The sequence below is a fragment of the Mammaliicoccus sp. J-M40 genome, assembly GCF_022386395.1.
Lineage (GTDB): Bacteria > Bacillota > Bacilli > Staphylococcales > Staphylococcaceae > Mammaliicoccus > Mammaliicoccus lentus.
The window spans coordinates 288,358-346,028 of the sequence record NZ_JAJNIQ010000001.1 but is presented as its reverse complement, the minus strand read 5'-3'; the positions used below and the strand labels follow the sequence as shown (position 1 = coordinate 346,028).

Sequence of the window (57,671 nt, the reverse complement as noted above, 5' to 3'; positions counted from 1 at the left end):
TTTTTCTTTTAATCTATCATTTCTATATGTAAACATATCGAACAATTCATCTACATTAATATCTTGAAGAATTGAACCATGTTGTAAGATAACACCTTTTTGTCTAGTTTGGGCGCTGCCAGCTATCTTTCTACCTTCAACTACAAGTTCATACCAACTCGGTGCATCAAAACAAACTGAGCTTCTTGGACTTTTTAACTTTTCTCTTGCTTCTTTAGATTTCGGAACCGAAAAGTAAGCTTCAAAGCCTAATGCTTTAAAACCTTCGAGCAACCCTTCAGATATAACTCTATATGCTTCAGTTACAGTCTGAGGCATGTTTGGATGCGACTCTGGTACGATAACACTATAAGTTAATTCTTTGTCATGTAAGACACCTCTGCCGCCTGTTGCGCGTCTTACTAAACCAAATCCTTTTTCTTTAACCTTTTCAATATCTATTTCTTTAGTGAGTTTTTGAAAATAACCGATTGATAAAGTTGCTGGATTCCAAGTATAAAACCTTATTACAGGATCAATTTCCTCCCTGCTTACAAAATTCATAAGCGCTTCATCAACAGCCATATTATAAAACGGATTGCTAGATTTTGTATTTACAAAATGCCAAGTTTCTTTCACAATAAAAACTCCTATTCGATAAATTCTATATACTTTATTATTTTAGCAAATATATTTTGATAAATCTCACAATAAATCTTATAATAGTAGTTATAGAGTTAAATTGGGAGGAATTAGACCATGAATTATTGGTACATCGCGCTCATCGTCCTAGTTTTGATTATCATTTATATGGCAATAAACTACACTTTAAATAAGCGCGCAGTCACAGAATTAGATCAAAATGAGTTTCACAAAGGATTAAGAAAGGCGCAAGTCATAGACTTAAGGGAAAAAGCCGATTTTGACTATGGTCATATCGTTGGTGCTAGAAACATACCAATGAGTGTTTTCCGCACAAGATATCAAGGGTTACGTAAAGATCAACCTATATACTTTTGTGATGCCAATGGCGTAGCAAGTTATAGAGCCGCAAAAATGATGAAGAAAAAAGGTTACACAGATCTTTACATGTTAAAAGGCGGATATAAAAAATGGACAGGAAAAGTTAAATCTAAATAGATTAAAAACGTCCAGATTAAAAACTTTAATATTTAAAAAATAGCAGTGAAAAATTCCGTTTTTTTTGGAATTCATCACTGCTATTTTTATTTTATCATTATACTTTTTCTTCTTTTAAAAGTTCGAATTTTAATACTGGTTTTCTAGCTGCTTGAGTTTCATCTAGTCTACCAATAACAGTTGTATGCGGTGCATCTAATACCAATTCAGGATCTTCTTCAACTTCTTTTGAAATTTGAATTAATGTATCACAGAATGCATCTAGTGTTTCTTTTGATTCTGTTTCTGTTGGTTCAATCATCATACATTCCTCAACATTTATCGGGAAGTAAATTGTAGGTGGATGGAAATTGAAATCAAGCAAACGTTTTGCCATATCTAAAGTTCTTACACCAAGCTTTTTCTGTCTTGAACCACTAATTACAAATTCGTGTTTACAATGTTGCGTATATGGTGTATCAAAATGATCTTGTAATCTTCTCAACATGTAATTAGCATTTAATACTGCTGCTTCAGATACTGCTTTTAGACCATCAGGCCCCATAGTTCTAATATAAGTATAAGCACGTAAATATATACCAAAGTTGCCGAAGAATGGTTTTACTCGACCAATAGAATTTGGCATATCATGTTCAAATTTATATACATCATTCTCTTTAATAACAGTTGGTTTTGGTAAATATGGAATTAAATCAGATTTGACTCCAACCGGACCTGAACCAGGACCGCCACCTCCATGAGGACCAGTAAACGTTTTGTGTAAGTTTAAATGAACAGCATCGAATCCCATATCTCCCGGACGTACTTTACTCATAATTGCGTTTAAATTTGCGCCATCATAATAAAGTTTACCGCCTGCTTTATGAACAATTTCTCTTATTTCAAGTATATCTTCTTCGAATAAACCTAAAGTATTCGGGTTCGTTAACATAATAGCTGCAGTATCATCACCTACAACCTTTTTCAAATCTTCTATATCGACTAATCCTTTATCATTAGATTTTACAGTGACAGTATCAAAACCTGCGACTTTTGCAGAAGCTGGGTTCGTGCCATGAGCAGAATCTGGTACGATAACCTTCGTTCTATTATAGTCACCGTTTGCTTCATGATAAGCTTTAATCATTAATAATGCAGTCCATTCACCATGTGCACCTGCTGCTGGTTGTAATGTTACTTCATCCATTCCTGTAATTTCTTTTAAGTGTTCTTGTAAATCATAAATGATTTCTAAAGAACCTTGAACAGTTGCTTCATCTTGAAGTGGATGAGCATTTGCAAACCCAGACATTCTTGCTACTTTTTCATTAACTTTAGGATTATATTTCATCGTACATGAACCAAGTGGGTAAAAACCTGTATCAACCCCATGGTTTTTATTAGATAGCTCAGTATAATGTCTCATTAAATCCAATTCACTAACTTCAGGTAACTCGGCTTTTTGTTTTCTAGTGAATTTATCCCCTAAAATTTCTTTTATGTTTTGATTGTCTACTTCTTTTTCAGGTAATGAATATGCAAATCTGTCTTCTCTTGATCTTTCAAAAATTAATTCACTTGATGGTTTACGCATTATATTCACCTACTTTTTCAATAAATGTATCTATTTCATCTTTCGTTCTTAGTTCAGTTACAGCAATTAACATATGATTTTTTAAATTGTCATCTACAAATCCTAAATCAAAACCACCAATAAAGCCATCTTGCAATAGTTTTTCATTAATTTCTGCAATAGGCTGGCTAAATTTAACAACAAATTCATTAAATGAAATGCCTTCTAAAACTTCAAAACCATTTTCTTTTAATTTATTTTTCATATAATACGTGTTTTCCATGTTCATTTCAGCCATTTCATAGACACCATTTTTGCCTAATGCACTCATACATACTGAAGCTGCTAATGCGTTCAATGCTTGGTTTGAACATATATTAGAAGTTGCTTTATCTCTTCTAATATGTTGCTCGCGGGCTTGTAATGTTAATACAAAACCTCTGTTCCCGTCATCATCTTGAGTTTGTCCAACTAATCTACCTGGTAATTTACGCATTAATTTTTTAGTTGAAGCAAAGTAACCACAATGAGGTCCTCCATATTGAGCTGGAATACCAAATACTTGTGCATCACCGACTACAATATCTGCACCAAAATCTCCAGGAGGCGTAATTAAACCTAAAGCTAATGGGTTACTAGAAACAATAAATAAAGCTTTTTTGTCTTCAATTAATGTTTGGATTTTTTCTAAATCTTCTAAAGAACCAAAGAAGTTTGGATACTGAACACAAACTGCTGCTGTATCATCATCTATTGCAGCTTCTAATTTCTCTAAATCCGTAACAGTGCCATCTAAATCTATTTCTACAACATCAATATCTTGAGCTTTCGTATATGTTTTAAGTACTTCAATAGATTGATAATGTACAGATTTAGAAACAATAACTTTTTTCTTTTTTGTATGACCAGCTGCTAATACAGCTGCTTCTGCAAATGCTGTCCCGCCATCATACATTGATGAGTTTGCAACATCCATACCTGTAAGTTCGCAGATTAATGTTTGGAACTCAAAAATCGCTTGTAACTCGCCTTGAGAAATTTCTGGTTGGTATGGTGTATATGCAGTGTAAAATTCCGATCTAGAAATTACATGGTCAACAACCGTAGGAATATAATGATCGTATACCCCTGCTCCTAAAAATGAAGCATGTGTTTCACTCGTAATATTTTTATTAGCTAGTTGAGACAGTTCCCTTAATAAAGCTGTTTCTGATTTCTTTTCTTTAATATTTAAAGGTTGATTAAACCTAACTGACTCAGGGATGTCAGTAAATAATTCATCTACTGATTTAATACCAATTACATCTAACATTTCTGATTTATCCTTCTCTGTTAAAGGAATATAACGATGACCCATTTTTTTCACTCCTATGATTTAAATGATGATTTTTTAACAATTTTAGCTTTAACTTGTCTTTTTCTTACTTGAATAAGTAGTTCTTTATCCAATTCAAACTCTTCTTTTTTAATTAAGCCCATAGCAATTGATTTACCTGTAGAAGGTGATTGAGTACCTGATGTTACATAACCTATTTCATTACCATCAGTATCTAAAATTTCATAATCAGTTCTTGGTATACCTTTATCAATCATTTCAATTCCAATTGATTTTCTGTCAGCACCATTTTCTTTTTGCTCTTTTAAAACTTTTTTTCCGATAAAGTCATCTTCAATCAATGGCTTTACAGCAAAACCTATCCCGGCTTCATATGGTGTAATATCTTCAGATAAATCTTGTCCATGTAATGGTAGACCCGCTTCTAATCTTAAAGTGTCACGTGCACCAAGACCACATGGTGTTACACCTTCTTTTATAAAACCATCCCAAATTAATTTCGTATCTTCAGAATGACAATATACTTCAAAACCATCTTCACCTGTATAGCCTGATTGAGAAAGTATAACTTCTTTACCAAATATCGTTACATTTTGTTTGAATTCAAACATTTTCATTTCACTAATATCAACGTCTACTAGTTTTTGAACAATTGATCTAGCTTTAGGTCCTTGAATCGCTAATTGACCATAATCTGATGATTTATTTTCTACTTTTGCGTTAAATCCTTTTATTTCTTTCAACCATTCGTAATCTTTATCAGTATTACCAGCGTTAACAACTAATAAATATACAGAATCCTTCAGTTTATAAATCACTAAGTCATCAATAATACCGCCTTCTTCAGTACAAAGGGCTGTATATTGAGCTTTAGAATCGTTAAGTTTTGTAATGTCATTTGTAAGTGCATATTGTACAAAATTAGACGCTTCTTCCCCAGTTACTAAAATTTCTCCCATGTGACTAACATCAAAAATACCGACTTCATTTCTTACTGCATTATGTTCTTCCTTAATACTTGTAAATTGGACTGGTAAAGCCCAACCTGAAAAATCAATCACTTTTGCACCTTGATCAAGATACGTTTGATATAACGGTGTCTTTTTTAATTCATTAGCCATTATTTTTCTTCCCTTCTTGTTATGTATAATAAAAAAACAGGGTAGCTTAAGCTACCCTGTTGAAGTACTCTTCAGGAATGCGTCACAAAGTTATCCTTTTGCCTGAGAGATTCACACTAACATGGCTTGCTCCTTCGGCGATGAATTATTCATTCATTCTCTCTAACTTTGATCATTCGCAAATATATCTTTGTCCAGAGAATTAATAATCTCTGTAACAACTACTTCTTTAGGTCTATCTGCATCAATATGTATGAATGCGATATCATTATAACTTGATTCTCGTTTTGAATACAAGCTTTTTAAATCTTCTAGTGATTTTCCATTAGCATTTGGTCTGTTTGGGTCATGATTAATTCTCTCATAAACTGTATCAACATCGCATTTTAACCAAATGTTATGAGGATTACCTTTCATAACATTTCTTGATGCCTCAGACTCAATAATACCACCACCAGTTGAAATAATAACGTCTTTATCAATCCATTCTTCCAGTGATTTTTTTTCCAAATCTCGAAAATGTGATTCTCCATACTTAGCAAAAATTTCTGGAATTGATAGTTTAGTTGTTTCAACGATATAAGTATCGATATCAACTAAAGGTTTGTCATAATGTTCACCTAAATAATTACCGATTGAAGTTTTACCTACGCCCATAAATCCTATTAATACTACTGACATTATATCGACTCCTTAGTTGCTATATTCCAACTTAAACTTTATTCTATCTCATTATTCAGAAAATAAAAAGACTATAAATCATTTATTTAAAATAATTTTTATTTCGTTTTTGTAGTATTCTTCTAGATGATTATAGATTTTTATTTTATAACTATATTGAACGAGATAAAATGATAAAAAAGCAGAATAGACAAATAATATACTAAGAAGAAATGGTAAAATAAATCCATTGTTTTTAAATAAATATCGTTTCACGAATTGTGATTCTCCCCTTAATGATTTCTAAGTCAATCTGTATATTACCATTATCGTTTTTATTGATTTTAAAAGATTTAACTTTATTTAATAAAGTTATATTTCCTCTGCCATTTATACTTTTATAAATTTTAGAATTTAATAAGGTATACTCAGAACTCGAGTGTTTATGAGTAAAAATTATTTTATTATGAACCTGATTAAGTTTGATTTCAGCCTCTTTGCTCTCTTCTATAATATCTTTTCTAAACATTATTAATTCATATTCACTATGATTAAAAGCATTTTCTTTCAGAGCATATATACTTTGAATTAAGAATGGTATTAACGCTAATATAATCATTAAAAATGATAAAGATAATAACATTTCTAACATCGTAAACCCTTTGTTATTTCTGAACACAAACTTTTTCATAACTATACACGTCTTCCAAGCATATTTTGTCATTCAAATGACTTAATTTTATTTTAGTAGTATCGTACTTTATTTGTTTGGATTGTACTGATTGATATAGAATTTGATAAAGCTTAATTTGTTTCTGTTCACTTTGTATATGTTTATTTAATGTATGAACTATCGGTAATAAAGTGCCTCCTAACAATACGATAATAAATATAGATAACATTAAATCTATAAATACATAACCATTATTTTTCTTCAACAATTCTATACCTCCCTTTTTCAATACGAAATATGACAAGATAACGTTTATTATTAAACTCTAGTTTTAATATTCCAAATTGATTGATATTACCTTCTCCATCGTAAACTAATGTAGTGAATTTATTATCTTTAGATATTTTTCCTTTATATAGATTAATTGAATGTATATTTCCGTTATTAATTTGATATTGTATTTTGGTTGAATTTGGTTTAAACCATACAAGTATAGGTTGTTTAGTTGATAAAGATTTGGTTTCTAAATATTCTAATTTTGTTTCAAAATCATTAATGCCACTTGTTAAACCAAATTTATCTACAGAATTAATTGAAATGTGTATTGTTATGAGAACAATAATACTTAGAATACTCAACACAATTACCATTTCTATTAACGTGAAGCCTTTATTATTCATTATTGAGCTACTACTTCTCCGTTATTTAAAACAATGTTCTGACCAGATTTACAAGTCAATTGATTCTCTTTTATGAACCCATCACTTACTAAATCATTAATTGAATTTGGCTTAGCATCGTGTTTTAATGTATATGCTTCTACTTGGCCAGCAACCATTTTAACTTGTGCCTGACAACCAGTACTTTTCACAGTTTCAGATTGCTTGCTTATGTTAGGGATTATAATTATAAGTAAAATACTTATAATTAATAATACGATTAACATCTCAATCAACGTGAAGCCTTCTTCTTTTTTTAAAAACTTTATATTTTTCATTTATTTCATCCTTTCATTTAATGCCATCAACCATTTGTAGCATTGGTAAAATAATAATTAAATATAATGTGACGATTAGGAATGCCAAAGTTCCAAAGACGATGGGTTGTACCCACTTTAAATGTTTGATAATAGATTTTTCTAATTTCTCAAGCATATATACACTAAAATAATATAATTCTAAGTCTAATTTAGATTTATGTTCTCCATGTGTAATATATTGAATCAGAGTACTATCAAAACAATTCAAGTTATTAATCGCTTGAGGTAAGGAGTCTCCTGATTTCATCGATTGTTGAATAAATAATCCGATATATTTTAATACATCGTCTTTAGTCTGCATAATATAAATTTCAATTATTTTATGAAGCGGTATGCCATTTTGAATAAAAAATGAAAAGTCTCTAGATAATCTATATGAGCGATACATCGAAATATATTGATTCAAAATAGGAATTTTATTAAAAAAGTAGATTTTCTTTGATGCTTCTATACCTATATAGAAAAAATAACCTAATAACAATGTGAGTATTGCGATTAAAAATATAATTAATAACGAAGTTGGTAAGTAAGAAAATATTGTAGATAATACTTTTAATGAGGTAGAGACATTTATGTTCATTGATTGATAAATTTCATTGAATTGAGGGATAATCGTGTGATTAACTGCGGTTAATAACATGAAAAATATAAAAAATAAAAGTGTTGGATATTGAATCGTTTTTATAAATTTTTGTTTCACTTGTTCTATCTTTTTTAAATACAAAATTGAGTGATCTATAGAATCAATCATATTACCATATTGTTCACCAAAATAAATTTGAGTGATAATAACTTGAGGATAATTTAAAAATGAAACAACTTCATGAAGTTGACCAGTATTTTTTACTATTTCAATAAGCTTTTCCTTAATACGTAACCTTGATAATTGCGAAAATTGATCAGTTAGTAATTGTACTGATTCCATTAATGTGAAACCTTGCTTTAACATATCTGATAAGCGTGTTAAAAATAGTATTTGGTCTTTCTTTAATATATTGCCTTTCTTCATCATGATTTATTTTCTAAATATAGATTAATTTCATGACTAAATATATAAGTCATTTGTCTATATCTATTTCCTAATTGGTCATTTAAAAGTCTTTGATTGGCTATACATGCGATACCTTGTTTTATTTGCTCTTTAGATATTCCAAGTTCTAAAAGTCTATAAATAGCCCCTAAATTATCTTTCGCATGCATTGTAGATAATATTAAATGACCACTTAAACTTGCTTGTATAACTTGCTTGGCTGTTTCTTCATCTCTAATTTCTCCTATCATGACAACATCTGGATCACATCTTAAAATGGCTTTAAAGGAATTATGATAATTTATGTTTGCTTTTTCATTTACAGAAACTTGTACTACACCATCTAAAACTTGTTCAACTGGGTCTTCAATCGTAATAATATGTTTATCTTTAATTTGTTGTAAGTCATATAAAAATTGGTACATAATCGTCGATTTACCCGAACCGGTTGGTCCTGTGAACAAAAATAAGCCTTCGGAATTAAACATTTCTTCTTTAATCATTTTATAATTGTCATCAATATTATGGTCAATATATTCTTCGAAATATTTAGGCGTTAACCTAATTGTGCAAGACTCAATTCCTAGACTTAAAGGTAAAGTGGATATTCTTAAATAATATTTATATATATCATCAAATATATATTGACCACTTTGAGCTTTATTCCTTTCGCTTACATCTAGATGAGCAATAAACTTCATATAAATTAATAAACGGTTATATAAAGCATTATTAATATCACAATCATAAATCGTATTCTCACCACTTATCCTCAACTGAACTTTGACCCGATCTTCTTTCACTGGAATAAAATGAATGTCAGTTGCTTTCAAAATAATAGCATCTTTGATAATTGTCTTAAATAAAGTTTCCATAATCGCCTCCTAATATATATAAACGTAATGAAAACCTTGTTTTACTTACTATATACTTTATATTTTGTAGTAATGCCTATTTACTTTTACACATAGTAACTTTATAATTGTAAGTGACTAAGAAAGTAAACACAGAGGGGGTTCATAAGAAGATGGATAAAGTTTTTAAAACTCTAGGCTTCTGGACTGCTATATTTGCTACAATGTTTTATGTTGGCGGTATGAACATGATGGCTTATTTCTTCGTAGCTCAAACAGGATTTTTCGTATTGTTGGGATACTTAAAATTAACAGAAAGAATGTATATGTATATATTCGCACTATATTTAGTTGTATGCTTTGTTGGATTTACATATTATTCAACATTCTTACTAGAGCCAAGTTTCGGACATCATGGTTAATAGAAGTTTATCTCAACCTAAAAACACCAATTCGTTAAACAACGAATTGGTGTTTTTTATAGCTTTAACTAAAACCATTTAAATAAGGATTGCTCATTTCTTCTTGTTCTATTGTAGTATCTGGACCATGGCCAGGGAACACGGTTGTATCTGGATTTAAAGATAGAAGTTTATCTTCAATAGAATTTAATAAAGTTTGAGTATCTCCTTTATATAAATCTGTTCTACCTATTCCACCTTTAAACAGTGTATCTCCAACGATTGCAAAGTCATCAAATACAAACGTTAAACTGCCTGGTGAATGACCAGGTGTATGCAGAGCTTCAAACTCAAACTCACCTATAACATGATGTCCTTCATCAATCACTGTTGGTATTGTTTTTTGTACTACTTGAGGTAACTGATATGCTTCAAACTTTTTAGAACCATTTTTTACAGTGTCAGTTAACCAAGATTTTTCTTCGTTATGAACATAAACTTCAACGCCCTGCTTGTTGACCACTGCATCTATTCCACCAATATGGTCAAAGTGTGCATGTGTTAATAATATGGCAGCTAATTTTTTATTAAATTTTTTTATACGTTCATTTATAAATTCACCGTTATCACCTGGATCGATAACTAATAGTTCACTTTCACCTTCAATTATATAACAATTTGTTTCAACTATTCCTAAAGAATAACTATGGACTTTCATTTTCTTTCCTCCTCTTGTAAAAAGTATCTCGACAAAACACAATATTAATTATACAATTAATATGATAATAAAAGAAAAATGTATTGGGGGTAATGGAATGCCATTTATCGACACAGGGGAACTATTTGAATTATTCGGAGTAAAGATACATATCGGTGTTAATATTTTCTCATTGTTAATGCTAGCGGTATTTATACTCGGAATATTCGGTTTGATTTCAGCATTCAAAAACAAAAATGTTTTAGGCATTCTTTTTGGTGCGATTACAGTAGTAGCATTTGGTTTCTTTTCACTTGCTACAATATTCACTTATGGATATCCAATATTAAGTCATTAAAGAAAGACGAGTTAAAACTCGTCTTTTTTTATTTGTCTAAATGTCTTTGTACTGAATCTAATTTTTCATTCATTTTTCTCGATTTGTCTCTTCTATCATCAATCCTAATATTTGTACAAACTCTATCTAGTCCTTTATTAAATGGACTTTCATGAATCTCTTGTACAACTTCTAATAAATCTTTTAAGTCACCTTCAATTAATGTGTTCATTGGTGTTAATTGAAAATCTATTTTACCAGCTTCTTTATGTTTTTCCAAAATTAATTGAATATCAGCGATATACTCACTTACACTTGGTCCTTTAGTCCCGACTGGAATTACTACGACATCTACAATTGCCATTATGCATTCTCCTTATCTATTACATATGTTTTAATCAATCCTGCTGCACCAATAATCCCTGCATCATTACCTAAACTCGCAACAACAATTTCTGTGTCTTCTTTAGCAGGCTTAAACGTCATTTTTTCATAATGCTCTTTGATATATTCAATTAAAATATCACCGGCTTTACTAACGCCTCCCCCAATTATAATATATTTAGGGTTACTCATGACACTCATAATACTTGCCGCATACGCAATATAATTAGCAACTTTATCAATTATAAATAAACTAAACTCGTCTCCTATTTTTGCTGCATCAAAAACATCTTTTGCTGAAACATTTTTAGTTGTGATTAAGTCGTGGATACTAGATTTAACACTCATATTTGAATAATAATGGTGTACTAAATTAATAACACCAGTAGCAGAAGCTACAGTTTCTAAGCAACCTTTCATACCACAATTACATCGGAACCTTTTTTCATGATCTACTACGAAATGCCCAATTTCAGCTCCCGAACCATTATGTCCATGAACTAATTCATCGTTAGAGACGATTCCACCTCCAACACCAGTTCCTAATGTGATGCAAACAACATCACTTTCGTTTTGTCCTCCACCTTTAAACTTCTCTCCTAAAGCAGCTACATTAGCATCATTATCTACATAAATTGGGCCATCAAAATATTGTTGCATGATTTTTCTAACTTCAATTTTACCTGTCCAATTTAAATTTACCGCTCCATGAACTATGCCATTATCAAAATCTATTGGCCCAGGTACTCCAATTCCCATTCCAAGTACATCTGATAAAGTAATATCATGTTTTTTTAAATGTACGTTGAAAGAATCGGAGATATTCTCTAATATTCCTTCCCCTGCTTTATTAGTCGCTATTTCCCATTTTTCAACTATGTCTAATTTTTCATCGAAAATCCCTAATTTACAAGTAGTTCCGCCAATATCAGCTGATAGTATATATGTCATTTATTTTCAATCCTTCTCTGATTTATAATTAATCTTGCTTGTAAAAATGTTTCCTTCGAAATTAACATCGATTTGTATAAATCTTTAATTTCTTGCTCCATCATTTCTAATTGATCATCTTCATTTTTAAAATATATTATATAACCAAATTTTTTCAACAATTGTTGTACATCATATAAATTATTCATCTTTAACTCCTAAATGCTGCGATTTCTTTTTTCAAAGCACTGTAATTTTTATTATTTCCATTTAATTTTATCGCTTTGTTATTAAATTTCTCTGCTTTATCGTAATCATCTTTTGCACGATAACCTAATGCGAGTTGATAATTTAAATCTGCTGAGTCTGGAAAAGCTTTTAATCCTTTTTCCCATTCTAGTATAGCCTCGTCTAATGACTTATCATTAGCTTTAATTAGACCGCTAAGTATATATGTTTCATCTGACTCAAAGTGCTTATTTTTTATATGTGTAATCATCTTTTCAGCGCTATTAAAATTCCCTTGATTCATAGCATCTTTCGTTAATTCATCATAAATATAATGTTGTTGCCTATTAAAAATTACGATTATGAGAATAATAGTTAATACGAAAAATCCAATGAAATATAACCATTTACGCTTATCGTTGTCCATCCATTTTTGAATGCAATACATAATGATAGCACCACCGATAAATCCACCTAAATGAGCAAAATGGTTAACATTATTTATGAATAACGTAAATAATGAAATAATCAAAATACCTATAAATGTTTGTAAAACAAATTGTTTATTAATATTACTTTTAGTAAATAGATAAACGATAAACGCACCAATTAACCCGAATATTGCGCCACTAGCACCAATCGAAATAGAAGTTGTATCAATACTTAAAGAAACGATGCCAGCGAATAAACCGGAAATTAAGTATATCGTCCCCATCTTTATAGAACCTATGGCTCCTTCTATCAATTTACCAAATACGATTAACGAGAACATATTCATAAGTAAATGTGTGATGTCTGCATGTAAAAACATGGAGGTAAACAATCTATACCATTCGCCATGCACCACATTGAAATGAACGAGTCCTCCATAATCTATTAAGCTAATTTGTGAATCTCGCTTAAACACTAGAACTATTGATAACCATACAATGACATTAATTGCGATTAAAAAATATGTTACTGGTGAAAATTTCAACATAAATTTATCTATAAAACTAGCGTTTAATAATTTATTTTTATATGTTGTAACAGACATTAATTTATTACGTTTAATTTGATGTTTTGTCACTACATGTGATGTTACTTTCTCAAAATCTTTAATTTCATTAATAACATAGTATTTAATTTTAGGACGACTAGTTTGCTTAAACTCTGTTAAGTCCATCTCTTTATCAGATATATAAAATACATCTAACTGTTCAAAACTAAAACCTATAAACTCTATTAAATTACTAAGATGGTCTGTGACTTTTTTAAAGTCAAAGTCCACTTCTTGATGAGTTGGTGTTTTATGTATAAATCGTTTAACTGTTTTTTTAGCTTCATGAGTCAGCCAAATTTCGTCATTATCCTCATCGATTGATAATATTGTATAACCTTCTGTGTACACTAAATAATAAATCGACTTCCACATTCTTTTTAATTTTTCCATTTATTTTTCTCCATATACTTCTCTTGGTAATAATAATTCTTGTACTGGTACATCATGACTTTCTATATCAAAACCATGAATTTGTATTGGATATACTAAACTTAAAGTTGAACCAGTATAATCCGCAAGATATTTGTCAAAATATCCTCCACCATAACCAATCCGATAACCATCATGACGAAATACAACACCAGGTACAATAATTAAATCGATATCATCACTTATTTCCGTTTCTTTAGTAATAAATCTTATTCCTTTTGAATCGAATGATATAGAATTCATATCGTATAATCGCTGAAACTTCATTTCTTTTGTTAAGTAATTTGTCGTCGGTACATAAACTTCTTTATTTAATTTAAGCAATTCTTCGATAATAGGATCCGTATTCACTTCATGATCCATGCTCAAAACAATTGCTACAGATTTAGCTTGTATAAAATAATCATGTTTAAATAATTGTTCATATAAATCTTCATCAAAAGTTAATTTTTGAGCTTTAGTTTGTTCTTTCATTTCTTGAAGTACTTTTTTTCTAAGTAATTTTTTAGTAGTCATGGTCTTCTACACTTCCTAAATAAATTATTTAAAACCACGTTAGACACCTTTAATAATAACATAAGAAATACAGGGTAAGGTAGTTGTTGCACCTTATAAATTCATTTTCTTTATATAAAAATAAAAAACACATAACTATAAAATAGCCATGTGTTTTCATTCGTTTTATTATTTAGTTTCTCTATGAAGAGTGTGTTTACCGTCGCGAGCACAATATTTTTTCATTTCGATTCGCTCTGGGTTATTACGTTTATTCTTTTTAGAGATGTAGTTTCTTTCACCACAATCAGTACATGCTAAAGTTACGTTTACGCGCATGATGAACCCTCCTGTTCTTATTTCAATTAATATACGACCTTTTTATAATACCATCTATGGTTACAGAATTCCAGTATTATTTTTCAATAGATTCATAGTGTTCACCTGTTATATAGTAATAACAACTTTCACTTATATTTTTTATATGGTCGCCTATTCTTTCTAAATACCTTGCAGCTAAATGTGCTTGAGTCGAAATAAATGGATCATCATCTATTAAATAAGTTGTATTACTAATTTCTCTATACAAATCATCAATATCTGTATCTCTTTCAATAATCTCTTTGATTAATAATATATCTTTATTTCGAATTGCATTTTCTAAATCTTTTAACATTAACATCGCTAATTTACCCATTGTTTTTAATCTTGTAAGAATAAAATAATCAGTAATAATAACACGCTTCCTAATTTGTGCAATGTTCGTTGAGTTGTCCGCCATTCTTTCTAGTTCAGAAGCAATTTTAAGTGCAGAAATCATAACGCGCAAATCTGTAGCCATTGGTTGTTGTTTTGTAATTAACATTACTACTTTTTCATTAATATCATATTCCATTTTATTAATTTTACTATCATAAGCAATAAGTGCTCTAGCGTTTTTTTTATCTTCATCACTTAACACTGACACAGACTGTTCTATCATATTATATACTTCTTTACCTAATTCAAATAAATCTTCTATAAGTGCTTTCAGTTCGCCTTCGTACTTTTCTCTTATAACCATATTAACCAAATCTCCCTGAAATGTAATCTTCAGTTTGTTTGTCAGCCGGATTAGAAAAGATTTTGTCAGTGTTATCAAATTCATTTACGTATCCATTTAAGAAGAAAGCTGTTTTATCAGAAATTCTAGCTGCTTGTTGCATGTTATGTGTAACAATAATGATAGAGTATTTTGATTTTAAGTCTTGTACTAACTCTTCAACTTTAAGTGTTGATATTGGATCTAAAGCCGATGTAGGTTCATCCATTAAAATAACATCAGGTTCTATAGCTAAACAACGTGCAATACAAATTCTTTGCTGTTGTCCCCCAGATAAACTGTAAGCATTTTGATCTAATTTATCTTTACACTCGTCCCAAATTGCAGCGCCTTTTAAAGAACGTTCTACAATTTCATCGAGAATTTTTTTATCTGTAATTCCATGAATTCTAGGTCCATAAGTTATGTTATCATATATTGATTTAGGGAATGGATTTGGCTTTTGGAACACCATACCAACATTCGTTCTTAATTCTTCAACACTATATTTCTTATCAAAAATATTTTTATCTCTATAAATAATTTCTCCAGATGTTTTTACACTTGGAATTAATTCAATCATACGATTTAACGTTTTGATATAAGTTGATTTACCACAACCAGATGGTCCTATAATTGCTGTAACTTCATTTTCAGCAATATCTAAATTTATATTTTTTAAAGCATGGAAATCACCATACCATAAATCTAAATTGTTTGTTTTGTATACAATATTTTTTTCTTGTTCTATAATCTTTTTATTTTCTAAGTTTTCATTTGATGTAGCATTTTGAGATAACTCTCTTATTTTAACGTCTGTCATCATTATGACCCCTCTTCATTTTGATTTAAAGTTTACGTTGATATTTATTTCTAATATATATAGCTATTGAGTTCATTATTATGAGTATGATTAACAATACAATAATTGCCGCTGATGAGACCAATTGAAATTCAGCTTGTGGCAGTTTAGCCCAGTTGTATATCTGCATTGGTAAGGCCTGGAATGAATCAAATATACTATTTGGTGTTTTCATTAATATGGCTGGTATACCGATTACTACTAATGGAGCAGTTTCTCCTAACGCTCTCGATAAAGCTAATATGGTACCAGTTAATATTCCTGGTATAGAAGCTGGCAATACAACATTTTTAATTGTTTGCCACTTAGTACTGCCTAAGCCTAAAGAAGCTTCCCTAATAGACGAAGGCACTGATTTTAGCGCTTCTTGACTAGCTACAATGATAATTGGCAATATCATTAAAGACATCGTTAGTGCTGCTGCTATTACCGATTTCCCTAATGATAAATTCTCAAATCCTGCGCCTCGAACAAATATTGTTAGCCCTAATAAACCAAAGACTACTGATGGTACACCTGCTAAGTTAGAGATGTTCACTCTAATGAATTTTGTGAACCAATTTTCTTTAGCATATTCCACCATGTATATAGCTGTTCCTACTCCAAGAATGATTGATATTGGTGCAATCGTCATCATTAACCAAAGTGTACCAATTAACGCACCTTTAATACCTGCACTGCTTGGTGTCGTAGATGAGAAATTAGTAAAGAAATCCACATTAAGATGTGTCATTCCTTTTCTAAATATATCAAATAACAAAATAGCTAATACGACTAAACCTATTAGTGTACAAATTAAAAATACACTTTTAATAACTTTATTTTTCATTAGCCTAGTAGGTAATTTTTTGCGAACTATTGATTGATCTACTAAATTTGTATTCGACATATTAATACTCCTCTCTAAAGCGCTTCGTTACCCACTGAGAAATGATGTTCATAATAAATGTGAATAAGAACAATGTGAAACCAACCGCATATATACTGTAATAAATATCAGAACCATATGTTGCGTCACCAGTTGCAACTTGAACAATAAACCCTGTCATGGTTTGTATAGAACCTATTAAACTAAATGATGAATCCGGTGTGCTACCAGCTGCTAGTGAAACAATCATTGTTTCCCCAATTGCTCTAGAAATCGCTAATACAATTGAAGCAATGATGCCTGATAACGCTGCAGGAAACACTATTTTTGTAGCAAGTTCAAATTTAGTAGCTCCTAAACCTAATGCACCCTCTTTAATAGAATCAGGTACTGAACTCATAGCATCTTCACTCATACTTGTAATCATTGGTATAATCATGACCCCCACGACTAAACCTGGACTAATTGAGTTAAAGCTTCCTAATTCTGGGAAAACGCTTCTTAATAATGGTGTAACAAAAGTTAAAGCAAAGAAACCATAAACAATAGTTGGTATACCCGCTAAAATTTCTAAAATCGGCTTAATAATTCTTCTTGATTTATCCGATGCATACTCACTTAAATACAGTGCTGCTCCTAATCCAACTGGTACAGCAAAGACTGTTGCAACTGCAGTTACTTTTAAAGTACCGAGAATTAGAGAGAAAATTCCGTATTTATGATCAGAAGAAAACGGCGCCCATTCTTTTGATAGTAGGAATTCCATTGGATTTACTCTTGTAAAGAAAGTTACTGTCTCAGTTAAAAGTGTAAATAATATCCCGATAGTTGTAAGTACTGAAACAGAGGCAATAAGTAGCAATACAATTGGAACTGCTTTATCAGCAAATACTTTTCCTTTATTATTATTATTTTTCTTTATTAATTCTTGAACAGAAGTTTGTTCTTTCATACAATTGACTCCTTCATTTTGAAAAAGGGCGACATTAAGACGCCCTTAGCTTTGATTGATTTTTAATTATTTTTTAAACTTTTCTAATGTTTCTTTATCTTTGTCATATTCTTCATCTTTAAGTGGAACATATCCTGCATCTTTAGATGCTTTCTTAGAATGTTCAATTACATATTCCATAAATCCGTGGAATGCATCATTTTCTTCTAGTGATTTATTTTTAGCGTATACAAACAATGGTCTACTTAAAGGATAAGAATTATCATTTATTGTTTTTTCTTCTGGTGCTATTGCTTTATCTTTATCGTCTTTAATTTTCACTGCTTTTAATGAATCTTTATTTTCTTGATAGAAGTTATATCCAAAGAACCCGATTGAATCTTTGTTATCTTGCACTGATTTAACAATAACGTTTGTATCAGCATTTTTTTCTGATTTTAAATCTTTCTCATCTAATACTTCTTCACTAAAGAAATCGTAAGTACCGTGAGATTGGTCTGGTGAAAAAGCTTTTATTTTTTTATCTGGGAATTTAGAATTTACATCTTTCCAAGTTTTAGCTTCACCATTATAAATTTTTGCTAGTTCATCTTTACTCAATTCGTCTACAAAATCATTTTCTTTATTAACTGCTACTGTTAAACCATCTTGAGCTACTTTAAATTCTGTATATTCTATGTTTTCTTTTTTAAGTTTCTCTTTTTCTTCATCTTTAATTTCTCGAGATGCATTCGAAAAGTCTGTTTCACCAGCGATAAATTTTTCAAATCCTCCACCAGTACCCGAAACCCCGATTGATACTGACACATCAGGCTGATCCTTTGAGAATTCTTCATTTATTTTTTCCATTACAGGTGCTACTGTTGAAGAACCATCACCTTTAACTTCACCACTTAATTTATCGTCTCCAGAAGATTTGCTTTCTCCTGAACTAGATTTTTCTGCTGCGCCTCCACAAGCACCTAATAATAGTGCAGAACTTAATGCAGTTGTAGTTCCAATCAATTGCCATTTTTTCATGTCAAATCCTCCTATTAATTACACCCTTAATCTTTATTACATCTTCACTTTACAATTACTTTATTAATTACAAATAAACCTAATGTAAAGTTTGTGTTAAGACGTTATGAAAACGTTTATATCGTCATTAGTTGTGACAAATATAAGTCGAAAAGGCATAAAACGGCTAAATATAGCTGATAAAATAAAATAGGAGCTTGGAATATAAATCCTCACTCAAAATAACTAACATCTCCGATTTGTTCGTACATGTTTGCCTAGAGTATCTACTCTCTTCTTATTCTTCATAAACAATAAGCGCGAGTAGTAGATTGGTTATGTTGCACGTGGACCTCGTCTTGCAACATTCGCTACTTTATTTACACAAATAAGAGGCTGAGACAATTTATTTGTCTCAGCCTCTTTATGAATTACTTTTTATCTTTAAAGTAATAATTTATGATATCTCTACCTAAGTCCCCACCTGGTAACCATGGTTCTGGTACTGGTTGGTTTGTATATGTGATTGAGAATGATAACTCAGGGTCTTTAGCTGGTGCATATCCTACATATGTTGAGTTAACCTGTGGTTTACCATCTTTAAATACTTCTGCTGTTCCAGTCTTACCTGCTGATCTAACTACAGTATCATGGAAACTAGAATACCCTGTTCCTTCTTCTTTATTAAATGCCATATCGAAACCTTTTTGGACTTGTTTTATTTCTTTATCATTATTGTTTACTTTGTTCATCACTTCACCTTTAAATGATTTCTTAATAGGTCCAAGTGAATCTTCATTAGTAGAATTTCTAATTTCTTTTGCTAAGTGTGGTTTTAAGCGGTAACCATCGTTAGCTATTGTAGAAACATATTGTGATAATTGTATTGGTGTATAAGTATCAAATTGTCCAATTGCTAAATCAATATAATTACCTGGATTATCTTTAATAGGTTCGATTTGACCTGCTGTTTCATTTGGTAAATCTATACCTGTTTTAACACCTAACCCTACTTGGTTTAACCCTTTTCTTAATTTAATACCGGCTTCTTCCACATCAGATGGTAATGACATACCACTATTATATGGTGTTCCCGCTAATAATAATGCTGTTTTATACATAAACACGTTAGATGAATGCATAAGTGCTTCAGCATCTGTTATTCTCTTCGTACCATCTTGGTTAAAGTAAGAACGTTTTGTTAAACCACCACTAAATTTTAATGGTTCATCGACCATTGAATCTCCAACTTTTAATGCATCGTTTTGATAACCCGCTAATAAAGTAGCGCCTTTTACAGATGAACCAACTGTATATTGACTTGTAATATTTCCGATATGATTGTCAGTAATTTTGCCATTTTCATCAATATCTCGACCTGCCATTGCAAGTACATCACCATTTCTTGGGTCTTGTACAACAACCATCACGCGATCCATATCTTTGGCACCTTTATTTCGTAATGATTCTATATGTTTATCAACATATTCTTCAACTTTTTTCTGTAAATCTATATCGATTGTTAAGACAAGATCATTACCTCTAGACCCTTCAGATATAACTTCAGAACTTGTTATTTTTCCGGATTTATCAGTAACGTATTTCATTTTTTTCTTAGAACCTTTTAGAATATCTTCATATTGGTATTCTAAATATGATTTACCTACTCTATCGTTTCTTGAATATCCTTTTGATAAATAGTCGTTTACTAATTCTTTCGGTAAACCTTCCTCTTTGCTAGAAACATCACCAAATAATGTTCTTAGTGTTTCTTCATATGGATATCTTCTTTCCCAGTCCATTGTCGTATTAACACCTGGTAATTCAGATAAATGTTGAGATACAGCTGCGTATTCTTCATTGCCTACATCTTCATTTTTTATGACTACCGGGCTTAACTGAGAACCTGAATTCATTTCTCTAAAAATAGCTAAAACTTGTAAATCGTCTTTAGATAATTCATCTGTATATTTCTTCGTCACTTTATTGTATAAAGCTTCATCATAATCATCTTGACTTATGTTACCGTCAGAGAAAAGTGCTTGTTCATCTTTCATAAGCTTTTGCACTTTATCTTGATTTTTGATAATCCAGTAATCTTGTTTATCTCGATCTGTGATACGAGAAGTATCCATTTTTATTAAATGAGATAATTTTTCTGCAATATCTAAAATATCATCCTGACTCGTTCTTCTATCTCTTGTATATGTAATTGCTTTCTTAGATTCATTATCGACTAGTACTTTTCCATTTCTATCGTAAATTCGACCTCTAGGGACCGATTCGTTCACAGTTATTGATTCTGTACTATCAATTGTTCTCTTATACTCAGCACCTTTTACAATTTGTAAATACCCTAATCGCATAATTAAGACTGAGAATAAAATGACAACTATCCCTAAGATGATACTTACGCGTTTATTCATTAAAAGTCGAAATTCTTCTTCTTTAGATTTCTTTTTTAATCGTTTCAAGAACTAAACCTACCTTTTCAACTCTAATATAATACTTTCATAATATATGATTATAGCTAACAATGCCATTGATATAGTTGAAATTTTATAAAAAAAGAGAGCGAGAGGAAAATCTCTTTTTTCTAAAAAGATTTCGTTATCTCACCCCAGCTTGGATGATTAGGAATGAATAAACCTTGATATAAGAGAATTTCAATCCAATCAACTACTGCCAATAAAAAACAAGTCCGGGACAATTAATTATGCCCCGGACTCTATTAATAAATTATTTTGCTGCTTGGTATAATTCGTTTACTTTATCCCAATTTACAACATTCCAGAATGCACTGATATAATCTGGACGTTTGTTTTGGTATTTCAAGTAGTAAGCGTGTTCCCAAACATCTAATCCTAATACAGGAATTTTACCTTCAGATAATGGGTTATCTTGGTTTGGAGTTGAAACGATTGATAATTCACCGTTATCTACAACTAACCATGCCCAACCTGAACCGAAGCGTCCAGCTGCTGCTGCTGCAAACTCTTCTTTAAATTTGTCTAATGAACCGAAAGTAGAACTGATTGCATCTACTACTTCGCCTGATGGTTCAGAAGCATTTGGAGTTAACATCTCCCAGAATAATGAGTGATTGTAATGTCCGCCACCATTGTTTTGAACTGCAGTACGGATATCATCTGGTACAGAATTTAAGTTTTTAATAATATCTTCAATAGATTTACTTTCTAAGTCAGTACCTTTAACTGCATCATTTAGTTTTGTTACATAAGTGTTATGGTGTTTCGTATGATGAATCTCCATTGTCTCTTTATCGATGTGTGGTTCTAATGCATCATACGCATATGGTAATTTTGGTAATTCAAAAGCCATAAATAATCATCCTCCTCATTTGTTTTACATACTTATCTTATCAAGTTTATTCTATTTAAACAAATCTTTTGTTTATTAATATTCAAAATATTTAGTTTAGTATTTAATCATGTTGCACTTAAATCGATTTATCATTATTATTAATTAAGAATGAGGTGAACGCATGCAATATGTTAATGAATTAAAGAGATTGATTAAGCATCCAAAAAAATATCCCATGTATAGAACTACTAAATTGAGATATGTTTTTCTACATATATTACTACTGAGTATAATTCTAATTATACCGAATACTATTCAGTATTTTCAAATCACTCAAAATATATCTACATTAGCTCACGAAGAAGTTGATGAAATTCCTAAGTTTAAAATACATAATAATGAAATGAAACTGTCTGAAGAAAAAATCATTAAACTAAATGATAAACATTCTATTGTATTTACTAAATCACAACAATTTAAAATGAAACCCGAACATCTAGTCGTCTTTAAACCACAGGACATAGAAATTTCAAATTATAATGATCATACTAAAATAAGTTATGGTTCTTTATCAAGTGTAATTCATGATGAAAAGGATTTATCTAGTTTTATCGATACTATTAATGCTTCCAAATATTTTTATTTCTCTATCATTATCTTACTATTATTGTTTATACAATTTATGAGTATTTCATTTAAAATTGCTATAGTTGCTTTTATAGGTCACTTAATTAGTATCCTGTTAAATAAAAAATCTAGATATATGACTTGGTTTAAAATGATAACATTTATTATATCTATTCCTACTTTAGTCTTATTATTAGGTATTCTTATTGGGAACGCTTTATTAATGTTTGTATCATGGTGTATAATAATTGTGGGCATTATTGTTACGGCGTATTATTTACCAAACGGAAAGAAACGTGCTAGTCTTAAACAATAATAAATTAAATAAAGGGGTCTTATCATGTCACAAATCACTCATCGTACTAAAACAAAGCCAGTTAAAGTGGGCAATTTAACAATAGGCGGTTCTGATGAAGTCGTTATTCAAAGTATGACGACTACTAAAACACATGATGTTGAAGCAACAGTAGCAGAAATCAAACGTTTAGAAGAAGCAGGTTGTCAAATAGTCCGTGTAGCTTGTCCTAACGAAGAAGATGCTTATGCTATTAAAGACATAAAGTCACAAATTAACATTCCACTTGTCGTGGATATACATTTCAATTATAAATTAGCATTAATTGCAATTGAAAACGGTGCTGATAAGATTCGTATCAATCCTGGTAATATAGGTAGAAGAGAAAAGGTAGAAGCCGTTGTAAAAGCATGTAAAGAAAAGAATATTCCAATAAGAATTGGCGTTAATGCTGGCTCTTTAGAAAAACATATTATAAAAAAATATGGTTACCCTACTGCAGATGGTATGGTAGAAAGTGCATTACACCATATTAAAATACTAGAAGATTTAGATTTCCATGATATTATCGTATCTATGAAAGCTAGTGATGTTAACTTAGCTATAGAAGCTTATACTAAAGCAGCACAAGCTTTTGATTACCCGTTACATTTAGGTATTACAGAAAGTGGTACGTTATTTAATGGTACTGTTAAATCATCAGCAGGTTTAGGGGCTATTTTAAGTCTAGGCATTGGAAATACTTGTCGAATTTCATTATCTGCTGATCCAGTTGAAGAAGTTAAAGTAGCTAAATCTTTACTTAAAGCTTTCGGCTTAGCTAGTAATGCGGCTACTTTAATTGCATGCCCTACTTGTGGACGTATTGAAATTGATTTAATATCCATTGCCAACGAAGTTGAAGAATACATTTCTAACCTTCAAGTACCTTTAAAAGTAGCGGTATTGGGTTGTGCAGTAAATGGTCCTGGCGAAGCTCGTGAAGCTGATATAGGTATAGCTGGAGCACGTGGAGAAGGACTTTTATTCATGAAAGGTAAAACAGTTCGAAAAGTGCCAGAAGAAACAATGGTGGAAGAATTAAAAAAAGAAATCGATAAACTGGCAATAGAAATGGAAAAAGCATAAAGTTCAACAAAACAGGAAAAACAAATTAAGGCACAATAAATTTTATTTATTGTGTTTTTATTAAATTTATAAAAAGGTGATTTAAATGACTCGGAAACCAAGATTAGGAATAGATATTGATGGTACAGTTACATGTCCCAAAACTTTCGTTCCTTATTTACAAAAAGATTTTAATGAGAAATTACGTTATGAAGATATAACTGAATACAATTTAGCTAATGTATTAAAGTGTGAGGAAGAAGAAATGTTAAACTGGTTCAAAAATAATGAATCTTATATATATCAAAATTCCCCAGTTGCTGAAGGCGCTAAAGATATATTAAACCAGCTAAAACACGAATATGAATTATATTACATCAGTGCCAGACACCACTATTTAGAAGATATAACTAAGACTTGGTTTGATACACACAATATTCCTTTTGATCAAATCATATTAACAGGGAGCCACGATAAATTAAAGGTTACTAAAGAACAACGTATTGATGTATTCTTTGAAGATAAATTAGATAATGCTTTAGATATTAACGAAAAGCTTAATATCCCGGTCTTTTTATTCGATACGCCTTATAATCAAAAATCACTTAATAAAGGCATATATAGAATTAATAATTGGCATGACGTATCAAGCATTTTAAGTAAAATATAAAAAAGGACTTCTTCACTAGATTTAACAACTAATGAAGAAGTCTTTTTAATTTATCCCGTTTTACAATTTTCGCATTTACCGTATACTTCTAATTTATGTGAAGTAATTTCAACATTTCCTAACTGTTGTTTGATTACATCCATTGGACAAAAATCAATAACTTTTGTGTTTCCGCATGATTCACAAATAAAGTGATGATGGTGATGATCCTGACATGAAATTCTAAACTTCATTTCTCCATCTATTTCCGTACTTTCTATAATATTTAGAGATTTAAATAAATATAAGTTTCTATAGATAGTATCAAACGATAAACCTTTGTAATCATCTTTCAAAGCTTCTTGAATATATTTAGCCGTTATATATTTATCTTCATTAACAAATAATGAAATAATATCGCGACGTTTATTTGTATATTTATGTCCTTCACTCTTCAAGATTTGAATGGCCTCTTCTACTTTCAAGATGATAGCCTCCTTTTTTTATCAATACTTTACTATAAGTAATACTTCCTAATAACTCTATTATCAATAAACCTACTATAATACCACCCGGAGAAATATTCAAATAGAATGAAAGTATTAATCCCAGTATTACAGATAATTCACCAAATAAGATACTTAATCCTATTAGTTGTTTAAAGCCTTTTGCTAGTCTCATACTCGTAGCAACTGGTAAAGTCATTAAACTACTGACTAATAATATTCCTACAACTCTCATTGAAGCGGAAATAACTAGCGCTACAATGACAATGAATAATAATTGAATCCACTTAGGCATCCCTATTACTCGAGAATATTCTTCATCAAATGATAAAACGAAAAGCGATTTATACAGCAACATAACAAATATTAATACGATGATTGTTATAGCCAATATCGTAAATAAGTCACTTAAATTTACAGCACTAATTGATCCAAATAAATAACCAAATAAATCTTGATTAAAGCCACTAGCTAAAGAAATAAATATAACACTTATTCCAATACCAGCACTCATAATAATTGGTATCGCGATTTCTTGATAATGTTTGTATTCAGTTCTTAACTCTTCAATTAATAAAGCACCTGCTATCGAAAAGATAATACCGAACCATATAGGATTTACAGCAGCAAATACTGGACTAATGCTCATAAAGAACAGTCCCATAGAGATACCACCAAGCGTCACATGGCTCAATGCATCCGCGATAAGAGATAATCTTCTTACAACGATAAAAGCACCAATTAAAGGCGCAATTAGCCCAACAAGAATACCACTAATAAACGAATATCTTATAAAATCAAAATTCATAAAAGCATCGATCATACACAGCACGACCTTTCGAGCTCATATGATTGTGTATGCTGTTCATACGTAACCCAATACGCATTAGAATCATTGGGTGTACCTTCCATATATCATAACTCCTAACCATTTTTGTTTTGTTTATTATACTTTAGTTTATGTAGCAAGAAGCTAATCACTTAAAATCATATTTATCCTATTAACTAACATTTTCATTTAAGTTACACAATTCTTACTTTTTTATTAATAATTTTTATAGTCATTTAAAGTACTATTAGTAGTGTAAATCGTATTCATTACTAAATCAACCTTAATTGTTTTATAAAATAAAGTTTTAACCTCAATGTATTATTTTAAAATAGTAATAAAAAATAGCCGCTTGTGTAGCACCACAAACGACTAAACTTCAATAAGCTATGGTAAAGTAGACCTATTATTATCTATGGCCTAACATTTTACACTTAGTACACCACCCAAAGCTACTGAGTGTTTTTAGATTTATATAGTAACATTACATTTTGTAATGCGCAATATTTTTTGTCTATTCGCTTATGGCTTCTTCTTCAACACAACAACTTCTATCGTGCTGATGGTCTACGAACTGGACTGGATGTCCATATATTTTAGAAATAGCTACTTCATCTAATGATTTGAATGATTCGCTTGTTCCATGGAAATGTAAGTGTTGGTTTAGGCATGCTACTTTACTTGCCGTGTCTGCAACTACACCAATGTCGTGTGTTACTAAAATAATTGTGATTCCCTCTTCTTTCAGTTGTGTTAATAACTGATAGAATTCTGATACGTGTCGTGCATCTATACCAACAGTTGGTTCATCTAATATTAAAATGCTTGGTTTAGATATTAAAGCACGTGCGATAAAAGTTCTTTGTTGTTGCCCTCCTGATAATTGGGCTATATTTTCATTTTTTAAATTACTTATATTTAAACGTTCTAATATTTCATCGACTTTTGCTACATCATCTTTATTAAACCATTTAAACAAACCTTTATTTTTAGTTAATCCACTCATAACAACTTCTTTTACAGTTGCAGGAAATCCTGAACTAAATGCGTTAGATTTTTGAGATACATAGCTTATTTTTTCCCATGATTTATATTGGTTTATTTTTTTACCACTTATATATATATCACCCTTTTGTAAAGGTAATAATCCTAAAATTAATTTTAATAACGTAGACTTACCTGATCCGTTCGGACCTACAATAGCTAAAAAGTCTCCTCTGTATATTTGGATATTAATATCTCTTAATGCTAATTTACTAGGATAACTATAACTTATGTTTTTTAATTCGAAAATTGGTGTTTCATTTTCCACATTATTCACCTCGTCAATAGATTACTATACAACGATTATTTATAAATGTAAATAGTAATGTTTACGAATAAAAAAAGAATGCTATATGATTAGCATTCTTTTTTTATTATTGATTAAATATTTTATCTTTTAAATCTGGATCAAATGTACCATTCTTTATCATTTCAATCTCAAATTTATATGGTGGTTTTTTATTTTTCTTATCATCACCGACATATGGTGTTTCTAATATTTTTGGCACGTCATTGAAAGCTTCATGGTTTACAATATAATGTAATGCATCATAGCCAATTGAACCAAAACCTATATTTTCGTGTCTATCTTTTCTCGCACCTTGTGGGTTTTTACTATCGTTAACATGTAGCACTTTAATTCTATCAAGCCCTACAATTTTATCGAACTCATTTAATACACCGTCAAAGTCTTCTTTAACATTATATCCAGCATCATTTGTATGACATGTATCAAAACATACTGATAACCTTTCGTTATGTTCTACACCATCAATGATTTGAGCAAGTTCTTCGAAAGTTTTACCACATTCTGAACCTTTACCTGCCATTGTTTCTAAAGCAATACGAACATCATTATCGTTAGTTAAAACTTCATTTAAACCTTCAATAATTTTTTTAATACCTTTTTCTTCTCCAGCCCCAACGTGAGCGCCTGGATGTAAAACAATATCTTTCGCCCCAAGTGCTTCAGTACGTTCAATTTCAGATTGTAAAAATTCTACGCCTAAATTAAACACTTCAGGTTTCGTTGTATTCGCAATATTAATAATGTAAGGTGCATGAACAACAATATTTGAAAGGCCATACTCTTTCATAGCTGCTTGACCATTTTCAATATTTAAATCTTCTATTTTTTTGCGTCGTGTGTTTTGAGGCGCTCCAGTATAAATCATAAATGTTGAAGCATTATAACTAGCAGCTTCCTCTGCTGCTTGAAGTAACATCTTCTTACCACTCATAGAAACGTGAGATCCAATTAACATATCTGACACCTATCCTTTTCTACTTTGCTTTTTTGTACGTTTAGAATGTGCTTTTTTCTCTTTGAATTTCAGCTCATCTAATTCTTTCTTGAATTTCTTTTTATATCCTGGTTTTACTTTATTTTTGTTGTTACGTTTAATTCTTTGTTTTAAACTTTGTTCTATATTATCTTCTTTTTTAACACGTCTTGTACGTTTTTGACGATCTTTAATCTCGACAAATTCACCATTTTTTATATCAACGTGATTAAATTTATAGTTTTTCTTTTCGATTTGCGTAATTAAATCATCTTCATCAGGCGTATATAAAGTAATAGCAATACCTTTATAGTCTCCACGACCTGTACGACCAACTCTATGTGTAAAGAAGTCAATTTCTTTTGGCAAGTCATAGTTAATAACATGGCTTACACCTTCAATATCGATACCTCTTGAAGCTAAGTCACTCGCAACAACAAATTCGAAGTCTAACTGCTTAACACGTTTCATTTGTTGTGTACGTTCTCTTGGTGATAATCCACCATGAATAACACCAACTTTATAACCATGTTCAGATAAATAAGCCACTAACTCATTTGCTCTATCACGACTATTAGCAAAAATAATTGCTAAGTATGGATTAATAACGTCCATTACTTTTAACATTTTCGCTTGTTTCTCTTCACCTTTAGTAGGTATTAAATAAAAATCTATATTATCTTTATTAGATGATTCTGTTTCTATTTCAACAAATTCAGGTTTATCTAAATATTTATTTAAAAATGGATGTAATGCTTTAGGTATAGTTGCACTAAACACAGAAATTTGAGCAGATTTATCAAGTCTGCTAGCAATGCTGTCTACTTTAGGCATAAATCCTAAATCAATCATTAAATCCGCTTCGTCAATTACTACTGATTTTGCTAAATGTAAATCTAATGCTTTTTCTACAGCCATATCATCAATTCTATTTGGAGTTCCTACCACAACTTGTGGCGTGTTCTTAGACTTATCTATATCTCTTGATTTATCTGTACCACCAATATATAAATTGACTTTTATACCTTTTTTATATTCCGCTAAATGAGATGCAGCGTCATACAATTGTTTAGCTAACTCTCTTGTTGGAGCTAATATAATAACTTGTGGCTCTTTTAAATCTACATCTATTTTATCAAATAGTGGTAATAAAAATGCATGAGATTTACCTGTACCAGTTTGTGATTGTCCTATTATATTTGAACCCTTTTTAATTTTTGGTATTACACGTCGTTGTACTTCTGTCGGCTGGTTAAATTTCAAATCTTTAACTGCCTCAACTAATTCATTTTCTAATTGAAAATGTTCAAACGGATGCTTAGACATAAGCGACCCTCCTCGTTTCTTTTTCACTTCATATATTATATAGTAAATGAAAGTAATATGATAGAGTTTAAGGTTATTTTGATACTTTAATTAGTTTCAATCATTCTTGACACTTGTTATAATGATTAAGAATAAGGGGGGCTTTGTATGGAAATCGTTAAAATAACGCCTAGAGGATATTGTTATGGTGTTGTAGATGCCATGGTTATTGCACGAAATGCTTCATTAGATAAAACGTTACCGCGTCCGATATATATTTTAGGTATGATTGTTCATAATAAACATGTGACTGAAGCTTTTGAATCTGATGGTATTATTACTTTAGATGGCCCAAACAGACTAGAAATTTTAGAACAAATCAACGATGGAACTGTTATATTTACTGCGCACGGCGTTTCTCCAGAAGTTAAACGTCGCGCCAAAGAAAAAGGGCTTGTATGTATTGATGCCACTTGTCCTGATGTAGAAAACACACACCAATTAATTAGAAATATGAAATCAAATGGCTATAACGTTGTTTATATAGGTAAAAAAGGCCATCCAGAACCAGAAGGTGCAGTAGGAGTAGCACCAGATATTGTACATTTAGTTGAAACAATTGATGATATTAATGCTTTACCCGAGTCTTTAAAAGATAAAAAATTAATCGTAACTAATCAAACTACAATGTCTCAGTGGGATGTTAAACACCTTATGGACGAATTAAAAGAACAATATCCAAATATCGAAATACACGAAGAAATCTGCTTAGCGACTCAAGTTAGACAAGAAGCTGTTGCTAACCAAGCAAACCAAGCTGATTTATTAATTGTTGTTGGCGACCCAAAAAGTAACAACTCTAATAGATTAGCACAAGTCTCTAAAGAAATTGCACATACAAATGCCTATAGAATTTCAGATATAAGCGAACTAAAAATTGAGTGGTTGCAAGGTGTAAGTACCGTTGCAGTAACAGCAGGTGCTTCCACTCCTACACCAATTGTTAAAGAAGTAATTGATTATATTAAAAATTATGACCCAACAAATATTGACGTTGAAAAACTTAAAAGTAATGTGCCAGTTGAAAAAATATTACCAAAAATTAAAAAACCAAAGCCTGTAGAAATTATGAAGTAATAATGATTAAATATTATAAGTTGCAGTGAAAGATTTCAAATCGGTGGAGTTTTTCACTGCTTTTTTATAGGGTAAGTATTAAATAGATAAGTTTTATTGGATTAATTAAATAAAAAAAGTCTGCGACACAAACAAATGTCCCAGACTAATTGATTAAACCTATTAATTGTACTTATAGTTTATTACATATATTCGTAAGGATCAGTATTAATATTTGATGATACAACGTTTATTTCACCATTAGTCCAATCTTCTAGTAATGATTTTAATCCGTCTTTCATGACATATTCACTATAGTGATTGGCATCTAATACGTTTATACCATCCATTATTGAATCTAAAGCTTCATGATGTTTCACATCGCCTGTAATAAATAAATCAGCCTGTTTATTTTTAGCGATATGAGCATAACCAATACCTGCTCCACCTACTATAGCAATTCTCTTAATAGTAGCTTTTTTATCACCTATAAAACGAACTGCTGGTATATCTAACTGTGTTTTATAATGTCCAACAAAATCCTCTACAGAAAGTTCTTGTGGTAATTCTCCTATAACACCTAAACCTACTGAAGAAGCTTTCTCCATTTTAATAAAATCAAAAACAGGTTCCTCATAAGGATGATATTCGTATAATAATCGTGTTGCTAAAGCTTTATCTTTCCCATCAATCATTAACTCTAATTTCGTTTCATAAACTATTTCTGTTTTATTAGATGTACCTATATGGGGATTAGCATTTTCACTTGGCTTGAATTGGCCTTTACCTTGTGATTGGAAAAATACATTACTATATTCTTCTGTTTGAGCTAATTGATGATTATCAAATGCCTTTTTCATTTCTTCTACGTTTTCATCTGGTATAAATATTTGCAGTTTATAATATGTTTCATTTTGCTTATTTAAAATTTCCATATTAGTAAGTCCTATTTTCTGACCTATCATATAACTTACACCTTTATCATACACATCTAAATTTGTATGAAGAGCAATTAATTGTATGTCATTTTGGATTAATTTTCTTATAATCGGTCCATAACTATCATTTGTAATGTTTTGAACACCTTTAAAAATTAAAGGATGATGTGCGATAATCGTATTGATATTTTGTTCAATTGCTTCATCTACTACTTCATTCGTGCAATCGAGAGCTGTTAGTATACCATTCACTTCATTTTCTTGGTTACCAATCAACAAACCTACATTATCCCATGATTCACTACTTGATAATGGTACATGCTTATCTATTACTTGTAATAAGTCTTTAATAATCATCATAGCACCTCTTTAATCTGTTTTATTTGCGCCTGTATTTCATTATAACGAGTTTGGTCTTTATGATTTTTTAGTTGATTACTAATATTCTCTAAAGATTCAATTTCTTTTTCCCATTTTTCATAAAATAATTCATCTTTTTCTATCATCAATTTAGGACCAAACTTTAATTCATTCTCACTTAATTGCATTTTCCCTTTTTTAGCAACAATAATCTCGTATATATGCTTTTTATCTTTAATCAATTGCTCTGCTTCAATGTTGTATCCTAACTTTTGCAATACTTGTCTAATTGGTAACGCATGTATATTAGCTTGTAATATTAAATCAGGGTAATGTGTCAATTTTTCTTTACCTTCATCTAATATTTGAGCAATTAAAGGTCCACCCATACCACATATTGTAATAACATCTACCGTATCATTTACAACTTCTAATCCATCGCCTAACTTTATCTCAATAGACTTCGAAAGTCCGTGTAACTCGGTGTTTTTTTGAGCTGATAGAAATGGCCCTTTAACAACTTCCCCTGCGATAGCTTCTTTTACTAAATTATTTTGAATGGCGTAAATAGGCAAATAAGCATGGTCTGATCCTATATCTGCTAATTTATTATGATTTAAGTACTCACTAACTTTTGTTAAACGTTTATTTATTTGGATCATGACATTTTCCTTTCATTAAAAAAATCTTTTGCCAAGGCAAAAGATTTTTTATTATTATTTAGCATCTTCTTTTAAATATTTGACAAGTGTGTCTAAATCTTTGTCTGAAATAGTCGCTTCGTCATGCGCAGGCATTGAACCTTTACCATCACGGATGATTTTTTTCATTTCACCAGCGTCTTTAGAACTACCAGCTAATTTAGGACCCATTCCACCTTCAAGATTTTGTCCATGACAACTTGTACAATTATCTTTTGCAAATGTTGCAGCGTCAAACTTCTCAGTTTTTTCACCGCCACCTTTGCCTTCTTTTTCTTCATCCTTGTTAGCACCATGTGCTGACATGAAGAATATTAATCCCACACCGAGTAATAAAATCAGAATAAACGGGAAAACAGGATTACGATTCATTCATACAACCTCCCTTTTATTAAACCTTCATACAATTATATTTTATATTAAAACAACGCATTGTCAAAGGCTTTTTGGGATTAATATTAACTTTTACAAATTAGTCCATAAAATCTTTCAAGCGTTTACTTCTTGATGGGTGTCTTAATTTGCGTAAAGCTTTTGCTTCGATTTGTCTAATACGTTCTCTTGTTACACCAAATACTTTTCCTACTTCTTCTAAAGTACGTGTACGACCGTCATCAAGACCAAAACGTAATCTTAATACATTTTCTTCTCTATCCGTTAATGTGTCTAAAACATCCTCTAATTGCTCTTTTAATAATTCATAAGCAGCGTGGTCAGAAGGACTTTGTGCATCTTGATCTTCTATAAAGTCACCTAAATGACTGTCATCTTCTTCACCAATAGGCGTTTCAAGTGACACTGGTTCTTGAGCAATTTTTAAGATTTCGCGTACTTTTTCTGGTGGTAAATCCATTTCTTCACCAATTTCTTCTGGTGATGGATCTCTACCTAAATCTTGTAATAATTGTCTTTGAACACGAATTAATTTATTAATCGTTTCTACCATGTGTACAGGAATACGTATAGTACGTGCTTGGTCAGCTATAGCTCTAGTGATAGCTTGACGAATCCACCATGTAGCATAAGTTGAGAACTTGAATCCTTTGTTAAAGTCGAATTTTTCTACAGCTTTAATAAGCCCCATGTTACCTTCTTGAATAAGGTCTAGGAATAACATACCTCTACCAACGTAACGTTTAGCTATACTTACTACAAGTCTTAAGTTCGCTTCAGCTAAACGAGACTTCGCTACTTCATCGCCTTTTTCTATTCTTTTAGCTAATTCAATTTCTTCTTGTGCTGTTAATAGATTTACACGTCCTATTTCTTTTAAGTACATTCTTACTGGGTCATTTATTTTTACACCTGGAGGAGCACTTAAGTCATTTAAACTTAATTTATCATCAGTATCAGTAGAATCTTTTTCGTTAATAAGGTTGATTTCATTTTCGTTGATCAAATCAAAGAAATCATCCATTTGATCTGAATCCATTTCATAATTTTGCAATTTATCAGCAATTTCTTCATGACTTAAATGTCCAGCTTTTTTACCTTGTTCAATTAATTGATGCTTAACTTGTTCAATTGTTAAAACTGCTTCATTGTTAGCGCTATTGATTTTATTTAATTCTTTGTCAGACATGAATAGGCCTCCCGGTTATTTAACTCTTACATTCTATTCCGATTATATTGTACAATTTGTTCCAAATACTGTCTTTGCAACGCCATATCACCTGATTGCATTGCTTTATTTAATTGTTCATTTAAATATTCGATTGTATTTTCTTTAATTTCTTCAGGACTGATTATATTAATATAGTCTTCAATTTCTTCACTTTCTGGATCGTCATTAATAAGCAATGAATCGAGGTACATAACGGTTTCCATAATATTATGATCTTCAATGTAACTCGAAAAATCACTAATATTAAAGACATCGTTATTCTTATAATACCCATTTAAACGTGAAAAAATCACTCTATTATTCAATGAAGTAAAATCTTCTTGATTAATCCTAGAATGATATTCTAAAAATAACTGTTTTTGATTCATAAAATGTTTTATTAATGCTTGTTCAGCTCTACCGACTTTATCTAGTTTTTTTTCCTTGAAATCCGGAACATATTGGTCGTAATCGATAGTATTTTGAACTATATTAGGCGAGAGTTGATTTTTTAGACTGTTAACATCTACTTTATACAAATCAGCAACTTGTTGCAATACTTTTTTTCTTAAAAAGTCTGAGCGAATAAGATTTATATCATTAATTAATTCTTCTAAGTGTTGCTCGTGTTTTAAATCGTTGTTTTCATTAGCATAATATAATTGTTGTGCTTTAAATCCAACAAATGATTGTTTTTGGCTATCTACAAACGATTTAAACGCTTCGTTTCCGTACTCTGTAATATAATCATCAGGGTCCATTTTTTTAGGTAAATGAACTACATAAACATTTATGCCTTCATTTAATAATATTTTACCTACATTTAAAGCCGCTTCATTCCCTGCGAAATCTCCATCATACAGCAAAGTTACATTAGATGCCAGTTTTTTGACCATAATAATATGTTCTTTTGATAAAGCTGTTCCCATTGTTGCTACAACTTGCTTTATATCCGCTTGATCTGCTTTAATAACATCCATAAAGCCTTCTAATAATATCACTTCATCGTTTTGTCTAATAAACTTTCTTGCTCGATCGATATTATAAAGCATTTTTCTCTTTTGAAATATAGGAGTTTCTGGGCTGTTTAAGTATTTAGGTGTCTGATCTGTATATGTACGCCCTGAGAAACCAACTGTTTTACCTTGAAAGTTTAATAACGGGAATATTATTCTATCTCTAAATCTGTCGAAATAATCAAAAGTTTCATCATTTCTACTTAATAACCCTGCCTCAAACGCTAATACTGCATCATATCCATTTTTTTCAAGAAAATCATGAGTAAATTTAGAATGGTTAGGTGAATAACCAATTTTTCTATCATTAATTAATTCATCTGTAAATCCTCTAGATTTTAAATATGCTAAAGCTTCTTCGCCTTCTTCAGTATGTTTCAAAATATAATGAAAGTTATTTGCCATTAGTTCGTGCATTTCAATCATTTTTATATGATCGTCTACTATTGCCTCAGAAGAACTCGGTTCATTACTTTCAACATGAATATCTACTCTACTTCCAAGTTCTTTTACTGCTTCAACAAATGGAATATCCTTAATTTCTTGAATAAATTGAAAGACGTTACCACCTTTTTTACAACCAAAACAATGACATATTTGTTTATCTTCAGAAACAGAAAAGGACGGTGTTTTTTCATCATGGAAAGGGCAAAGTCCAATATAATTACGACCTCTTTTTTCTAACTTTACATATTCACTTACAACATCTAATATGTCATTTTTTTCCCGAATTTCGTTTATTGTTTCTTGTTCAATTCTCATTATTTCACCCTTTAGCGGTTTTGTTGAGTAATGATTTTTATAATATCATTAGCTGTTTCTTCTATTGCTTTATCTGACACATCAAGTACAGGACAGCCAATTTTATCAACTACTTCTTCAAAATAGTGTAACTCTTCTTCAATACGGTCATCTTTCGCATAATTTGCATCATCACTTAAACCTAATTGTATTAATCTCGCTCTTCTAATGGCATTTAAATTTTTTTGATTAATTTTAAGCGCTATACATTTTTTTGGATCAATATCAAATAATCCTTCTGGAGGTGCTACTTCCGGAACTAATGGAACGTTCATCACTTTATATCTTTTGTGAGCTAAGTATTGCGATAAAGGGGTTTTAGAAGTTCTAGATACGCCTATTAGTACAATATCTGCTTTAGGTAATCCTCGTGGGTCTCTTCCGTCATCATATTTAACAGCAAATTCAATAGCTTCTATCTTCTTAAAATAATCTTCATCTAATTTATGAATATTGCCTGGTTCATTAAGAGACTTTTCATTTAACTCATTGCTCAGTATTGTCATTAATGGCCCCATAATATCTACGTTTTCTATGTTATGTTCTTCTAGTTGTTCCTTTAAGTAATTTCTCATATCAGGTTTAACCAATGTATATACAACGATTGATTTTTGTTCTAAAGCGAGTGATACTACTTCATTAATATTATTTTCATTTTCGATGTAAGGCAATCTAACAATATCCAATGCATTACCTTCTGTTTTAAATTGTGAAGTACATGCTTTAGTTACAAGTTCAGCTGTTTCTCCTACTGAATCAGATGCAATGATTATTCTAATTTCTTCCATTTGAAATATTCCTCCTACTCGTCTTCGATAAGTGAAACAAAAGCCCTAGTTATAGTAGTTTTTGTTATTCTACCTTTAACCTTCAATTTATTATCTTTTACTTTTTTCACTACTGGTAATGCATCGATTTGCTTATCAATTAATAATTTAGCAGCATAGATTAATAAATCTTCTTCTAAACAAACCGTAATGTTTGGCATGCGGCTCATATTTATACTTACTGGTGTCTCTTTTAAGCTTTGACCACCAATTGCTGCTCTTAAAAGGTCTTTTCTTGAACATACACCTATTAAATAACCTTCTTTATCGATAACAAACAATGTTCCTACATCTTCTAAAAACATTTTACAAATTGCTTCATATACTGAAACACTTTCTTCTATAACAACTGGTATAGCCATAGATTCTTTAATTGTTATTTTTTTGATAGAATCACTTAATAATTGTGTACTAGATTTCCCTGTATAAAAATACCCTACCCTCGGTCTGGCATCTAAATATCCAGCCATTGTTAAAATAGCGAGATCCGGTCGTAAAGTTGCTCGCGTTAAGCTTAATCGTTGAGCAATTTTTTCTCCTGTTATCGGGCCATTATTTTTCACAATTTGAACGATTTGCTCTTGTCTTTGATTTAATTCGATTTCTCTCACCCCTTCAAACACAACTCAGTTATATTGATTATAACATGACTGATAAAATATACTCAATTTGAATACTTGTTTTTACTTGATTAGTACCAGATTGCGTGCTATATTTTAATTAACTTTGAAATTAAAAGCGAGTTAAGGACGGTGAAAGCTTAACAATAAAGTTTTGGCTTACAAATATATATATAAAGTGAGTGGCTACACTAATTTGGGTGGAACCGCGGGTAATATACTCGTCCCAAGGCATTGATACTTGATGTCTTGGGGCTTTTTTAATTAAATGAGGAGTGAATTTTTTTATGGCAAAAGATATGGATAAGATAGTTACGTTAGCGAAACACAGAGGTTTTGTATTCCCAGGAAGTGAAATTTATGGTGGTTTAGCTAACACATGGGATTACGGTCCTCTAGGTGTAGAATTAAAGAATAATATCAAAAAAGCTTGGTGGCAAAAATTTATTCAGCAATCTCCGTATAACGTTGGTTTAGATGCTGCAATTTTAATGAATCCAAAAGCTTGGGAAGCATCAGGACATTTATCAAACTTTAACGACCCAATGATTGATAACAAAGATTCAAAAATTCGTTATAGAGCAGATAAACTAATTGAAGATTACATGCAAAATGTTGAAGGCGATGAGAACTTTATTGCTGATGGCATGAGCTTTGATGAAATGAAACAGTTAATTGAAGACAAAGGTATCACTTGTCCAGAAAGTGGAACAGCTAACTGGACTGACATTAGACAATTCAATTTAATGTTTAAAACTTTCCAAGGTGTAACAGAATCATCTACAAACGAAATTTTCTTACGTCCTGAAACTGCACAAGGTATTTTTGTTAACTACAAAAATGTTCAGCGTTCAATGCGTAAAAAATTACCATTCGGTATTGGACAAGTTGGTAAATCATTTAGAAATGAAATAACACCAGGTAACTTTATTTTCAGAACAAGAGAATTTGAACAAATGGAACTAGAATTCTTCTGTAAACCAGGTACTGAAATTGAATGGCAAAATTACTGGAAAGATTTCGCAGCAAATTGGTTAACAGATTTAGGTATTAAAAAAGAAAATACTAAAATGCGTGATCATGATGAAGATGAATTAAGTCACTATTCAAATGCTACAACTGATATTGAATATAAATTCCCGTTTGGTTGGGGAGAACTATGGGGTATCGCTTCAAGAACAGACTATGATTTAAAACAACATAGTGAATTCAGTGGTGAAGACTTCAATTATCACGATCAAGAAACAAATGAAAAATACATCCCTTATTGTATTGAACCATCACTTGGTGCAGACCGTGTAACATTAGCATTTTTATGTGATGCTTATGAAGAAGAAAACAAAGGTGAAAAAGAGCAACGTACAGTAATGCATTTCCACCCCGCTCTAGCACCATATAAAGCAGCAATTTTACCATTAAGTAAAAAGCTATCACCTGACGCTATTAAAGTTTATGAAAAATTAAGTGCAAACTTCGCAATCGACTTTGACGAATCACAATCTATTGGTAAACGTTACCGTCGACAAGACGAAATTGGTACACCTTACTGTATTACTTTCGACTTCGACTCATTAGAAGATAATCAAGTAACAGTACGTGACCGTGATACAATGGAACAAATTCGTATGCCAATTGATGAAGTTGAAAACTTCTTAGCGGAAAAAATTAAATTTTAATTTTTAATTTAGAAAACATACACCCCTTAAATGAGCGTTTAAATCTCATTTAAGGGGTGTTTTTATATTTTTAAATTTTCAAGTTGCTTTATTAACTTTTTGGTTTTAAAAATAACGCCTATATATTCATCGTACATATTATCGATAAGGTTTTGTATTTCTTTTTTTATATCATCATTGATTTTAAAACTATTTAAATTCTGTATTGGTAATTGATACATTAAATTCATAAGATACAATGCTCTATTTGAAATCCTAAATGCATGTTCATCATGAATTAATGCCTGATTACTTAAGGGACCATTATATATAAAGCTGTAAGCATTAAGTTGTTGTTGATCCATATCACCTGTTACAACACATGCATTAAACCTTGGTTCATAACCATATTTAGGCATACATTTTAAAGCGACAATCATACTCATTGTGTCAGCGTCGACACCCTTCTCTACCGCTTGAAAAATACCTAGCAATAATTCATAGAAAAATGCATCATGCTCTTCAGCTTCAAGTGCTTTATCTATTACTTCTATGCAATAAGCACCATAAGCGCTTTTAAATATATCACTTTGCATCATTCTATGACTATTAATAATGTCAGCAGAAGTTAAAGTGCCCATTCCTTTAAATTTAGAAAAAATAAACAAGCCATGTACAAAGGGTTGAGTAGCACCTTGTAAATGATGACTTGTTTTTTTTGCACCTCTAGCCATAAGCGGAACTTTATGACCATGTTCATTTAAAATTGTAATGATTTTATTATTTTCACCGTAATCTACAGAGCGAATGACAAAACCTTCTTGTTTATAAAGCACTTTATCATCGCCTCCATTCTCATTAATACTCGTCTTCGCGATAACCCATTTGCTTAATAAAGTTAGGTTTATTACGCCAATCTTTTTGTACTTTAACCCATAAATCTAAATAAACTTTAGAACCTAACAACATTTCAATGTCTCTACGTGCCCGTTTACCTATTTCTTTAAGCATTTTTCCCCCTTTACCGATGATAATACCTTTTTGTGAATCACGTTCTACATAAATTGTTGCTTCTACATGAACTTTTTCATTTTCAGCTTTTGTCATTTTATCGACATTTACACCTACTGCATGTGGTATTTCTTGATTCGTCAAATGCAAAGCTTTTTCTCTGATTAATTCTGCTACAACAAATTGTTCAGGGTGATCAGAAATTTGGTCTTTTGGATAATACATTGGACCTTCTTCAAGATATTTTTTGAATTGAGCTAATAACGTTTCAATATTTAAGCCTTCTAAAGCTGATATTGGAACAATTTCTGCAAATTCCATAGTTTTTTGATATTTTTCAATTTCAACTAATAATTGGTCAGGGTGTATTAAATCAATTTTATTTAAAACTAAAAACACTGGTGTTTTAGTTTGTTTAAGTAACTCAATGATATATTCATCACCTTTACCTATGCTTTCATCAACATTTACCATAAACATGATTAAATCCACTTCTTTTAAAGTGTTTTTCGCTATTTTCATCATGTAATCTCCTAAAGCATGTTTAGGTTTATGAATACCTGGCGTATCAATAAATATCATTTGTGCATCATCCGTTGTTAATACACCTTGTACTTTATTTCTAGTAGTTTGTGCTTTATCTGACATAATCGCAACTTTATGACCTATAACTTTATTCATAAATGTTGATTTGCCGACATTAGGTCTACCTATAATAGATATAAAACCTGATTTAAATTCGCTCATTTATCCTAAATCCTTTCCTGAGAAACCGAGTGGTAATAATTCATTAACAGTCGTTTCAATTCTTTCTTCTGTTTGATTTGTTAAAAATACTGGCATATCATCGTCACATAGTTCTTTAAGTACTTGTCTACATGTTCCACATGGTGAAGAAGGTTCATCAGCATCAACTGTAATTGTAATACATTTGAAATCACCAGGTCTATAACCATCTGACATTGCCGCCACTAAAGCTGATCGTTCTGCACAAATAGTTGATGGATAGGCTGCGTTCTCAATATTTGCGCCATAGTATGTTTTCCCGTCTTTCGTTATTAAATAAGCACCTACATTAAATTTAGAGTAAGGTGTATACGCTCTTTTTTGTGCTTCTCTAGCACCTTCATACCATTCTTTTAAAAATTCCATATTTTCCATCCCCTTAAAAAATATTTAACAATTTAGGTAAAAATATTATTATCCCGATAATGATAGCCATAATAGATGCTAATAATACTGCTAAAGCAGCTGTATCTTTAGCGTGCTTTGCTAGTATATGAAAATCATCAGTGTACATGTCTACAATGTATTCTATTGATGTATTGAGCACTTCTGTTATTAAGACTATAAAAATGGCAATTAAAACAAATAACCATTCATACAGATTTAACTTAAAAACAAAACTCAAAACAATAACAATCAGTGCCATTAATAAATGAAATAAAAAATTATTATCTTTCTTTAGAATCGTAAAAAGTCCTACTACAGGAAATTTAAACCTATTAAAAAATTTATTCACGTGTAAGTCCAAACTCAGTTAAAATTTCATCTTGTCGTGAAAACATTTCTTTTTCTTCTGATTCTGTCATATGATCATAACCTAGTAAGTGTAAAAAGCCATGTAATGCTAAAAATCCTAATTCTCTACTTAAGCTATGATTATATGATTCTGCTTGCTCTTTAGCAACTTCTAAACAAATTATGATATCACCTAATATTCTAGGCATATCTAATCCTTCAATCTCTGGTTCATCTTCTTCTAGAGAAAATGAAATAACATCTGTTACTTTATCTTTATCTCTATAGTCTCTATTGATTGCTTGTATTTCGCTTTCATCGACAAATGAAATAGATAATTCTGCTTCTTCTTCAATTTTTTCCTTTTTAGCAGCAAATTTTAATAGTGATTCTATTTGTTCTTTCGTATCTTGATTAATGACGTTGTGATCATCAATAAAATCCATTGTTAACATGTTATTTCTCCTCTTCATAAGCGTTAATTATTTTACCAACTAATGGGTGTCTGACAACATCAGTTTGTTCTAAGTAAGTAATTTCAATACCTTTAATACCACTTAGCTTTTGGTCCGCTTCAATTAAACCACTTTTAACGCCTTTAGGTAAGTCAATTTGTGTTCTATCACCCGTGACTACCATTTTTGAGCCAAAACCTAATCTTGTTAAAAACATTTTCATTTGCGGTAAAGTTGTATTTTGGGCTTCGTCTAATATAACGAATGCGTCATCAAGCGTACGCCCTCTCATATAGGCTAAAGGAGCAATTTCAATTGTACCTCTTTCTATTAAGCGCGCTGTTTGCTCAGTCCCTAATATAGTGTGCAAACCATCATAAAGTGGTCTTAAATAAGGGTCGACTTTTTCTTTTAAATCGCCAGGTAAGAATCCTAAAGATTCTCCAGCTTCAACTGCTGGTCTTGTTAATACGATTCTTTTAACTTTACCTAAGCGTAACGCTCTTGCAGCCATTACGACAGCTAAGAATGTTTTTCCGGTACCTGCTGGTCCTATACCAAACACTAAATCATTATTCTTAATGTTATTAATATATATTCTTTGGCCCATTGTTTTGGCTCTAATTACTTTACCATTACTATCTTTCGCAACTTCTTCGTCGTATAAATTGACTAATTTATCAATTGTACCTTTTTCAGCCATTTTCACTGCTGCTTGTACATCATTTATCGTTATATTCGAACCACTTTCAATTACTTTAAGTAAATTCATTAATACACGTTCAGCTTTTTCAACATTTTCTAAACGTTTACCACGAACACTTATTTCTTGTCCTCGTGTTAAAATATCCACCTCGAGTTCTTCTTCAATATATTTTATATGCTCATCTCCATTACCTAGTAATGCTTGAGCTTGATCCATACTCTCGATTTGAATTAGTGTAGGCATTAAATAACTCCTTTATTAGTTGAATTGTTACCACTTTAAATGTACCAAACCTTTGTCTAACGTGCAATCTTATGCACTTTATTTTGAATATTATTTAAGTTTTCCTGTGATTTAATCATTTTATTTATTTTTTGAAATTCACGTAACCTATTACTATTATTTAACTTAATATTCGGATTGATTCGAATTAATGTAATAATAAATTCTCTTTCTTCTATTGGAGAAACTTTTTCTATAATTTCTCCTTTGTATACTATTTCTATCATACTATTTCCTTCGATAGATTTCGCCATATTTAACTGTTCAATATTAAATATATTATATGTTTTTTTGAAAAGACCTCTACGTATAGTCAAGAAGTGTTCTTTTACACTATATCTCTCTAGAAGTATATTAATTATAATTAAAAACACTAGAACAAAAGTAATAAAAATTAGTAATTTATTACTTATAAGTAACGGAATTAAAGATATTAAAAATAGCAAAATTGATATCATTATAGATGAAACACTTAGTTTCTTTTTAAATATCATTTTTATCACACCTTTGTTCTTACTAAGTTTATTGTAATTCTAAATCTACAATTTGTGAATAAAAACTAAAGGTATTATCAAAATAAAAACTCAGAGAAAATTCTAGTTGTAAGAATTTCCCCTGAGTTATGCTACTCTAATAAATGTTAATCTCTAGCTATTCAACTTATTTGATGCCCTCTGGTCTTTTAAGAATTTCTGACCAAATAATACCATTAACAACATTGTTCTCGTCAATATTTACAGCTTCATCATTAAATTTATGTTTACTATTTAAGTAGAGTTGTTTAACCATCGTTCTTCTAGTTCTTTCAGAAAGTTGAGTATTATGAATAATCTCATTAGCTTCTTCTTCAAGTTTTTCAAAGCTTTCCTGTTGAACTTTAGATAAAGATTGTTTTTCTTCTTTACTAAATTCTAATAAATTTTTGATTGCTTCTTTTTGACGCTTTGGTTTATTTTTATGAATTTCTTCTTTTCTTTTATTAATCAATTCATTTTCATGAGCATCTGTTGACTGAGCTTGGCTTTGAGTTTGTGGCTGAGTTTCACTATTATTTTGCTTTGTATTTACTTGCTCAACATCTATCCCTTGTTTCTCTAGATGAGTGGATAGTTGTTTAGCTAATTGTTTATAGTGGTTAGACATTCGATCAGTCGAACTAGTTTCAGCCTTTTCTTTATAGGAATAGAACTTTTTAACTAATTCTTGTAATTCTAGTTGAGCATTATCCACTTGATTACTAGCTTGTCTTTGGACTGGCTTTTTACTCGGATTTGGATGTGCAGGCCATTGAGTATTTTGCTTTTTCTTTTTATTTTTAGCGCCATTTTCAACTATGCCACTAATCACACTAATAATAATCCAAATAACAAAGATTATAATGCCTATCTCCATTTAAATCACCTCTCTTATTCGTTCGGTGAATTTGCGTCTTGTGGATTAGTACTCTTATTTATAGCTTCTCTCATACCAGTATCAGCTTCTATATTTTTTAAATTATAATAATCTTTAACGCCGATATTGCCTGATTTAAGTGCTTCAGCCATTGCAAGAGGTACTTCAGCTTCAGATTCAACAACTTTAGAACGCATTTCTTGTACACGTGCTTTCATTTCTTGTTCTGTAGCTACAGCCATTGCACGACGTTCTTCAGCTTTAGCTTGTGCAATATTTTTATCTGCAAGTGCTTGCTCAGTTTGAAGATCTGCACCGATGTTTTTACCGATATCCACGTCTGCGATATCTATAGATAAGATTTCAAATGCTGTACCTGAATCTAAACCTTTACTTAACACTGTTTGTGAAATACTGTCTGGATTTTCAAGTACTTTCGTATGGTGTTTACTTGAACCAATTGTTGATACAATACCTTCACCAACACGTGCGATGATTGTATCTTCACCAGCACCACCAACTAAGCGATCAATATTTGCTCTAACAGTAATTCTAGCTTTCGCTTTAACTTCAATACCGTTCATAGCAACACCAGAAATAAATGGTGTTTCAATTACTTTAGGGTTAACTGACATTTGTACAGCTTCTAGAACGTCACGACCAGCTAAATCGATAGCTGCACCACGTTCAAATGCTAAGTTAATCTCAGCTCTTTGTGCTGCAATAATCGCATCTACTACTCTATCAACATTACCTCCAGCTAAATAGTGAGATTCTAATTGATTTGTAGTTAATGCTAAACCTGCTTTATGTGCTTTAATTAACGGATTAATAACTCGTCTTGGTGAAACACGTCTTAAACGCATTCCGACTAATGTTCCTATTCCTACTTTAACGCCTGCAGCTACAGCTGAAATCCATAATCCAACTGGTACAAACGAGAATAGAATCATAAGTAATACAATAACAATTACCGCAATAATGATTATGGCAATTAAACCTGATAACATATGCAACTCTCCTTAATTTAAATTTCTCTTACGACTACTCTTGTACCTTCAACCTGTACAATTTTAACTTGTTGGTCTTTTTGAATAAAATTACCATCAGAAACAGCATCTATTCTATCATCATCAACAAGGATAATACCTGAGGGTCTCAACGCTGTAAAAGTTGTACACACTTTACCAATTAAATGACTTCTATCATCATGTGATGTATAACCTGACTCTTTGTTTGTAGAATCTCTAAGAATGACTTTTTCAAAGAATGGTATTTTTCGATTAAAACCTTTCACTAATATCACCCACTCTATAGTTGTTAAAATTAAAGCAACTGCAATAATAGCGCCCATGATTAATAAATTATCACCAACTAATATAAAACTGCCGATAATTGCAATAAAACCAAGGATACCAAGTACAGCGCCTACAACAAATAATTCAATAATGACTAAAATAACACCAATTGAAAACAATAAAACGGACATTAAACTAATTTCATCAACTATTACAAAACCTATAAAAAATATAAGTGTACATATAAAACTTGCAATGCCGGCAAAGTTTATACGTTCTGAATATAGTTGATAAAGTGCGCCTAGAAAAATAATACAAGTCAAAATCAATGTAATAATTGGCGAAGATATAAAGTCACCAAATGAAGAAACACTTTGACTTGAAACAATACCTAAATTTATGTTGTTTTGAATAAACATAAGTATGTATTCATACGCTGATGTCAATATTACCACCCCTCTATTTCATTATACAATAAATCACCAGTGAACTAAAACGTATATATCTTTTATTCTAAATATTTTATAGAAAATTTTTTTATTTTCATTTTTTTCTAAAAATATCGTATACCCATGAATAGGATTGAAAAAGCTTGATATATTTATATTTTACTTAAGTCAGCTATTGCCTATATAAAAAAGCAGTCCGAAACCTATAGGTCTCGGACTGCTTTAACATTTAATTTACGCAAATAGATTTCATTATAATTAATTAATATTCTTTGAGGGAGTTCAATAGAAAATTAATTATTTAAATTTACGTTTGCGAGCTGCTTCTGATTTCTTCTTACGTTTAACGCTAGGTTTCTCATAGAACTCACGTTTACGCACTTCTTGAATCGTACCGCTTTTTGAAACTGTACGTTTAAAGCGACGTAATGCATCTTCGATTGATTCGTTTTTACGAACTACTGTTTTAGACATCTGTATTTCCCTCCCTCCAAATATCAACAAAGGTTTATATGTCAGTTACATAGTAAATATATTACTATGTACTTAAACATTATAAAATAAGTCATTTTTTAAGTCAATAATCATTTGCAATGAATCTTAATATGCAACTAATCTTTCGTCTTTATTTGTTGCATGATTGATTACTTTTACAAGTTTTCCTTTATTAATTGGATAACCTGGTTCTATTACTTTAACTTTTACTAATTCTCCAATTAGAGATTCATCTCCATCAAATTCTATCTTCATGTAATTATCTGCATAACCAACTAATTTACCATCTTTAGAGCCTTTTTCTTCAGGAATGACTTCTAATACAGTTTGGTCGAATTTTGATGCATAATCTTTTGCAAGTTGATTTGATAGTTCTATAAGTCTATGAACACGGTCATTTTTAATGTCTTCATCTACTTGATCTGTCATTCTTGCTGCAGGTGTACCTGTTCTCATTGAATATGGGAAAACATGCAGTTCAGAGAATTGATGCTTAACTATGAAATCATAAGTTTCTTGGAATTCTTCTTCAGTTTCACCTGGGAAACCAACTATAACATCACTTGTTACTGCTAAACCAGGTAATGCTTTATGAAGTTTTTGTAGTCTTTCTGAAAAATGAGCCATAGTATATTTTCTTCTCATACGTTTCAATACAGAATCAGAACCGGATTGTAATGGAATATGCAAATGCCTTACGACTTTTGTAGATTTATCGATAACATCGATAACTTCATCTGTTAATTGACTCGCTTCTATAGAAGAAATTCTAATTCTTTCTAAGTTTTCTACTTCTTCTAAATCACGTAATAATTGCGCTAAGTTATAATCTTTTAAATCTTCACCATATCCACCTGTGTGAATACCAGTTAATACGATTTCTTTATATCCTGAATTTACAAGTGTTGTCGCTTGGCTAACTACTTGTTTAGGATCTCTTGAACGCATTAATCCTCTAGCCCATGGAATAATACAAAAAGTACAGAAATTATTACAGCCTTCTTGAATTTTTAATGAAGCACGAGTTCGGTCAGTGAAATAAGGTACTTCTAGTTCTTCATATTTTCTATTCTTCATGATGTTTCCAACACCATTTATTGGCTGTCTGCTTGTCTTATAGTCTTCAATATAAGAAATTAACTTATGACGATCTTGAGTACCTACAACGATGTCTACCCCTGGTATCGCCATGATTTCTGCTGGAGATGTTTGCGCATAACAACCTGTTACACATACTACTGCATCAGGGTTTTTACGAATAGCTCTTCTTATAACTTGTCTACTCTTCTTGTCTCCTGTGTTAGTCACTGTACAAGTATTTATAATAAATACATCAGCGTTTGTTTCAAACTCTACTCTTTCGTAATCATTTTCCTTAAATAATTGCCAAATTGCTTCAGTTTCATAATGGTTAACTTTACAACCTAAAGTATGGAATGCTACTGTAGCCAACTATATTCACCTCATTAATTCTAATTGATAGCTTAAAGCAGCTAAAGCATACAATGGAGCGGTTTCAGCCCTTAATATTCTCGGTCCTAGACTTATGTTATATCCATCTTCAAATAAAGCAACTTCTTTTTCAGAAAGTCCACCTTCTGGCCCAAAGATGATTAAAACTTTTTGTCCCTTTTTTAAGTTAGAACCAATTTGATGTAAATTACTTGTTCCCCCACGTTTAGCTTCTTCTTCATAAGCTATTAATACATAATCATATTCATTTATAATATCACAAACAGAATTAAAATTCGACATATACCTGATATCTGGGATAGTCAAACGCATGCTTTGCTCACTTGCTTCTTTAATGATTTTTTGCCATCTATCAATCTTTTTAGACTGCTTTTTATGATCTAATTTAACTACAGAACGTTCAGATTGAACAGCAATAAAATGGTGTGCGCCCATTTCTGTTGCTTTTTGAATCATCCACTCATATTTATCGCCTTTTATTAATCCGCTAGCGATTGAAATCTCGACAGGTAATTCTGTCTGTCTCGTCGTGTCTTCTAATGTCAGTACTTCTATATTTTGTTCATGAAAATCTATAATTTTGCAAATCATCGATTTTTGATCATTAAAAGTGATGATAATCTCATCATCAACTGTCATTCTCATTACATTTTTTATATGGTGTATGTCTTCGTTATTATGTAGAAAAAAACGCTGATTTAACTCAGCGTTTTCAAGTAAGAAGTATCTTTGCATTGTTCTCCTACTTTCTAGCTCTTATTGAAACCCAGCCGTTTTCTTTTAAAACTTTCTCAATTTTAAAACCAACTTCGGTTAATCTATTAGTGATTTCATCGCATTTCTCATCAATGATGCCAGATGTTATAAAGAAACCACCATCGTTAAGTCTATCGTAACTATCTTCTATCATTAAATCTATAACATGCGCTAAAATATTTGCAATAATAACATCGTATTGCTCAGTTTCTTCTGTTAATAAATTCCCAGTCTCAACTTTTATACTATTTTCGCAATGATTTTTTTCAAAGTTTTCTTTAGCAACTTTAACAGCTAAGTCATCTAAATCAATAGCTTTGATAGATTTAACGCCTAATAAATAGCACCCAATGCTTAAAATGCCTGAGCCGGTACCAACATCAATCACTTTATGATTTGGCTCTACAACTTCTTCTATGTGTCTTAAACACATACTTGTAGTTGGATGATCTCCCGTACCAAAAGCCATCCCTGGATCAAGTTCTATACATAAACTGTCATCAGTGTTTTCATATTCTTCCCAACTAGGAACAATCGCAAAGCGTTCTGAAGCTTTAAAAGGATGAAAATAATTCTTCCATTCATTTTCCCAGTCTGATTCTTGAATGACTGTCTTTGAAAAAGCCAATACTTCCGGTTTAATACCATCAATATTTGAAATTGTATTTTTTATTTCTTGTTCTAGCGATTCAGTAAATACTAGTTCACTAAAATAACATTTCACTCTAATATCATGATCTGGGTAATCATCAGGATTTAATTCATATATTTCACCATAAACATCGACGTGTTCTTTATCTAGTTCAGATGAATCTTCAATAACAACACCATTTGCACCTAATTCATTTAATAGTGCTGTTACGACAGGTTCTGATTCTTCATTTATCATTATAGAATACTCAATCCAATTCACGGGCTATTCTCCTTTAAAGAACTTTTTAGCTCTATCTTTTAAACTTGAAGGTTGTTCTGTTAATGTTTCTCCACCAATTTCAGCGAATTCACGTAGTAATTCTTCTTGACGTTCTGTTAATTTATCCGGTGTTACAACTTTTACAGTTACGAAATAATCACCTTTACCATAACCATGAACATTTTGAATACCTTTTTCACGTAATCTGAACTGCTTACCAGTTTGTGTTCCTGCAGGTACTGTTAGTGCCACGCTGCCATTTAATGTCGGAACAGTTACTTCATCACCTAATGCTGCTTGAGGGAATGATAGATTTAAGTCGTAGAATATATCGTCTCCATCACGTTTGAATTTATCATGAGGTCTAACTCTAAATACCACATATAAATCACCTGCTGGACCACCATTAACACCTGGTCCACCTTTGCCTGCTAAACGAATTTGTTGATCATTATCTACACCTGCTGGTACTTTAACTTTGATTGTAACTTTTTTGTTTTGAGTACCTTTACCGTGACAATCTGGACATTTCTCTTCAAATTCTTGTCCAGTACCATTACATTCAGGACAAACTTTTTGCGTTTGCATTCTACCAAGAATTGTATTTTGTTCTACTGTTACATGACCTTGTCCATTACAATATGAACATGTTTTCTTCTTAGTTCCTGGTTTAGCACCATTACCATGACAAGTATCACATTCTACATCTTTACGAACTGTAATATCTTTTTCAGTACCAAATACTGCTTCTTCGAATGATAACGTCATGCTATATTGTAAGTCATCACCTTGTCTCGGTGCATTAGGATCTCTTCTTGCACCGCCACCAAAGAATGAACCAAATATATCTTCGAATCCACCAAAGCCAGAGAAGTCTTGACCTCCAAATCCTTGTGATCCTCCACCAAATCCTTGTTGTGATGCATTATGTCCAAATCTATCATATTGAGCACGTTTATTTTCATCACTAAGAATTTCGTATGCTTCAGATAATTCTTTAAATTTGGCGTCAGCACCTTCTTCATGGTTTATATCTGGGTGATACTTTTTTGATAATTTTCTATAAGCTTTTTTAATTTCATCTTGTGAAGCATCTTTAGATACACCGAGTACTTCATAGTAATCTCTTTTAGCCAAAAAAATCTCTCCTTTACACATTGATATATTACTAGAAAAACTTGAATTAAAAAAGCCAAAGCCAATCACATTGACTTTGACTTTTTAATGAGTAATATTATTGTTTTTTATCTTCGTCGTTAACTTCAGTATACTCTGCATCTACTACATCATCATCTGAATTCCCTTGTCCTTCAGCTGATTCTGCACCTTGTTGTGCTTGAGCAGCTTGTTCATACATTTTCACTGATAATTGTTGAACGATTTCTTCAAGAGCATCTTTTTTAGTTCTGATATCTTCAATATCGTCGCCTTCTAATGCTTTTTTCAATTCTTCTTTAGCATCTTCAGCTTTAGTTTTTTCACTTTCGTCAACATTATCACCTAAGTCAGATAATGTTTTATCTACAGTGAATACCATTTGGTCTGCTTCGTTTCTTAAATCGATTTCTTCACGACGTTTTTTGTCTTCTTCCGCATTTTTCTCTGCGTCTTTAACCATACGGTCGATTTCATCGTCTGATAGTGAAGAACTAGATTCGATTGTGATTTTTTGTTCTTTATTAGTACCTAAATCTTTAGCTGTAACATTTACAATACCGTTTTTGTCGATATCGAATGATACTTCGATTTGAGGTACACCACGTGGAGCTGGTGGTATATCAGTTAATTGGAATCTACCAAGTGTTTTGTTATCAGCTGCTAATTGACGCTCACCTTGTAATACGTGAATGTCTACCGCTGGTTGGTTATCAGCTGCTGTAGAGAATACTTGAGATTTAGATGTTGGGATAGTTGTGTTTCTTTCGATTAATACTGTAGAAACGCCACCCATTGTTTCAATACCTAATGATAATGGTGTTACGTCTAATAATACAACGTCTTTAACATCACCAGTTATAACGCCACCTTGAATAGCAGCACCCATTGCTACTACTTCATCTGGGTTAACACCTTTGTTAGGATCTTTACCGATTTCTTTTTTAATTGCATCTTGTACAGCTGGTATACGAGTAGAACCACCTACTAGAATTACTTCATCGATATCTGAATTAGATAATCCAGCATCTTTCATAGCTTGTCTAGTTGGACCCATAGTTTTTTCTACTAATTCACTAGTTAAAGCTTCGAATTTAGCTCTAGTTAAAGTAGTTTCTAAGTGTAATGGGCCATTAGCGCCACCTGAGATAAATGGTAATGAAATTTGTGTTGAAGATACACCTGATAAATCTTTCTTAGCTTTTTCTGCAGCGTCTTTTAGACGTTGTAAAGCCATTTTATCTTGTGATAAATCAATGCCATTTTCTTTTTTGAATTCTTCAGCTAAATATTGAATGATAACGTCGTCAAAATCGTCACCACCAAGTTTATTGTCACCAGCAGTTGCTAATACTTCGAATACACCGTCGCCTAATTCTAGAATAGACACGTCAAATGTACCGCCACCAAGGTCAAATACAAGTACTTTTTGATCTTGCTCTGTTTTATCTAAACCGTATGCTAAAGCTGCTGCAGTTGGCTCGTTAATAATACGTTCTACTTCTAAGCCAGCGATTCTACCAGCGTCTTTAGTTGCTTGACGTTCAGAGTCATTAAAGTAAGCTGGAACTGTGATTACTGCTTTAGTTACGTTTTCGCCTAAATAACTTTCTGCTGTTGATTTAAGATTTTGTAGAATCATTGCTGAAATTTCTTGTGGAGTATACTCTTTATCTTCTACTTTTTCTTTGTAATCAGTACCCATATGACGTTTTACTGATTGAATTGTATTAGGGTTTGTTACTGCTTGACGCTTAGCAACTTCACCTACTTGAGTTTCACCGTCTTTAAATGCTACTACTGATGGTGTAGTTCTGTTACCTTCAGGGTTTTGAATAACTTTAGGTTCTCCACCTTCTAATACTGATACTACTGAATTTGTTGTACCTAAGTCTATACCTATTACTTTACTCATAAGAAAATTCCTCCAATTATTTATTTGCGTTTTAAATTCAATTAATTATTCATTTACTTTAACCATTGCTGGTCTTAAAACGCGTTCTTTTAATTTGTAACCTCTTTGTAGTTCTTCAGTAATAACACCTGATTCAAAATCAGGATTGCTATCTTGCATAACTGCTTGATGTACAGTTGGATCAAATTCTTTATTCTCTGACTCAATTTCTTCTAGACCATTTTCTTTTAATGATCTCAATAAGTCATCATAAACCATTTGTACACCTTTTTTAAATGATACGAAATCTTCTGATTCGCCTTCTTGTTTTAGTGCGCGATCCATGTTATCCAATGCTGGCAACACATCTGTTAAAACACGTTGTGCTTGGTAATCTTTCGCCACACTAGCTTCTTGTTTCATTCTACGCTTGTAATTTTCAAACTCAGCATACAAACGTAAGTATTTTTCTTCTTCTTCGTTTAATTTTTCTTTTAATTGTTCGAGTTCAGTTTCCGGAATTTCGACTGTTTTTTCAGTCTCTTCAACCTCTTCTACATTTTCAACTTCTTCATTTTCGTTACCATTAGTTTCTTCAGTGGCAACGTTTTGAGATTGTTCAGACGACTCGTCGAATTTTTCATTTTGATTTTCTTCCGTCATTTCATGCCCTCCATTTTCTTTCCTTATTTAAAAATGATTCAAAAGTTGAATCACTTTATTGTAATGCATTGCAGTTGGACCTATAACGGCTAAATGACCGCTTATATCTCCCGAAATCTCATAACTTGTACTTACTATTGAAATACCTTCTAAGTCCTGATTAATTTCTTGTCCAATGTTTACGCTAATGGAATCATTAGCTGTTTCGTTTAAAAATTGGGCAATTCGTTCAGATTCCAGATACTTTAAAATTGACTGTATCATGGACACATTCGAAACGTTTAACGCCTCAATCAAGTGCATTTTTCCACCTAAAAACATTTCTTCATTTTGATCATTAATTTGTGTAATTAGCGCGTACTTAAAATTATTTATAAATTGTTGATCAATAAATGACAACGTTAATGATTCTAACGTGTTTATCAATGTAGATAAAGTATTTTGCTTAAAATGTAGATTCAAGTAATTCATAAACTTTTCTATTTGTTCATGTGTTATGAGTTTAGAAATTTGTAAATGAACTTTCTCTACATATCCATCTGCAAAAACGATAACACTCATTAAATGATTAGGGTTCACTCTAACGAAATGAATTTCAAAAATATGTCTTGAAAATTTATTGGGTCCTAATACAACAGTCGTATAATGAGAACGATTGGATATTTCCAAAGCTAACCATTTTAGCATTGCATTAACATCATATTGATTATCATCATAAAATTGGTTGAACCAGTCTATTGATTGTTTACTACGTGATTTAACCTTTAGTAATTGGTCAACATAATGTCTAATTCCTTTTTCAGAAGGAACTCTTCCTGATGAAGTATGTGTCTTCTCGAGGAGTTCTAATTCTTCTAATTGTTTCATCTCATTTCTAACTGTTGCTGGGCTTATAGGCAATTGATGCCTTTCAATAATCGACTTAGAACCAATTGGCTGGCCTAACTCAACATAATCCTCAACAATTACATTTAGTATTTGTAATTGTCTCTCAGTAATCATGTTATCACCTCGATTAGCACTCTATCTATCCAAGTGCTAATTATAATTTATCAAATTGGTCAAAGTAAGTCAACATTAAACCCTCGAATTTTTGAAAGATTTTTCTTTCTTTTATTTAAGTTAATAAAAACTGCTCAAATACTTCGTTACCAATGATTTGACCACGTTCACTTAAGTATAAATAATCTTCATTTTCATTTAACAAACCATTTTCCAATAAATTATTAACCTTTTGACCAAATACTTCTTCAATCGTTTGATCAAATTTTTTGTAAAATCTAGATTTTGAAACACCTTCAGTCATGCGTAAGCCTAAGAACATTTGCTCTTCCATTTGCTCTTTCAATGTAACTTCACTATTTTGCAGTACAGGCATTTCTCCATTAGTTAGTTTATTTATATATTGATTAACCGGATTAATATTACTATATCTCACACCGTTTATATATCCGTGTGCGCCAGCTCCGAAACCATAATATTCTTCATTCTTCCAATATACTTTGTTATGAAGTGATTCATGGCCTACTTTAGAAAAATTAGATATTTCATATTGATGTAGAGGTGATTTTTTTAATTTATTTTGTAAGTGTTGATACATTTCTTCACCTAAATCTTCATTAGGTAATTTTAATTTTCCTTTTCTATATAAATTATAGAATTGAGTTTTAGGTTCAAGTATAAGTGCATAGCTTGAAATGTGGTCAACATCAAGTGATAATGCTTTATCTATTGATTCATCAAATTGTTTCAACGTTTGACCAGGTAAGTGAAACATTAAATCTAAACTAACTGAGCCTATATTATGTTTTCTAGATAACTTAACTGCTTTTTCAATATCGTCACTATGATGTGTACGTCCTAAAATTTCTAATAAACCATCATCAAAAGTTTGCACTCCAAGTGATAACCTATTAACACCATATTTTTTTAAAAGTTTAATTTTACCTTCAGTTAGTTCATCCGGGTTTGCTTCAAACGTATATTCATCAGTTACAGTAAATAAATCATTTATTGATATTAGTAGTTTTTCTAATTGAACTTCTGATAATGCTGTTGGCGTCCCACCTCCAACAAAAATTGTTTCTACAACTTTATCTTTGCGAGTAGACATTTCTTTTATTAAGCAATCTAAATATTCATCAACAGGCTGATTGGCTATAAAAAACTTATTAAAATCACAATAAGTACAAATTCTAACGCAGAAAGGTATATGAATATATACACTTTTAGCCATTTAAATCCTCCTTTAAAAATAAAAACAGCTACTTAAACGCAGCTGTTTTTATTTTAATCTTCATCCATTTTCAGTACTGCTAGGAATGCATCTTGTGGAATCTCAACGTTTCCGACTGACTTCATCTTAGCTTTACCGGCTTTTTGTTTTTCAAGTAATTTACGTTTACGACTAATGTCACCACCGTAACATTTTGCTAATACATTTTTACCCATAGATTTTATGTTTGTACGTGCTACTATTTTATTACCAATTGCTGCTTGAACTGGCACCTCAAATTGTTGTCTAGGAATTAATGTTTTAAGTTTATCTACAATTGCTTTACCTCTTTCGTAAGCAAATTCTTTATGCACAATAAAGCTTAACGCATCTACTTGGTCTCCATTTAATAAGATATCCATTTTCACAAGTTTACTTTCTTGATATCCGATTAATTCATAGTCGAAAGAAGCATAACCTTTCGTATTAGACTTCAATTGATCAAAGAAATCAAATACAACTTCAGATAAAGGAATTTCATAAATAATATTCACTCGAATATCATCTAAATAATCCATTGTAACGAAATTACCACGTTTTTTCTGACATAATTCCATTACTGCTCCTACATAGTCACTTGGTACCATCATAGTCGCTTTAACATACGGTTCATAAATCGTGTTGATTTTTTGTGGATCTGGGAATTGTGAAGGGTTATCAATTTCAACTTTCTCTCCATCTGTTAATTCACATTCGTAAATAACTGAAGGTGCAGTTGCTATTAATTCAATGTTAAATTCACGTTCAATTCTTTCTTGTATTATTTCCATGTGTAATAATCCTAAAAATCCAGTTCTGAACCCAAAGCCTAATGCTTGAGATGTTTCTGCCTCAAATTCTAAAGAAGCATCATTCAATTGAAGTCTTTCTAAAGCTTCTCTTAAGTCATTATATTTACTATTGTCTATTGGATAAAGCCCACAGAATACCATTGGATTCATTTTCTTATAACCTTGAAGTGGTTTGTCTGCAGGTCTGTCAGCATTTGTTATCGTATCACCTACGTCAGAATCAGCAACGTTTTTAATAGATGCAATTATATATCCAACATCACCTACTGATAAAGTTTCAACTGGTAATGGTTTAGGTGTATTAATACCTACTTCCGCAACTTCAAAAGTTTTACCTGTGGACATCATTTGAATTTTGTCTCCGGCTTTAACTGACCCTTCAACTATTCTAATTGAAGAAATTACACCTCTATAAGCATCGTAAGTAGAATCAAATATTAATGCTTG

At 31.2% G+C, this 57,671-nt stretch carries 65 protein-coding genes and 1 riboswitch (2 of these 66 only partly in view); of the genes, 8 read left to right on the top strand and 57 right to left on the bottom strand.

Annotated features, from left to right (window positions below):
* Positions 1–618 carry the 5' portion of a lipoate--protein ligase family protein gene (locus tag LQ688_RS01855; RefSeq protein WP_064205409.1) on the bottom strand. Its footprint begins 213 nt before the window's first position, so 618 of the gene's 831 nt are visible here — the first part of the coding sequence; its start codon is at positions 616–618; its stop codon lies beyond the left edge, outside the window.
* A gap of 120 nt (positions 619–738) precedes the next feature.
* Between LQ688_RS01855 and LQ688_RS01850 the strand changes: the two genes are divergently transcribed.
* Complete coding sequence (locus LQ688_RS01850) at positions 739–1,119, top strand: rhodanese-like domain-containing protein (protein WP_064205408.1); 381 nt, start codon at positions 739–741, stop codon at positions 1,117–1,119.
* 97 nt (positions 1,120–1,216) lie between these two features.
* Here the strand turns inward: LQ688_RS01850 and gcvPB are convergent, their stop codons facing one another.
* From gcvPB to comGA, 10 genes are all read right to left on the bottom strand, one after another.
* Positions 1,217–2,692: an aminomethyl-transferring glycine dehydrogenase subunit GcvPB gene (gcvPB, locus tag LQ688_RS01845; RefSeq protein WP_017000246.1), complete on the bottom strand. Its 1,476-nt coding sequence runs from the start codon at positions 2,690–2,692 to the stop codon at positions 1,217–1,219.
* Positions 2,685–4,028 (bottom strand): aminomethyl-transferring glycine dehydrogenase subunit GcvPA, encoded by a 1,344-nt coding sequence (gene gcvPA / locus LQ688_RS01840; RefSeq protein WP_064205406.1) that lies wholly within the window; start codon positions 4,026–4,028, stop codon positions 2,685–2,687. Before gcvPA ends, gcvPB begins: the two co-directional genes overlap by 8 nt.
* A gap of 11 nt (positions 4,029–4,039) precedes the next feature.
* Positions 4,040–5,128 carry a glycine cleavage system aminomethyltransferase GcvT gene (gene gcvT, locus LQ688_RS01835; RefSeq protein WP_239752572.1) on the bottom strand — a complete coding sequence of 363 codons (1,089 nt, stop codon included), beginning with the start codon at positions 5,126–5,128 and terminating at the stop codon, positions 4,040–4,042.
* An 80-nt stretch (positions 5,129–5,208) separates the two neighbouring features.
* Positions 5,209–5,304: riboswitch (glycine riboswitch) on the bottom strand.
* The gene (locus LQ688_RS01830; RefSeq protein WP_064205405.1) at positions 5,291–5,809 is read right to left on the bottom strand and encodes a shikimate kinase; all 519 of its coding nucleotides are present in this window, start codon (positions 5,807–5,809) and stop codon (positions 5,291–5,293) included. It overlaps the preceding riboswitch by 14 nt.
* A 235-nt stretch (positions 5,810–6,044) precedes the next feature.
* Complete coding sequence (gene comGF, locus LQ688_RS01825; protein WP_237687866.1) at positions 6,045–6,440, bottom strand: competence type IV pilus minor pilin ComGF; 396 nt, start codon at positions 6,438–6,440, stop codon at positions 6,045–6,047.
* A 13-nt stretch (positions 6,441–6,453) separates the two neighbouring features.
* Positions 6,454–6,729, bottom strand: a complete 276-nt coding sequence (gene comGE / locus LQ688_RS01820; RefSeq protein WP_064211053.1) for a competence type IV pilus minor pilin ComGE — start codon at positions 6,727–6,729, stop codon at positions 6,454–6,456.
* Complete coding sequence (gene comGD, locus LQ688_RS01815; protein ID WP_239752571.1) at positions 6,713–7,141, bottom strand: competence type IV pilus minor pilin ComGD; 429 nt, start codon at positions 7,139–7,141, stop codon at positions 6,713–6,715. Before comGD ends, comGE begins: the two co-directional genes overlap by 17 nt.
* Entirely contained in the window at positions 7,141–7,458 is a 318-nt protein-coding gene (comGC, locus tag LQ688_RS01810; protein ID WP_064211051.1) for a competence type IV pilus major pilin ComGC, read from the bottom strand. The genes comGD and comGC overlap by 1 nt, the downstream gene beginning before the upstream one ends.
* Before the next feature lie 13 nt (positions 7,459–7,471).
* The gene (gene comGB, locus LQ688_RS01805; protein ID WP_239752570.1) at positions 7,472–8,512 is read right to left on the bottom strand and encodes a competence type IV pilus assembly protein ComGB; all 1,041 of its coding nucleotides are present in this window, start codon (positions 8,510–8,512) and stop codon (positions 7,472–7,474) included.
* Complete coding sequence (gene comGA / locus LQ688_RS01800; protein ID WP_239752569.1) at positions 8,509–9,405, bottom strand: competence type IV pilus ATPase ComGA; 897 nt, start codon at positions 9,403–9,405, stop codon at positions 8,509–8,511. Before comGA ends, comGB begins: the two co-directional genes overlap by 4 nt.
* A 152-nt stretch (positions 9,406–9,557) precedes the next feature.
* Here comGA and LQ688_RS01795 point away from each other — a divergent pair, with 152 nt between their 5' ends.
* Positions 9,558–9,806, top strand: a complete 249-nt coding sequence (locus tag LQ688_RS01795; protein ID WP_017000234.1) for a DUF2626 family protein — start codon at positions 9,558–9,560, stop codon at positions 9,804–9,806.
* A gap of 64 nt (positions 9,807–9,870) precedes the next feature.
* On the opposite strand, the gene LQ688_RS01790 is transcribed toward LQ688_RS01795, so the two are convergent.
* On the bottom strand, positions 9,871–10,503 hold the full coding sequence (locus tag LQ688_RS01790; protein ID WP_017000233.1) for an MBL fold metallo-hydrolase: 633 nt from the start codon (positions 10,501–10,503) through the stop codon (positions 9,871–9,873).
* Between the two features lie 97 nt (positions 10,504–10,600).
* Between LQ688_RS01790 and LQ688_RS01785 the strand changes: the two genes are divergently transcribed.
* A complete protein-coding gene (locus tag LQ688_RS01785) occupies positions 10,601–10,840 on the top strand; it encodes a DUF2759 domain-containing protein (RefSeq protein WP_017000232.1) in 240 nt (79 codons plus the stop codon).
* Positions 10,841–10,868: 28 nt separating this feature from the next.
* On the opposite strand, the gene LQ688_RS01780 is transcribed toward LQ688_RS01785, so the two are convergent.
* From LQ688_RS01780 to LQ688_RS01720, 13 genes are all read right to left on the bottom strand, one after another.
* A complete protein-coding gene (locus tag LQ688_RS01780; protein WP_218729395.1) occupies positions 10,869–11,183 on the bottom strand; it encodes an MTH1187 family thiamine-binding protein in 315 nt (104 codons plus the stop codon).
* A complete protein-coding gene (locus LQ688_RS01775) occupies positions 11,183–12,154 on the bottom strand; it encodes an ROK family glucokinase (RefSeq protein ID WP_017000230.1) in 972 nt (323 codons plus the stop codon). The genes LQ688_RS01780 and LQ688_RS01775 overlap by 1 nt, the downstream gene beginning before the upstream one ends.
* Positions 12,151–12,342 carry a YqgQ family protein gene (locus tag LQ688_RS01770; protein WP_017000229.1) on the bottom strand — a complete coding sequence of 64 codons (192 nt, stop codon included), beginning with the start codon at positions 12,340–12,342 and terminating at the stop codon, positions 12,151–12,153. The genes LQ688_RS01775 and LQ688_RS01770 overlap by 4 nt, the downstream gene beginning before the upstream one ends.
* Positions 12,343–12,344: 2 nt before the next feature.
* A complete protein-coding gene (locus LQ688_RS01765) occupies positions 12,345–13,793 on the bottom strand; it encodes a rhomboid family intramembrane serine protease (RefSeq protein ID WP_135020316.1) in 1,449 nt (482 codons plus the stop codon).
* Positions 13,794–14,348 (bottom strand): 5-formyltetrahydrofolate cyclo-ligase, encoded by a 555-nt coding sequence (locus tag LQ688_RS01760; RefSeq protein ID WP_064204534.1) that lies wholly within the window; start codon positions 14,346–14,348, stop codon positions 13,794–13,796.
* A gap of 168 nt (positions 14,349–14,516) precedes the next feature.
* A complete protein-coding gene (gene rpmG / locus LQ688_RS01755; RefSeq protein WP_016911879.1) occupies positions 14,517–14,666 on the bottom strand; it encodes a 50S ribosomal protein L33 in 150 nt (49 codons plus the stop codon).
* 76 nt (positions 14,667–14,742) lie between these two features.
* Entirely contained in the window at positions 14,743–15,390 is a 648-nt protein-coding gene (gene phoU, locus LQ688_RS01750; protein WP_064211048.1) for a phosphate signaling complex protein PhoU, read from the bottom strand.
* A 1-nt stretch (position 15,391) separates the two neighbouring features.
* Complete coding sequence (gene pstB, locus LQ688_RS01745; RefSeq protein ID WP_017000224.1) at positions 15,392–16,234, bottom strand: phosphate ABC transporter ATP-binding protein PstB; 843 nt, start codon at positions 16,232–16,234, stop codon at positions 15,392–15,394.
* A 22-nt stretch (positions 16,235–16,256) separates the two neighbouring features.
* Positions 16,257–17,159, bottom strand: coding sequence for a phosphate ABC transporter permease PstA (gene pstA / locus LQ688_RS01740; protein WP_064211047.1), 903 nt, complete (start codon positions 17,157–17,159; stop codon positions 16,257–16,259).
* A gap of 1 nt (position 17,160) precedes the next feature.
* Positions 17,161–18,090, bottom strand: coding sequence for a phosphate ABC transporter permease subunit PstC (gene pstC / locus LQ688_RS01735; protein WP_239752568.1), 930 nt, complete (start codon positions 18,088–18,090; stop codon positions 17,161–17,163).
* A gap of 66 nt (positions 18,091–18,156) precedes the next feature.
* The gene (locus LQ688_RS01730) at positions 18,157–19,110 is read right to left on the bottom strand and encodes a PstS family phosphate ABC transporter substrate-binding protein (RefSeq protein WP_017000221.1); all 954 of its coding nucleotides are present in this window, start codon (positions 19,108–19,110) and stop codon (positions 18,157–18,159) included.
* Positions 19,111–19,520: 410 nt separating this feature from the next.
* Positions 19,521–21,515, bottom strand: a complete 1,995-nt coding sequence (locus LQ688_RS01725) for a peptidoglycan D,D-transpeptidase FtsI family protein (protein WP_064211060.1) — start codon at positions 21,513–21,515, stop codon at positions 19,521–19,523.
* A gap of 313 nt (positions 21,516–21,828) precedes the next feature.
* A complete protein-coding gene (locus LQ688_RS01720; RefSeq protein WP_016998592.1) occupies positions 21,829–22,431 on the bottom strand; it encodes a superoxide dismutase in 603 nt (200 codons plus the stop codon).
* 163 nt (positions 22,432–22,594) lie between these two features.
* On the opposite strand from LQ688_RS01720, the gene LQ688_RS01715 reads away from it, so the two are divergent.
* The 3 genes from LQ688_RS01715 to LQ688_RS01705 all read left to right on the top strand — a co-directional run bounded on the left by LQ688_RS01715 (position 22,595) and on the right by LQ688_RS01705 (position 25,112).
* Entirely contained in the window at positions 22,595–23,356 is a 762-nt protein-coding gene (locus LQ688_RS01715) for a DUF1189 family protein (RefSeq protein ID WP_239752567.1), read from the top strand.
* A 33-nt stretch (positions 23,357–23,389) separates the two neighbouring features.
* Entirely contained in the window at positions 23,390–24,463 is a 1,074-nt protein-coding gene (gene ispG, locus LQ688_RS01710) for a flavodoxin-dependent (E)-4-hydroxy-3-methylbut-2-enyl-diphosphate synthase (RefSeq protein WP_174700891.1), read from the top strand.
* Between the two features lie 85 nt (positions 24,464–24,548).
* Positions 24,549–25,112 (top strand): 5' nucleotidase, NT5C type, encoded by a 564-nt coding sequence (locus LQ688_RS01705; RefSeq protein ID WP_064204530.1) that lies wholly within the window; start codon positions 24,549–24,551, stop codon positions 25,110–25,112.
* A 50-nt stretch (positions 25,113–25,162) separates the two neighbouring features.
* Here LQ688_RS01705 and LQ688_RS01700 read toward each other — a convergent pair whose 3' ends face one another.
* The 5 genes from LQ688_RS01700 to LQ688_RS01680 all read right to left on the bottom strand — a co-directional run bounded on the left by LQ688_RS01700 (position 25,163) and on the right by LQ688_RS01680 (position 30,079).
* Positions 25,163–25,576 (bottom strand): Fur family transcriptional regulator, encoded by a 414-nt coding sequence (locus tag LQ688_RS01700; RefSeq protein ID WP_016998588.1) that lies wholly within the window; start codon positions 25,574–25,576, stop codon positions 25,163–25,165.
* Positions 25,539–26,420 (bottom strand): metal ABC transporter permease, encoded by an 882-nt coding sequence (locus LQ688_RS01695; protein ID WP_016998587.1) that lies wholly within the window; start codon positions 26,418–26,420, stop codon positions 25,539–25,541. Before LQ688_RS01695 ends, LQ688_RS01700 begins: the two co-directional genes overlap by 38 nt.
* 520 nt (positions 26,421–26,940) lie before the next feature.
* Positions 26,941–27,738 carry a metal ABC transporter ATP-binding protein gene (locus LQ688_RS01690; RefSeq protein ID WP_064204529.1) on the bottom strand — a complete coding sequence of 266 codons (798 nt, stop codon included), beginning with the start codon at positions 27,736–27,738 and terminating at the stop codon, positions 26,941–26,943.
* Positions 27,739–27,844: 106 nt separating this feature from the next.
* Complete coding sequence (locus LQ688_RS01685) at positions 27,845–28,735, bottom strand: deoxyribonuclease IV (RefSeq protein ID WP_016998584.1); 891 nt, start codon at positions 28,733–28,735, stop codon at positions 27,845–27,847.
* A 9-nt stretch (positions 28,736–28,744) separates the two neighbouring features.
* Positions 28,745–30,079 carry a DEAD/DEAH box helicase gene (locus LQ688_RS01680; RefSeq protein WP_016998583.1) on the bottom strand — a complete coding sequence of 445 codons (1,335 nt, stop codon included), beginning with the start codon at positions 30,077–30,079 and terminating at the stop codon, positions 28,745–28,747.
* A gap of 147 nt (positions 30,080–30,226) precedes the next feature.
* Between LQ688_RS01680 and LQ688_RS01675 the strand changes: the two genes are divergently transcribed.
* Positions 30,227–31,195 carry a 4-hydroxy-3-methylbut-2-enyl diphosphate reductase gene (locus LQ688_RS01675; RefSeq protein ID WP_016998582.1) on the top strand — a complete coding sequence of 323 codons (969 nt, stop codon included), beginning with the start codon at positions 30,227–30,229 and terminating at the stop codon, positions 31,193–31,195.
* Positions 31,196–31,377: 182 nt separating this feature from the next.
* On the opposite strand, the gene LQ688_RS01670 is transcribed toward LQ688_RS01675, so the two are convergent.
* From LQ688_RS01670 to ccpN, 7 genes are all read right to left on the bottom strand, one after another.
* Positions 31,378–32,469: a Nif3-like dinuclear metal center hexameric protein gene (locus LQ688_RS01670; RefSeq protein WP_239752566.1), complete on the bottom strand. Its 1,092-nt coding sequence runs from the start codon at positions 32,467–32,469 to the stop codon at positions 31,378–31,380.
* Entirely contained in the window at positions 32,469–33,134 is a 666-nt protein-coding gene (locus LQ688_RS01665) for a tRNA (adenine(22)-N(1))-methyltransferase (RefSeq protein WP_135020618.1), read from the bottom strand. The genes LQ688_RS01670 and LQ688_RS01665 overlap by 1 nt, the downstream gene beginning before the upstream one ends.
* A 54-nt stretch (positions 33,135–33,188) precedes the next feature.
* Entirely contained in the window at positions 33,189–33,545 is a 357-nt protein-coding gene (locus LQ688_RS01660; RefSeq protein ID WP_064204527.1) for a c-type cytochrome, read from the bottom strand.
* A 100-nt stretch (positions 33,546–33,645) separates the two neighbouring features.
* On the bottom strand, positions 33,646–34,755 hold the full coding sequence (gene rpoD, locus LQ688_RS01655; RefSeq protein ID WP_016998578.1) for an RNA polymerase sigma factor RpoD: 1,110 nt from the start codon (positions 34,753–34,755) through the stop codon (positions 33,646–33,648).
* Between the two features lie 26 nt (positions 34,756–34,781).
* Positions 34,782–36,554 (bottom strand): DNA primase, encoded by a 1,773-nt coding sequence (gene dnaG / locus LQ688_RS01650; RefSeq protein WP_016998577.1) that lies wholly within the window; start codon positions 36,552–36,554, stop codon positions 34,782–34,784.
* 11 nt (positions 36,555–36,565) lie between these two features.
* Positions 36,566–37,381, bottom strand: a complete 816-nt coding sequence (locus LQ688_RS01645; protein WP_016998576.1) for a pyruvate, water dikinase regulatory protein — start codon at positions 37,379–37,381, stop codon at positions 36,566–36,568.
* 14 nt (positions 37,382–37,395) lie between these two features.
* Complete coding sequence (gene ccpN, locus LQ688_RS01640) at positions 37,396–38,031, bottom strand: transcriptional regulator CcpN (protein ID WP_016998575.1); 636 nt, start codon at positions 38,029–38,031, stop codon at positions 37,396–37,398.
* Positions 38,032–38,327: 296 nt separating this feature from the next.
* On the opposite strand from ccpN, the gene LQ688_RS01635 reads away from it, so the two are divergent.
* Complete coding sequence (locus LQ688_RS01635; protein ID WP_239752565.1) at positions 38,328–39,716, top strand: glycine--tRNA ligase; 1,389 nt, start codon at positions 38,328–38,330, stop codon at positions 39,714–39,716.
* Positions 39,717–39,778: 62 nt separating this feature from the next.
* On the opposite strand, the gene recO is transcribed toward LQ688_RS01635, so the two are convergent.
* The 20 genes from recO to lepA all read right to left on the bottom strand — a co-directional run.
* Positions 39,779–40,531, bottom strand: coding sequence for a DNA repair protein RecO (recO, locus tag LQ688_RS01630; protein WP_239752564.1), 753 nt, complete (start codon positions 40,529–40,531; stop codon positions 39,779–39,781).
* 22 nt (positions 40,532–40,553) lie between these two features.
* Positions 40,554–41,453, bottom strand: a complete 900-nt coding sequence (gene era / locus LQ688_RS01625; protein WP_016998572.1) for a GTPase Era — start codon at positions 41,451–41,453, stop codon at positions 40,554–40,556.
* Positions 41,454–41,858 carry a cytidine deaminase gene (cdd, locus tag LQ688_RS01620; protein ID WP_064204523.1) on the bottom strand — a complete coding sequence of 135 codons (405 nt, stop codon included), beginning with the start codon at positions 41,856–41,858 and terminating at the stop codon, positions 41,454–41,456.
* Between the two features lie 13 nt (positions 41,859–41,871).
* Positions 41,872–42,228 (bottom strand): diacylglycerol kinase family protein, encoded by a 357-nt coding sequence (locus tag LQ688_RS01615; protein WP_070045622.1) that lies wholly within the window; start codon positions 42,226–42,228, stop codon positions 41,872–41,874.
* Positions 42,221–42,682, bottom strand: coding sequence for an rRNA maturation RNase YbeY (gene ybeY, locus LQ688_RS01610; protein ID WP_064204521.1), 462 nt, complete (start codon positions 42,680–42,682; stop codon positions 42,221–42,223). Before ybeY ends, LQ688_RS01615 begins: the two co-directional genes overlap by 8 nt.
* 1 nt (position 42,683) lies before the next feature.
* Positions 42,684–43,631, bottom strand: coding sequence for a PhoH family protein (locus LQ688_RS01605; protein WP_064204520.1), 948 nt, complete (start codon positions 43,629–43,631; stop codon positions 42,684–42,686).
* A gap of 56 nt (positions 43,632–43,687) precedes the next feature.
* The gene (locus tag LQ688_RS14075) at positions 43,688–44,128 is read right to left on the bottom strand and encodes a PH domain-containing protein (RefSeq protein WP_323711096.1); all 441 of its coding nucleotides are present in this window, start codon (positions 44,126–44,128) and stop codon (positions 43,688–43,690) included.
* A gap of 202 nt (positions 44,129–44,330) precedes the next feature.
* Positions 44,331–45,062 (bottom strand): hypothetical protein, encoded by a 732-nt coding sequence (locus LQ688_RS01595; RefSeq protein WP_016998567.1) that lies wholly within the window; start codon positions 45,060–45,062, stop codon positions 44,331–44,333.
* Between the two features lie 14 nt (positions 45,063–45,076).
* Positions 45,077–46,072, bottom strand: coding sequence for a flotillin-like protein FloA (gene floA, locus LQ688_RS01590; protein ID WP_016998566.1), 996 nt, complete (start codon positions 46,070–46,072; stop codon positions 45,077–45,079).
* Positions 46,073–46,089: 17 nt separating this feature from the next.
* Positions 46,090–46,779, bottom strand: coding sequence for an NfeD family protein (locus LQ688_RS01585; protein ID WP_026023587.1), 690 nt, complete (start codon positions 46,777–46,779; stop codon positions 46,090–46,092).
* A gap of 327 nt (positions 46,780–47,106) precedes the next feature.
* On the bottom strand, positions 47,107–47,283 hold the full coding sequence (rpsU, locus tag LQ688_RS01580; RefSeq protein WP_016998564.1) for a 30S ribosomal protein S21: 177 nt from the start codon (positions 47,281–47,283) through the stop codon (positions 47,107–47,109).
* Positions 47,284–47,409: 126 nt separating this feature from the next.
* The gene (gene mtaB, locus LQ688_RS01575; protein WP_016998563.1) at positions 47,410–48,756 is read right to left on the bottom strand and encodes a tRNA (N(6)-L-threonylcarbamoyladenosine(37)-C(2))-methylthiotransferase MtaB; all 1,347 of its coding nucleotides are present in this window, start codon (positions 48,754–48,756) and stop codon (positions 47,410–47,412) included.
* Between the two features lie 6 nt (positions 48,757–48,762).
* Positions 48,763–49,512 (bottom strand): 16S rRNA (uracil(1498)-N(3))-methyltransferase, encoded by a 750-nt coding sequence (locus LQ688_RS01570; RefSeq protein ID WP_016998562.1) that lies wholly within the window; start codon positions 49,510–49,512, stop codon positions 48,763–48,765.
* A gap of 7 nt (positions 49,513–49,519) precedes the next feature.
* Entirely contained in the window at positions 49,520–50,446 is a 927-nt protein-coding gene (gene prmA / locus LQ688_RS01565) for a 50S ribosomal protein L11 methyltransferase (protein ID WP_239752561.1), read from the bottom strand.
* A 3-nt stretch (positions 50,447–50,449) separates the two neighbouring features.
* Positions 50,450–51,583: a molecular chaperone DnaJ gene (dnaJ, locus tag LQ688_RS01560; protein WP_016998560.1), complete on the bottom strand. Its 1,134-nt coding sequence runs from the start codon at positions 51,581–51,583 to the stop codon at positions 50,450–50,452.
* Positions 51,584–51,680: 97 nt separating this feature from the next.
* Entirely contained in the window at positions 51,681–53,516 is a 1,836-nt protein-coding gene (gene dnaK, locus LQ688_RS01555; RefSeq protein ID WP_016998559.1) for a molecular chaperone DnaK, read from the bottom strand.
* Positions 53,517–53,561: 45 nt separating this feature from the next.
* Positions 53,562–54,158, bottom strand: coding sequence for a nucleotide exchange factor GrpE (gene grpE, locus LQ688_RS01550; RefSeq protein ID WP_064204516.1), 597 nt, complete (start codon positions 54,156–54,158; stop codon positions 53,562–53,564).
* Positions 54,159–54,185: 27 nt separating this feature from the next.
* A complete protein-coding gene (gene hrcA / locus LQ688_RS01545; protein ID WP_016998557.1) occupies positions 54,186–55,160 on the bottom strand; it encodes a heat-inducible transcriptional repressor HrcA in 975 nt (324 codons plus the stop codon).
* Between the two features lie 115 nt (positions 55,161–55,275).
* Positions 55,276–56,394 (bottom strand): radical SAM family heme chaperone HemW, encoded by a 1,119-nt coding sequence (gene hemW, locus LQ688_RS01540; RefSeq protein WP_064204515.1) that lies wholly within the window; start codon positions 56,392–56,394, stop codon positions 55,276–55,278.
* Positions 56,395–56,447: 53 nt separating this feature from the next.
* Positions 56,448–57,671, bottom strand: the 3' portion of a protein-coding gene (gene lepA / locus LQ688_RS01535) for a translation elongation factor 4 (RefSeq protein WP_016998555.1). The gene runs 600 nt beyond the window's last position; 1,224 of the gene's 1,824 nt are visible here — the last part of the coding sequence; its start codon lies beyond the right edge, outside the window; the stop codon is at positions 56,448–56,450.

What these genes read in the sequence shown, in the direction of transcription:
- LQ688_RS01850 (WP_064205408.1), top strand. Translation starts at nt 739, where the DNA reads ATGAATTATTGGTACATCGCGCTCATCGTCCTAGTTTTGATTATCATT.
- gcvPB (WP_017000246.1), bottom strand. Translation starts at nt 2,692, where the DNA reads ATGCGTAAACCATCAAGTGAATTAATTTTTGAAAGATCAAGAGAAGAC.
- gcvPA (WP_064205406.1), bottom strand. Translation starts at nt 4,028, where the DNA reads ATGGGTCATCGTTATATTCCTTTAACAGAGAAGGATAAATCAGAAATG.
- gcvT (WP_239752572.1), bottom strand. Translation starts at nt 5,128, where the DNA reads ATGGCTAATGAATTAAAAAAGACACCGTTATATCAAACGTATCTTGAT.
- LQ688_RS01830 (WP_064205405.1), bottom strand. Translation starts at nt 5,809, where the DNA reads ATGTCAGTAGTATTAATAGGATTTATGGGCGTAGGTAAAACTTCAATC.
- comGF (WP_237687866.1), bottom strand. Translation starts at nt 6,440, where the DNA reads ATGTTAGAAATGTTATTATCTTTATCATTTTTAATGATTATATTAGCG.
- comGD (WP_239752571.1), bottom strand. Translation starts at nt 7,141, where the DNA reads ATGAATAATAAAGGCTTCACGTTAATAGAAATGGTAATTGTGTTGAGT.
- comGC (WP_064211051.1), bottom strand. Translation starts at nt 7,458, where the DNA reads ATGAAAAATATAAAGTTTTTAAAAAAAGAAGAAGGCTTCACGTTGATT.
- comGB (WP_239752570.1), bottom strand. Translation starts at nt 8,512, where the DNA reads ATGATGAAGAAAGGCAATATATTAAAGAAAGACCAAATACTATTTTTA.
- comGA (WP_239752569.1), bottom strand. Translation starts at nt 9,405, where the DNA reads ATGGAAACTTTATTTAAGACAATTATCAAAGATGCTATTATTTTGAAA.
- LQ688_RS01795 (WP_017000234.1), top strand. Translation starts at nt 9,558, where the DNA reads ATGGATAAAGTTTTTAAAACTCTAGGCTTCTGGACTGCTATATTTGCT.
- LQ688_RS01790 (WP_017000233.1), bottom strand. Translation starts at nt 10,503, where the DNA reads ATGAAAGTCCATAGTTATTCTTTAGGAATAGTTGAAACAAATTGTTAT.
- LQ688_RS01785 (WP_017000232.1), top strand. Translation starts at nt 10,601, where the DNA reads ATGCCATTTATCGACACAGGGGAACTATTTGAATTATTCGGAGTAAAG.
- LQ688_RS01780 (WP_218729395.1), bottom strand. Translation starts at nt 11,183, where the DNA reads ATGGCAATTGTAGATGTCGTAGTAATTCCAGTCGGGACTAAAGGACCA.
- LQ688_RS01775 (WP_017000230.1), bottom strand. Translation starts at nt 12,154, where the DNA reads ATGACATATATACTATCAGCTGATATTGGCGGAACTACTTGTAAATTA.
- LQ688_RS01770 (WP_017000229.1), bottom strand. Translation starts at nt 12,342, where the DNA reads ATGAATAATTTATATGATGTACAACAATTGTTGAAAAAATTTGGTTAT.
- LQ688_RS01765 (WP_135020316.1), bottom strand. Translation starts at nt 13,793, where the DNA reads ATGGAAAAATTAAAAAGAATGTGGAAGTCGATTTATTATTTAGTGTAC.
- LQ688_RS01760 (WP_064204534.1), bottom strand. Translation starts at nt 14,348, where the DNA reads ATGACTACTAAAAAATTACTTAGAAAAAAAGTACTTCAAGAAATGAAA.
- rpmG (WP_016911879.1), bottom strand. Translation starts at nt 14,666, where the DNA reads ATGCGCGTAAACGTAACTTTAGCATGTACTGATTGTGGTGAAAGAAAC.
- phoU (WP_064211048.1), bottom strand. Translation starts at nt 15,390, where the DNA reads ATGGTTATAAGAGAAAAGTACGAAGGCGAACTGAAAGCACTTATAGAA.
- pstB (WP_017000224.1), bottom strand. Translation starts at nt 16,234, where the DNA reads ATGATGACAGACGTTAAAATAAGAGAGTTATCTCAAAATGCTACATCA.
- pstA (WP_064211047.1), bottom strand. Translation starts at nt 17,159, where the DNA reads ATGTCGAATACAAATTTAGTAGATCAATCAATAGTTCGCAAAAAATTA.
- pstC (WP_239752568.1), bottom strand. Translation starts at nt 18,090, where the DNA reads ATGAAAGAACAAACTTCTGTTCAAGAATTAATAAAGAAAAATAATAAT.
- LQ688_RS01730 (WP_017000221.1), bottom strand. Translation starts at nt 19,110, where the DNA reads ATGAAAAAATGGCAATTGATTGGAACTACAACTGCATTAAGTTCTGCA.
- LQ688_RS01725 (WP_064211060.1), bottom strand. Translation starts at nt 21,515, where the DNA reads ATGAATAAACGCGTAAGTATCATCTTAGGGATAGTTGTCATTTTATTC.
- LQ688_RS01720 (WP_016998592.1), bottom strand. Translation starts at nt 22,431, where the DNA reads ATGGCTTTTGAATTACCAAAATTACCATATGCGTATGATGCATTAGAA.
- LQ688_RS01715 (WP_239752567.1), top strand. Translation starts at nt 22,595, where the DNA reads ATGCAATATGTTAATGAATTAAAGAGATTGATTAAGCATCCAAAAAAA.
- LQ688_RS01705 (WP_064204530.1), top strand. Translation starts at nt 24,549, where the DNA reads ATGACTCGGAAACCAAGATTAGGAATAGATATTGATGGTACAGTTACA.
- LQ688_RS01695 (WP_016998587.1), bottom strand. Translation starts at nt 26,420, where the DNA reads ATGATCGATGCTTTTATGAATTTTGATTTTATAAGATATTCGTTTATT.
- LQ688_RS01685 (WP_016998584.1), bottom strand. Translation starts at nt 28,735, where the DNA reads ATGTTAATTGGATCTCACGTTTCTATGAGTGGTAAGAAGATGTTACTT.
- LQ688_RS01680 (WP_016998583.1), bottom strand. Translation starts at nt 30,079, where the DNA reads ATGTCTAAGCATCCGTTTGAACATTTTCAATTAGAAAATGAATTAGTT.
- LQ688_RS01675 (WP_016998582.1), top strand. Translation starts at nt 30,227, where the DNA reads ATGGAAATCGTTAAAATAACGCCTAGAGGATATTGTTATGGTGTTGTA.
- LQ688_RS01670 (WP_239752566.1), bottom strand. Translation starts at nt 32,469, where the DNA reads ATGATTATTAAAGACTTATTACAAGTAATAGATAAGCATGTACCATTA.
- LQ688_RS01665 (WP_135020618.1), bottom strand. Translation starts at nt 33,134, where the DNA reads ATGATCCAAATAAATAAACGTTTAACAAAAGTTAGTGAGTACTTAAAT.
- LQ688_RS01660 (WP_064204527.1), bottom strand. Translation starts at nt 33,545, where the DNA reads ATGAATCGTAATCCTGTTTTCCCGTTTATTCTGATTTTATTACTCGGT.
- rpoD (WP_016998578.1), bottom strand. Translation starts at nt 34,755, where the DNA reads ATGTCTGACAAAGAATTAAATAAAATCAATAGCGCTAACAATGAAGCA.
- dnaG (WP_016998577.1), bottom strand. Translation starts at nt 36,554, where the DNA reads ATGAGAATTGAACAAGAAACAATAAACGAAATTCGGGAAAAAAATGAC.
- LQ688_RS01645 (WP_016998576.1), bottom strand. Translation starts at nt 37,381, where the DNA reads ATGGAAGAAATTAGAATAATCATTGCATCTGATTCAGTAGGAGAAACA.
- LQ688_RS01635 (WP_239752565.1), top strand. Translation starts at nt 38,328, where the DNA reads ATGGCAAAAGATATGGATAAGATAGTTACGTTAGCGAAACACAGAGGT.
- era (WP_016998572.1), bottom strand. Translation starts at nt 41,453, where the DNA reads ATGAGCGAATTTAAATCAGGTTTTATATCTATTATAGGTAGACCTAAT.
- cdd (WP_064204523.1), bottom strand. Translation starts at nt 41,858, where the DNA reads ATGGAATTTTTAAAAGAATGGTATGAAGGTGCTAGAGAAGCACAAAAA.
- ybeY (WP_064204521.1), bottom strand. Translation starts at nt 42,682, where the DNA reads ATGTTAACAATGGATTTTATTGATGATCACAACGTCATTAATCAAGAT.
- LQ688_RS01605 (WP_064204520.1), bottom strand. Translation starts at nt 43,631, where the DNA reads ATGCCTACACTAATTCAAATCGAGAGTATGGATCAAGCTCAAGCATTA.
- LQ688_RS14075 (WP_323711096.1), bottom strand. Translation starts at nt 44,128, where the DNA reads ATGATATCAATTTTGCTATTTTTAATATCTTTAATTCCGTTACTTATA.
- LQ688_RS01595 (WP_016998567.1), bottom strand. Translation starts at nt 45,062, where the DNA reads ATGGAGATAGGCATTATAATCTTTGTTATTTGGATTATTATTAGTGTG.
- floA (WP_016998566.1), bottom strand. Translation starts at nt 46,072, where the DNA reads ATGTTATCAGGTTTAATTGCCATAATCATTATTGCGGTAATTGTTATT.
- LQ688_RS01585 (WP_026023587.1), bottom strand. Translation starts at nt 46,779, where the DNA reads ATGTTTATTCAAAACAACATAAATTTAGGTATTGTTTCAAGTCAAAGT.
- rpsU (WP_016998564.1), bottom strand. Translation starts at nt 47,283, where the DNA reads ATGTCTAAAACAGTAGTTCGTAAAAACGAATCAATCGAAGATGCATTA.
- LQ688_RS01570 (WP_016998562.1), bottom strand. Translation starts at nt 49,512, where the DNA reads ATGCAAAGATACTTCTTACTTGAAAACGCTGAGTTAAATCAGCGTTTT.
- dnaK (WP_016998559.1), bottom strand. Translation starts at nt 53,516, where the DNA reads ATGAGTAAAGTAATAGGTATAGACTTAGGTACAACAAATTCAGTAGTA.
- grpE (WP_064204516.1), bottom strand. Translation starts at nt 54,158, where the DNA reads ATGACGGAAGAAAATCAAAATGAAAAATTCGACGAGTCGTCTGAACAA.
- hrcA (WP_016998557.1), bottom strand. Translation starts at nt 55,160, where the DNA reads ATGATTACTGAGAGACAATTACAAATACTAAATGTAATTGTTGAGGAT.
- hemW (WP_064204515.1), bottom strand. Translation starts at nt 56,394, where the DNA reads ATGGCTAAAAGTGTATATATTCATATACCTTTCTGCGTTAGAATTTGT.